Raw genomic sequence first — 57,671 nt, 5'->3', positions numbered from 1 at the left:
CTCGGTCATGAAGGCCTTGGCGATGGGCGTCAGGAACGCCAACAGCCCCTCGGCCTCTTCGCGCTTGGCTGGGTCGGCAGCACGCTGGGCGATATCGACCAGTCTGGCGGCGTAATACAGCATCGCTCGGTTGCCCTCGGCGAAAGCCTTGATGGTCAACAGCATCCGCCGCACGTCCGGATGGACGATGATGGGATCCGCGGGTCGGTCGGGGGCCTTGGGCCCACTGAGCGAGCGCATCTGAAGCCGCTCGCGCGCATAGCGGATCGCACCCTGGAAGGCCAGCTCGGCATGGGCCAGTCCCTGAATGGCGGTGCCAAGCCTGGCCATGTTCATGAACGTGAACATGCAGTTGAGGCCCTTGTTCGGCGGCCCGATGAGAAAGCCTTTGGCGCCGTCGAAATTGAGCACACAGGTGGCATTGCCGTGGATACCCATCTTGTGTTCGATGGAGCCGCAACTCACGGCGTTTCGCTCTCCCGGCAGGCCATCGGCAGCCGGGAGAACTTTCGGCACGATGAACAGCGAGATGCCCTTGGTGCCCTCCGGCGCATCCGGCAGGCGGGCCAGGACGATATGCACGATATTTTCGGCGAGGTCGTGCTCGCCGGCAGAGATGAAAATCTTGCTGCCGTGGACCAGGTAGCTGCCATCGGCTTGCGGTTCGGCGCGAGTGCGCAGCAATCCGAGATCGGACCCGCAATGCGCCTCGGTCAGGCACATGGTGCCGGTCCATTCACCACTCACCAGCCGGGTCAGGTAGGTCTGCTGTTGTTCGGGAGTGCCATGGGCATGCAGCGTATTCATCGCGCCATGGGACAGGCCCGGATACATTGCCCAGGCCCAATTGGCCTCGCCCATCATTTCGCTGATGGCCATACCCAGCGATTCGGGCAGGCCCTGGCCGCCGAACTCCACGCCGTGGGCCAGGCTCGGCCAGCCACCTTCGACGTATTGGCGATACGCGGCCTTGAAGCCGGTCGGGGTGCTGACCCCTTCCGCCGACCAGACGCAACCCTCGCGATCGCCGACCTTGTTGAGTGGCGAAAGCACCTCTTCGCAGAAACGCGCGCCCTCCTGGAGAATCGCGTCGACCATATCCGGCGTGGCGTCCTCGCCGCCGGGAAGGTTTCGATAATGCGCGGGGTAGTCCAGCAGTACATCGCGGACGAAGCGGATGTCTCGCAGCGGAGCCCTGTAGTCGGTCATCGCCCTGGCCCTCGTTGTAAATTCCGATGAGGAGACCCACCGCCACGCATCATGACGGCGCAGCGGTGGATGCTTGAGGCTTAGGTAGACGTCAGGACTTTGTCAAGCAAGGTCAGGCCGGTGCAAGGCTCAGGCGCGAGTATCCAGCAGCGTCCCCAGCACTTCGTCGGCGGTCTTGATGACCTTGCCGGACACCTCGGCCTGATGCTGACCAATCCGCATCTCGACGAGCGCTTCGGAGAGCGCCGGGGCGGCTGTCGCCTGATCACCTGCTGAAGCGCTGCGGGCCACTTCCACGGCGGCCTGCTCGACCTTCTGCTGACCAGCCTGGAAGCCGCTCAAGCCTGCGTGCAATGCCGTGCTGGTAATCTGCATGGGAATTCTCCTGGATGTCCGAGCCGCTCGCTGCGGTTGCTCAGGCCATGCGCAGTTGGCCGAGGTCGAGGAAGGGAGCGACCTGCTCCGGCGTGGCGTCTGCCAGATACGGTACTCGTCCCAGACAGGGGGCGTCCAGTCGTTCGGCAAGGGTGCCCAGGTTTTCCTCGAGCCGCGAGGTGGCAGGGTCGACGACGTTGGCGACCCATCCGGCCAGACGCAAGCCGTCACGCTCGATGGCCTCGGCAGTAAGCACTGCATGGTTGATACAGCCCAGGCGCACCCCCACCACCAGCACCACCGGCAATTGCAGGCGTACCACCAGGTCCGACAGGTTGCCCGTGCCGCTCAGTGGCACCCGCCAGCCACCGGCGCCTTCCACCAGAGTGAAACAGGCCTGCCGGGCGAGGACCCGCTGGACCGCTTCGGCCAGCGCCGCGACGCTGAGCCTGACCTGCGCCTCGCGCGCAGCCAGATGCGGTGCGATCGCGGGCTCGAAGGCAAAGGGATTCACCTCGTCATAGCTCAACGGCAGGCTGCACTGCGCTTGCAGGGCCAGCGCATCCTCGTTGCGCAACCCGCCGGGGCTGCGTTGGCAGCCCGACGCCACCGGCTTGACCGCCGCGGTCGACAGGCCAGCCAGGCGAGCCGCATGCAGCAGGCCGGCGGCGATGGTGGTCTTGCCGATTTCGGTATCGGTACCTGTGACGAAAAATGCAGCGCTCATCGGATCAATCCTTGCCGAGCAGGCCGTAGACGACTTGATAGGTGGCCGGAAGCCCCTGATGCTGGCGATAGCTTTCATAGGCCTCGATCAGGGCACGGATGCGTGCACGTCCGGTAAGACCACCCGGCCGCCCTGGATTCAGGTTATGCGCACCAAGCGCCTTGAGCTCGTGGGTAAGCTGACGCAGGTCAGGAAAGTAAAGCACCTCGGGCTGCTGCTTCAGCGTCAGAAAGCGAAGGCCGCCACCCTGGCAAAGCCTTTCGTATTGCTCGTAGGCACGAAAGCGATTGACGTGCGCATAGCCGTCTACCGCCCGCCAGCTGTCACGCAGCTCCTGCAGCGTACCCGCGCAAAGGCTGCTGAAGGCGAACAGTCCTCCCGGCCGCAGGACCCGCTCAGCCTGGGCCAGAACACTGGAGAAATCACCGCACCACTGCAGCGCCAGGCTTGAAAACACCAGATCGACACTGCTGCCGCGCAACGGCAACCGCTCGGCGTCGCCACCGATATAGGCATCGGCATGGCCGGCCTCGCGGGCGTGGCGCAGCATGCCTTCGGCGATATCCAGCGCCAGTCCTTCGGCCTGCGGGTAGCGGTCGGCCAGCACCCCCGAGAAGAATCCAGTGCCGCAGCCGAGGTCGAGCCAACGCGCGGGCCTGAGGGTCGGCGGAAGACAGCGCAACAGCTCGGCACCCACCGACCGTTGCAGGGCCGCCACACTGTCGTAGCTTGCCGCGGCGCGGGAAAAGGACGCGGCGATCTGCCGCTTGTCAGGAAGCGCCGCGTTCAACGGGCGCCTCCGATGCCGGCGATCATCAACTGAGCGACCTCCTCGGGCCGCTCCAGAGGCAGGCCATGACTGGCTTGCTCGACCGTCTTCACCCCGGCCTCCGGCAGCAGCTGGGCCAGGCGCCCGGCCGCCTCGCTCGGGACCAGCGCGTCCTGCCCGGCGAACAGATGCAACTGGCGGCCCCTGTAGCCGCGCAAGGCACCGCGGTTATCCAGACTCGCCAGCAATGAAAGCCCCGCGGCCAGGACCTCTGGCGGCGCCTGCGAACGGGTCACCTGAAGCTGACGAGCCAGGGTCCGCGGGTCGAAGCCACCGCGACTGCAGAGCAGGCTGAAGCGCTTGAGGGTTTCATCGGCGTCCATGAAGAATGCCTCGCAGAAGGTATCGAACACCTCCGCCGGCATCGCGCACGGCCAGTTTTCCCGGACTCTGAAGCACGGATTGCTGGCCAGGGTAATCAAACCCGGACAGTCGCGGCCGCGGCGAAACGCCAACTGCGCCGCCAGCATCCCGCCCAGCGACCATCCAGCCAGCCAGGCACCGCGTGGTAACTCCAGGTCCAGCGCATCGAGCCAGGCATCGGGCTCATCAAGGCCTGGAAGCGGCATCACCGTTACCTCCAGCCAAGGCGCCAGCTCACCCAGGCTTTCGTATAAGGGTTGCAGCGTGGCCGGGCCGAATCCCCAACCAGGCAACAGGATCAAACGCGCGGGCATGGCGACTCCTCAGGCAAAAGCTTCCAGCATTCATCAAGCCCGGCGAGCAGCCGTTCCACCTGAGCCGCGTCGTGGGATGCACTGAAGGTGACCCGCAACCTGGCGCTACCTGCCGGCACCGTCGGCGGACGTATGGCACCGACCAGTAATCCGCGCTCGCGTAGGAGCGCCGAGAGGCGCAGCGCGCGTTCACTGCCACCGACGAGGATCGGCTGAATCGGCGTCGGACTGTCCATAAGAGTCAACCCGATAGCGGCCGCGCCCTGACGGAAGCGGGCGATCAGTCTATTCAGGTGTTCGCGTCGCCAGGGCTCCCGTCTCACGATTTCCAGGCTCTTCAGCGTGGCGCAGGCGATCGCCGGCGGCTGGCTGGTGGTATAGATGTAGGGCCGGGCGAATTGAATGAGCGTCTCTATGAGTTCATCGCTGCCAGCGACAAAAGCGCCTGCGGTCCCCAAGCCCTTGCCCAGGGTGCCAACCAGCACCGGCACTTCGGCGAGACCCAGGTCGAAGTGCTCGACAACCCCACCGCCTTGCGCGCCCAGCACGCCGATACCATGGGCGTCGTCGACCATGATCCAGGCGTCCCTTTTCCTGGCTTCGGCGCAGAGCACCGGCAGATCGGCCAGGTCGCCGTCCATGCTGAACACCCCGTCGGTCACTACCAGAGTGTCTCCCGCGGCCTTTGCCAGCCGTCCCGCGAGACTCGCCGCATCGTTATGCAGGTAACGGGAAAAGCGCGCCCCGGACAGCAGCCCGGCGTCGAGCAAGGAAGCATGATTGAGACGATCTTCCAGCACGGTGTCGCCCTGCCCCACCAGGGCAGTGACCGCGGCGAGGTTCGCCATGTACCCGGTGGAGAACAGCAGCGCCCGCGGTCGTCCAGTGAATTCGGCCAAGGCTTCTTCAAGCTCATGGTGCGGTCTCGAGTGGCCGATCACCAGATGCGAGGCGCCGCTACCCACGCCCCACCGATCCGCTCCCTGACGCAGGGCACGGATCACCTCGGGATGACTGGCCAGCCCCAGATAGTCGTTTGAGCAGAAGGCAAGCAGCCGCTCACCGTCCACCACCACCTCGGGGTCTTGGGGACCTTCCAGCAGTGGACGGTGGCGATAGAGGTGCTCGACACGGCGGGCGGCCAGGCGGGACGCGAGATCGAAGGGCATAGGAAAGCTCGAAGTGGAAGCCGGAAGCTGCACCGAATCGCTTCAAGCTTCCGGCTTATGGCTTCCGGCTTCGCGTTTATGCGGTAGCGTCATAGAACAGCTTGGAATCCCGCTGCTCCGCCAACGCCTGCTCGATCGCCGCCTGATGCACTTCATCGGCGTGCTCCTCGCGCTCCTCGGGCTTGATGCCGAGGCGGGCGAACAATTGCATGTCGCGTTCAGCGTCGGGGTTGCCAGTGGTGAGCAGCTTCTCGCCATAGAAGATCGAGTTGGCGCCAGCAAAAAAAGCCAACGACTGCATCTGCTCGTTCATCTGCTCGCGGCCGGCGGACAGGCGCACGTGGGATCTGGGCATCATGATCCGTGCCACGGCCAGGGTGCGGATGAAGTCGAACGGGTCGACGTCCTGCTCCTTTTCCAGCGGGGTGCCGGCGACCTTGACCAGCATATTGATCGGTACCGATTCGGGGTGCTCAGGCAGGTTGGCCAGCTGAATCAACAGGCCTGCGCGGTCGTCCAGCGACTCGCCCATGCCGAGGATACCGCCGGAGCAGATCTTCATCCCCGCTTCGCGCACGTGAGCCAGGGTTTCCAGGCGCTCGGCATAGGTGCGGGTGGTGATGATGTTGCCGTAGAACTCCGGCGAGGTGTCCAGATTATGGTTGTAGTAGTCGAGCCCCGCGTCAGCCAGCGCCCGGGTCTGCTCACGGTCGAGCTTGCCCAGGGTCATGCAGGTCTCCAGCCCCAGCGCCTTCACGCCTTCAACCATCCTGATGACGTAAGGCATGTCCTTCGCAGACGGATGCTTCCAGGCCGCCCCCATGCAGAAGCGGGTGGAGCCGATGGCCTTGGCCTCGGCGGCCGCCCTCAGCACCTTTTCCACTTCCATCAACTTCTCTTTGTCCAGCCCGGTGTTGTAGTGGCCGGACTGCGGACAGTACTTGCAGTCTTCAGGGCAGGCACCGGTCTTGATCGACAACAGCGTGGAGACCTGCACCCGGTTCGGGTCGAAATGCTGGCGGTGCACCGTCTGCGCCTGGAACAGCAGGTCATTGAAGGGCTGCTCGAACAGGGCCCGAACTTCTGGCAGGGTCCAGTCATGGCGGAGAGCAAGGGCACTCATGGGCATTCCTTGGTAAACAGTGACGCCGGGGCGGGCAATGATCGAGAATGTTAGCGGAGCCCGAAAAGCTGTCAACCAGGAACGGACACCATGGTGAACAACTGGTCAAGGATCAACCAGAACTGCCTTTTGTGCGACGAGCGCTGCGGCACCCACCAGCGCTTCTGCACCGCCTGCGAAGCGGAGCTGCCCTGGCTCGGCAAGCACTGCCGGGTCTGCGCCTTGCCCATGCCAGCCGAAGGCCTGGTATGCGGGAGTTGCCTCAAGCGCCCACCCGGCTTCGACCGCGTCGAAGCGCCCTGGCGTTTTGCCTTTCCGGTGGACAGCCTGATTCACCGCTTCAAGCACCAGTCCAACTGGCCCATCGGGCGGATCCTAGGCGAGCAGCTCGCCTTGCACCTGCAGCACGCCTTCAGCGAAGGCCTCGCGCGTCCAGCGCTGCTGCTGCCGGTACCGCTGTCGCGCCAGCGCCTGCGCCTGCGCGGCTTCAACCAGGCCCGCATGCTGGCCGACTGGCTGGGCAAGGACCTGGGCATCCGCCGCGAGTCGGAACTGCTGTTACGGTCACGGGACACCCCCGCACAACAGCAGCTGGACGCCGCCGCTCGGAGGCGCAACCTGCGTCAGGCCTTCGCCCTGGCTCCCGGACATGACCTGCCGGCGCATGTGGCCCTGATCGATGACGTGCTGACCACTGGCGCCACCGCCGAAGCCCTGGCCCGCCTGCTCAAGGCCGCCGGCAGCGCCCGGGTGGACCTCTACTGTCTGGCTCGCACTCCCCGTCCTGGTGACAACTGACGGATGGCTGGCCGCAGCGGCCGGCGCCTCTTACACTGGCGGACCCTCCCAGGCGAAACCCATCATGAGCCATCCGTTCGATCTGCTGACACCCGATCTGGTACTCGACGCAGTAGAAAGTCTGGGCTACCTGAGCGACGCCCGGGTACTGGCACTGAACAGCTACGAGAACCGCGTCTACCAGGTCGGCCTCGAAGACACCGATCCCTTGATCGCCAAGTTCTACCGGCCCGGTCGCTGGAGCGACGAGGCCATCCTGGAAGAGCACGCCTTCGCTCGCGAGTTGACCGAGAAGGAGGTGCCGCTGGTGGCGCCACTTGAGCGGGACGGCCAGTCGCTGTTCAGGTGGGAGGGGTTTCGCTTTGCCCTGTTTCCACGCCGCGGCGGGCGAGCGCCCGAACCTGACGACCTCGACCAGCAATACCGCTTCGGCCAACTGCTTGGCCGCCTGCACGCGGTGGGCGCCAGTCGCCCCTTTGTCGCGCGTCCTCAGCTGAGCGTCGAGGATTTTGGCCACGCCTCGCTGGCCACGCTGCTGGAGGGCGCTCTGGTGCCCAAGGGCCTGCGCCCGGCCTACGAGTCGGTGGCCCGCCACCTGCTCGAGGCCGTGGAGGCCAACTTCGCCACCTGCACCTTCACATCGATCCGCCTGCACGGCGATTGTCATCCGGGCAACATCCTTGTTCGCGACGAGCGCTTCCATCTGGTCGATCTGGACGACAGTCGCATGGGGCCTGCGGTACAGGATCTCTGGATGATGCTGGCCGGAAGCCGTCAGGAACGCCTCAGTCAGCTCTCGGAACTGGTCGAGGGCTACCGTGAATTCCATGATTTCGATCCCCGCGAGCTCCGCCTGATCGAACCACTGCGCGCCCTGCGCCTGCTGCACTACAGCGCCTGGCTGGCGCGCCGCTGGGACGACCCGGCGTTTCCGAGGAGCTTTCCCTGGTTTGGCAGCGACCGCTACTGGGGCGAGCAGATCCTGACCTTCCGCGAGCAACTGGCCGCGCTGCAGGAGCCGCCACTGGCGCTGTTCTAGCGCAGCGCCCAGCCCTGATCGTGCAGACGCCCGAGGATCCGCCTGAGGTGACGGGCGACCTCCTCGCCGAGTACCTGGTGGACGACAGGCGGGTACGCCTGGCCCCGTTGCAGAGGGCATCGACAACGGCCCGCTGCCGGTGGGCAGCCACGTGGAGCTGCGGCTGATCCACCATTTCCACATGCGCGACGGGCTGATCGCACGAGAGGGTAGTCTCCGAGTTGCGGACGCCGCTGTGACCTATTCGGCGATCAGCCAGTCCAGCCGCCAGCCACCCTCGCTTTGCGCGAGGCGCTGGGCCAGCCAGGGCAGCAGGGTCTGCAGTTCATCTTCCAGGCCCCAGGGCGGATTGGCGATGGCCAATCCCGAACCATTGAGTCGCTCGGCGTTGTCGCTCGGATGCACCAGCAGCTCTGCCCGCAGCAGCTTTGGTGCAGAGGACGCAGCCAGCTCCTGATAGAAGCGCTTGAGTTGACGCTCACTCTTGATCGGATACCAGATCACCACGACGGTCTGGCGCATCCGGCCGATTGCCTCGCCCAGGGCCTGAACGGCACGGGTGAGGTCGTCGGGCTCCTCATAAGGCGGATCGATCAGCAGCACCAGGCGCTTTTCGGCGGTAGGCATGAGGGCGCGCGGCACGTGCCAGCCTTCACCCAGATGCACCGCAACGCGGCCATCGCCCTGCATGTTTTCCTTCAGCAGGCGGCCGTCCTCGGGGTGCTTCTCGTTCAGTTGCAGCCGGTCCTGCTCGCGCGACAGGCGCCGCGCCAGTTCGGGCGAGCCGGGGTAGTAACGCAGCTCACCGCCCGGGTTGAGCGCGTGCACCACGTCCAGATAGTCCGCCACGGCTGACGGAGCGTCTTCCGCCTGCCACAGGCGCCCGACGCCCTGCATCCACTCACCGGTGCGGCTCGCTTCGGAGCCGGCCAGGTCGTAAAGCCCGAGTCCTGCGTGGCTATCCAGCACGGCGTAGGGCGCCGGCTTGCGGGCCAAGGCGGCGAAAATGCGCGACAGCACCAGGTGTTTGAGCACATCGGCGTGGTTGCCGGCGTGGAAAGCGTGACGGTAGTTCATGGGCAAGGCTGTGCAATTGGAGGGCGGACAGTGTAACGGCTCTATCCTTTCGGCCAAGATGCCTTCCGCCGTCTGGAGCGAGTCGCTATGGTGGCGGGCCCGGTTCATACAAGCCGTCCCATGCGTCCAGCACCGCTGCGTGACATTCTCGTTCCCCTCCTCGCCGGCGCCGCCGCGCTGGTGGTCGTGCATTCTCTTGGCCGCTTCGCCTTTCCGCCGCTGTTGCCGCACCTGCTCGCCGACGGCCTGCTCAATCTCGAGCAGGGGGCGCGAGTGGCGACCTGGAACTACATCGGCTACCTGCTCGGTGCCCTGCTCGCATTGGCACTGACCGTGCCCTCACGCCTGCAGCGGGGACTCGCCCTGGCCCTTCTGGTCAATGCCTTCTCGACCCTCGCGCATGGCTTCACCGATAACCACCTGGCCCTGCTCTGGCTGCGCCTGATCAACGGCGTCGGCAATGGCGTGGTGTTCGTGCTGGCGCCCGCGCTGCTGCTGGAGTGGCTGTCGGCCCGCGGCCGGGCGGGGCTCAGCGGACTGGTCTACTTTGGCTTTGCCGCCGGCATGCTGGTCGCGAACTGGCTGGCCAATGCCCCGGCCAACTGGCTCAGCGGTCCCTCGCGCTGGCTGCCCATGGCGGCGCTGGCGCTGCCGCTGGCCCTAGCCAGCGCCTGGCTGCTGGCACGCCTCGAAGCCACGCCGCCCAAGGTCAATCAGGCCAATGCGCCGTCCAGCCGGCTGTTCGATCGGGCCAGCACGCCGCTGTTTCTCGCCTACGCTGGGGCCGGCCTGGGCTATATCCTGCCAATGACATTCCTGCCCACCCTGGCCATCGAGCACCTGCCCGCGGGCCACGCCCTCATCGCAGGCACCTGGCGCTGGACCGCCATCGCCTGCATGGGCGGAATCCTGCTCTGGAATTACCTGGGAGCGCGACTCGGCGATCTGCCCGTGCTGCGCGCCACCTATGCGGCCCAGGCACTGGGCGCCGCCGCACCGCTGATCTGGCCGGGCGCCGTTGGTGTCACCCTGTGCGCAGTGCTGATCGGCGGCAGCTTTGTCGGTACCGTTCTGCTCACCCAGCGCGTGGCGCGGGCCTTTCAGCCGCACCAGGGGCCTCGGCTGTCGGCGGCGCTGATCGCGCTCTACAGCGTAGGACAACTGGCCGGACCCTGGCTGGCAGAACTCTGGCTGGCACGCGGTGGCACTCTTACCCAAAGCTTCGCCTTTGGTGCTGCCGCGCTGGTCTGGGGCCTGCTATGGGCCAGCCTGACGCCTTCGCTGCGCAATACCCGCTGAGCCAGATCAGCCAGGCGGCGGTGTACGATGGAGATGTCGCCAAGCGTATCCGTGACCAGGCTTGCTGTCGGCGCGGATCATCGACTTTGACAGGCGGTCGAACCCGCGCGGTAGAATCGCTGGCACAGACCCTGCGTAAGCCAGGGCATCAAAACTTCAGGAGATGCTTCATTGGACTTTGGCAGCATCAATCATCTGTTCATCATCGGTGCCATGCTGGTTGCTGCCAGTATCCTGATGAGCTCGCTGTCGGCGCGGCTGGGCGTCCCCATTCTGGTGATCTTTCTCGGCGTCGGCATGCTGGCTGGTGTCGACGGAATCGGCAAGATCGCCTTTGACGACTACTCGCTCGCCTACCTGATCAGCAACCTTGCACTCGCGGTGATCCTGCTTGACGGCGGCATGCGCACCCGGGTCGCCACCTTCCGGGTGGCGCTGTGGCCTGCGATGTCGCTGGCTACCATCGGCGTGATGATCACGGCCGGACTCACCGGCCTCGTCGCCGCCTGGCTATTCGGCCTGCACTGGCTGCAGGGCCTTCTGATCGGAGCCATTGTCGGCTCCACCGACGCCGCTGCGGTATTCAACCTGCTCAATGGCAAGGGGCTCAACGAGCGGGTCGGTTCCACCCTGGAGATCGAGTCCGGCAGCAACGACCCGATGGCGATGTTTCTCACCGTCTCGCTGATCGCTATGCTCGCTGCGGGCGAAACAAGCTTCAGCGCAGCCATTTTGGTCGATCTGCTGCAGCAGTTCGGACTCGGCGTACTGCTCGGTCTTGGCGGCGGCTGGCTGTTGCTGCAACTGATCAACAAGCTGGCGGTGGCCGACGGGCTCTATCCCTTGCTAGCAGTGAGCGGCGGCATCTTGATCTACGCCATCTCCGGCAGCCTTGACGGCAGCGGCATCCTGGCGATCTACGTATGTGGCCTGGTCCTTGGCAATCGGCCGATTCGCAACCGTTACGGCATCCTGCACATGTTCGACGGTCTGGCCTGGCTCAGCCAGATCGGCATGTTCCTGGTGCTCGGCCTGCTGCTGGCTCCTAGCGATCTGCTGCCCATTGCGCTGCCGGCACTCCTCCTGTCGCTGTGGATGATCTTCTTTGCGCGGCCGCTGTCAGTGTTCATCAGCCTGCTGCCGTTTCGCGGCTTTCACTTGCGTGAGCGGCTGTTCATATCCTGGATCGGCTTGCGCGGAGCGGTCCCGGTGATCCTCGCGGTGTTCCCGCTGATGGCCGGGCTGGACCAGGCCCAACTGTTCTTCAATGTAGCCTTCTTCATCGTGCTGGTCTCGCTGCTGGTGCAAGGCACCACGCTGGGGTGGGCGGCGCGCAAGGCGAAGGTCGAAGTGCCGCCTTCGCCCCTGCCGGTCTCACGTACCGGCCTGCAGGTGCATACCACCAGTCAGTGGGAATTGTTCGTCTATCGCTTGAGCGCCAGCAAATGGTGCATCGGCGCGGCCTTGCGCGAGCTGCGCATGCCCGAGGGCACCCGTATCGCCGCCCTGTTTCGTGGCAAGGAACTCTTGCATCCCTCGGGCAGCACGCGCCTGCAGGTCGACGATATCCTTTGCGTGATCGGCCATGAGGCCGACCTGCCGGCACTGGGCAAGCTTTTCAGCCAGCCGCCCAAGCGCACCCAGGACTTGCGCTTCTTTGGTGATTTCATCCTTGAAAGCGATGCCGAACTGAGCGCGCTGGCCGCCCTCTACGGCCTCAAGCTGGACGACATGGAGGGCGCGCTGACCATTAGCGATCTGATCACCCAGCGCATCGGCGCCAAGCCGGTGGTGGGCGACCAAATCGAATGGAACGGCCTGACCTGGACCGTGGCGCAGATGGAGAACGGCACGGTGCGCAAGGTCGGCCTGAAATTTCCCAAGGACACCCGGCCAGGCCCTAACCTGATGCTTTGAGGCGCGAGCCGCCGACGCGGCAAAAGGCCAGCGCTGGCGGCGCGGCACCGGCCTGCTAGACTCGCGCTCCGCCCGCATTAAGCCAGTGCCGCACCATGTCCATTTCGCGTAACCTGCTGTTCGCGACCCTGCTCGCTCTGTCCGTTCCCGGTCTTGCGGCCACCACCGCTGCTGCCCAGACCCCTCCTGCCGCCGAAGCCGAGCAGCGTCCTGCCGAAGCCCTCTCGGAGCAGACCCAGGCGCTCATCGAGCAGGCCAACAGCCGCGTCAAGCGGCTGGCCGACCTGAAGGTCCAGCTTGAAGAGGCCCCAAAGCAGTTCACTGAGGCACAACGCGAGCTGGAACAGCTCAAGGCCAACCCCGAACGGGATCACGCCAAGCGCTACGCCGATCTCGGCGTGGCCGAGCTGGAGCGCCGCCTGGCCGAGCGAATGGACGAGCTGGCCAACTGGCAGCGCGAGCTGAGCGCGGCCAACAGCATGTTCATCGCTGCGCAAAACCGGCCGGAACGGGCCCAGGGCGAGATCGGCAAGGCGCAGGCGCGCATCATCGAGATCAATGCCGTGCTCAGCAGCGGTCGTGAGGCGGGTCGAGCATTGACTGCCGAGCGCAGCGCCGTACTCGATGCCGAACTCCAGGCGCAGCGCGCCCTGATCGAGCTGCGCCGTCAGGAGCTGGCCGGCAACAGCCAGCTGCACGACCTCGGCAAGGCCCGTCGCGACCTGATGGTCGAGCGCATTGCCCGGGCCGAAGAGGAGACTCTGGCGTTGCAGGCGCTGATCAATGACAAGCGCCGGGCGGACTCAGAGCAGGCAGTGGCCGAACAGTCACGTACCGCCGAAAGCGCCGCGCGTGACTCGCTGCTTGCCGCCGAGAGCGTACTCAACCTCAAGCTGTCCGACTACCTGTTGCGCACCACCGAGCGGCTCAACCAGGTCACGCGGCAGAACCTGCAGACCCGCCAGCAGCTCGACAGCATCACCCAGGCCGACCGCACCCTCGATGAACAGATCACGGTGCTCGAGGGCAGCCAGTTGTTGTCGCGCATTCTGTTCCAGCAGCAGCAGGCGCTGCCGCAGCTGGTGCTCGACCAGAACCTGGCCGATCAGATCGGCGACCTGCGCCTTTATCAGTTCGAGCTGAGCCAGCGCCGCGAGCAGACCGGCGATCCGCAGGCCTATGTCGAGCGCCTGCTTGCCGGCCAGCCCGTGGAAACCGTGGCTCCCGAGCTCCGCCAGGCACTGCTCGACCTGCTGCGTACCCGGGTCGAGCTGCTCGATCGGCTGGAACGCGAGCTCACTGCGCTGATCAACGAGTCCGTCACCCTGCAGCTTGGCCAGAAACAGCTGCAGGACACCGCCCAGGCCCTGCGCGAGACCATCGACAAGCAGATGTTTTGGATTCCCAGCAACCGCCCGCTGGACTGGAACTGGGTGAAAACCGCGCCCGAGCGCCTGGGCAACCAGCTCAGTGGCGTACCTTGGTGGGGGATCCTGACCCAGCTTGGCGCAGGACTTGTGGAACGCCCGCTGTCCTTCCTGCCACTGCTGCTGGTCATCGCGCTGACTCTCTGGCAACGAGACAATTTCAATGCTCGCCTGCAGGCGCTGAGCCAGGATATCGGTCATTTTCGCAAGGACAGCCAGCTGCATACGCCGCTGGCGCTGTTGCTCAATGTCCTGCTCGCAGTACCTGTCGCACTGGCCCTGGCCCTTTGTGGCTATCTGCTGCAGATGGACGGACGTGGCCAGAACGTCGGGCTCGGGGCAGCTTTCCACGAAATGGCACGCGCCTGGCTGGTGTTCTACACCGCCTACCGCATGCTGTCCCCTGGGCGCATGGCCGAGCGGCATTTCCGTTGGTCGCTGCCACAGGTGGGATTCCTGCGCAATGAAATCCGCGTTCTCGGCATGGTGGTGCTGGGACTGGTGGCGGTGGTGGCCTTCGCATCGCAACAGCCGGCCAGCCTGGCCGACGACGTCCTGGGCATCGTCCTCCTGCTCTGCGGCTACGCGATGCTGGCCTGGCGCCTGATCCGGCTGCTGATCAACGGACCGGGGAGCGACAACACCCCGCCGCTGCGCATGGCCCTGGGCATGCTGTTCAGCGTGCTTCCGCTGGCGCTGATGCTGGTGGTCGGGCTCGGCTACTACTACTCGGCGCTGATCCTGAGCGGGCGACTGATCGACACCCTCTACCTGCTCATGATCTGGGTCGCGCTGGAAGCCACCCTGGTACGCAGCCTCGGGGTAGCCTCCAAGCGGCTGGCCTACCAACGCATGCTCGCCAGTCGACCGCAGCCGCTGCAAGAGGGCCTTGACGAATTCGAAGCTCAGCCCGCCGGTCCCGGTCCTGACCTGGAGCAGGTCAACCAGCAGGCGCTGCGCCTGACCCGCACCGCGCTTGCCGGCCTTTTCGCCGTGGCGCTGTACTGGGTCTGGGCCGACCTGATCTCGGTGTTCTCCTACCTGGAGAACTTCACGCTCTATGCCTCCGGGACCGGCGAGGACATGACCTCCATCAGCCTGCGCGATCTCGCCGGCGCCCTGGTCATCGTCGGGATCACCACCCTCCTGGCGCGCAACCTGCCGGGCCTGCTGGACATGGTGCTATCGAGACTGCGCCTGGCCCAGGGCAGCGCCTACGCCACTGGCACCCTGCTGTCCTACGCGCTGGTGGCGATCGGCATTGTCTCTACCCTTTCTACCCTGGGCGTCAGCTGGGACAAGCTGCAGTGGCTGGTGGCCGCCCTGTCGGTGGGGCTGGGCTTCGGCCTGCAGGAGATCTTCGCCAACTTCGTGTCCGGGCTGATCATCCTGTTCGAGCGCCCGGTGCGCATCGGCGACGTGGTTACCATTGGCAACCTGTCCGGCACGGTGAGCAAGATCCGCATACGCGCCACCACCATCACCGACTTCGATCACAAGGAAATCATCGTTCCAAACAAGACCTTCATCACTAGCCAGTTGGTGAACTGGTCACTCAACGACACCGTGACCCGAGTGACGCTGAAAGTGGGCGTGGCCTACGGTTCCGATCTGGAGCTCGTCCGCGAAGTGATGCTGCAGGCGGCGGCGGTGAACGAGCGGGTGCTCAAGGAGCCCAAGCCGCAAGTGCTGTTCCTCAGTTTTGGCGAAAGCAGGCTCGACCACGAACTACGCATCCATGTGCGCACCCTGAGCGACCGCAACCCGGCGACTGATGAGATCAACCGCTTCATCGATCGCGAATTCGCCCGCTACGGCATCGACATCGCCTTCCGCCAGCTGGACATCTGCATCAAGAATCTCGACGGCAAGGAGCTCCACCTGAGCGAGGAGCCCCGTCGCCGAGACGATCAACCTCCAGGCCTGGCCGGACCCGACTGAATATCGGACGCCGCGCAAATCTCCCCCGGCTGGCTCCCCAGCGTGCCAGAATGGGCCAGGATTTCCGCGGAGCCAGACCCTTGAAAACGCTCGCCGAGCTCGTCTTCGATAACCGCTTTGCCCGCCTGGGCGACACCTTCTCGACCCCTGTCCAGCCACAGCCCCTCGAAGCTCCCCGACTGGTGGTGGCCAGCGAAGCGGCGATGAGGCTGCTCGATCTCGACCTGGCAAGCGCCGACGATCCGCTGTTTACGGAACTGTGCTCGGGTCACAAGCTGTGGAACGACGCCGAGCCGCGGGCGATGGTCTACTCCGGGCACCAGTTCGGTATGTACAATCCGCAGCTTGGCGACGGCCGCGGTTTGTTGCTTGGTGAGGCGCTCAATGCGGCCGGCGAGCACTGGGATCTGCACCTCAAGGGCGCCGGCTCGACGCCCTACTCGCGCATGGGCGACGGCCGCGCAGTGCTGCGCTCGTCGATCCGTGAATTCCTTGCCAGCGAGCACCTGCATGCCCTTGGCATCCCGACTTCGCGCGCCCTCAGCGTCACCGACTCCCACTCAGTGGTCTGGCGCGAGCGGCAGGAGCGCGGCGCCATGCTCATGCGCCTGGCGCCCAGCCACGTGCGCTTCGGCAATTTCGAGTTCTTCTACTACACCCGCCAGCACGAGGCGCTGCGCGAGTTGCTCGATCATGTCATCGAGGCGCATTACCCCGACTGCCTCGATCATCCGGAGCCCTACGGCTCGTTTTTCCGCGCGGTGCTTGAACGCACCGCAGAAATGGTCGGTTACTGGCAGGCCTATGGTTTCTGCCACGGAGTGATGAACACCGACAACATGTCGATCCTCGGCATCACTTTCGACTTTGGCCCCTACGCCTTTCTCGACGATTTCGACCCGCAGTTCATCTGCAACCATTCCGACGATACCGGGCGCTATTCCTTCGACAACCAGGTGCCCATCGCCCACTGGAACCTCTCCGCGCTGGGCCAGGCACTGACTCCCTTTGTCGCCAAGGAAACGCTGCTCGATACCCTCAAGCTGTTCCTGCCGCGCTACCGCGCCCAGTGGCTCGCACTGATGCGCCGCCGCCTGGGCCTGATCCAGGCCGAGGAGGGTGACAAACAACTGGTGCAGGACCTGCTCAAGCTGATGCAGGGCAGTGCAGTGGATTTCACGCTGTTCTTCCGCGAACTCGGCGACAGCCCCGCGCCTGCGGCGGTAAAGCGCCTGCGCGAGGATTTGCTTGATCTCGCCGGGTTCGACCAGTGGTCCGAACGCTATCTGCAGCGCGTCGCGGCCGAAGGCCTGGCGCCCGAGCAGCGCCGCGAGGGGATGCATGCCGCCAATCCCCGGTACGTCTTGCGTAATTATCTGGCACAACAAGCGATCGAAGCCGCCGAGAGGGGCGATTATGGCCCGGTCCGCGAGCTCCATTCGGTATTGGCGCGCCCCTACGACGACCAGCCCGGCATGGAGCGTTACGCCGAGCGTCCCCCCGAGTGGGGCAAGCATCTGGAAATCAGCTGCTCATCCTGAGGACCGACTCGCGCTGCTTCAAGCCGAGCGATCGAGGGGCACCACCCGCTCTCATTCAGCCAGCGCCTGATACACCACTTCCACGCAGGTCTGCCGCCCAGCGTTGAGCCCTTCTGGCTAACCCGTACCGAGACGCTGCAGTGCTTCCAGGCGGAAAGCAAGCGCCTGCTCCAGTCCGCTGAGCTCGCGCTGGAGCGTCAGGCGTTCACTGTCCTCGACGCAGGCTTCGAGCCGCTCGCGCAAGCGTGATCGCTGCTGGAAGAGCTCAACCTCGGCGGGCGGGATGCCGGCCGACTTCAACACGGCGAAGGGCGTGCGCAGCGCTTCGGGCGTGTGCAGCCAGCCCTCGTCGATCTGCAAGGGTTCGCCCCGGGAGGTCACCCGCTCCTGCCAGGCAGCGACTTCGCGGGCGATACGGCGTTCGATGTCCTGATCGAGTGTACTCATGCGGCTTCTGTACCAAGGGTCTGGTCACATGGATCGGGATGACTACTCTGATCAAAGCCCCGCGCCTGTACAAGCGCGCCCGGCAATCAGCCCGGGGTTGGCGCACCGGGTTCGATCAGGCCCTGCTCCTTGGCGTCGCTCCAGAATCCCTGGGGAATCCGCACCGACATTGAAGCGGCATTTTCCCGCACATGCTCTGGCCGGCTGGCGCCGGGGATGATGCAGGAAACCACCTCGGGCGCATTGCAGAATTGCAGTGCCGCGGTTCGGAGGTCGACCTGGTGGTCGCGGGCAAGGGCATGGTAGCGCCGCAGCTTCTCGGCGATATCCGCGGGAACCTCGTCGCCGTAGTTATACCGCTCTCCGCCGGCCAGATAACCGGCATTGAGGGGCGAGCCAAGCATCAGCGAGACGCCACGGGCCTGGCATACCGGAAACAGTCGCTCGAGGGCGTCGGCATGTTTGAGCAGGGTGTACTGGGTCGCCGAGAGAATGATGTCCGGATCGGACACTTCCATCGCACGCAACGCCGGCTCGAGCGTATTGACTCCGAGGCCCCACCCCTTGATGAGGCCCTCCTCGCGCATCTTCACCAGTTCGGGCATGGCGCCCCTGGCCGCCTCGTCGAAATATTCCAGCCAGCGCTCGCCCAGGTCGCGGTTGTCCGGCGACAGGTCATGGATGAAGACGATATCCAGGCTGGGGACCCCCATGCGCTGAAGACTGTCCTCCACCGACCGCCTAGTGCCGGCCGCGCTGTAGTCATAGCGGTAATTGAAATGGTTGACGCCCTGCCAGTTCGGGTGGGAGTACCCGGCCTCTGGTACCAGCAAGCGTCCGGTCTTGCTCGACAACACGTAGCTGTCCGGTGCCTTGGGAAAGAGGAAGTGGCCCATGCGCCGCTCGCTGAGGCCGAGCCCATACCAGGGCGAGGTATCGAACAACCGCACTCCGACATCCCAGGCCGCCTCCATGATCGCCCAGGCCTGCTCGACCTCGCTTTCCCGGCGCGAATCGCCCAGTCCCACCCCGCCCCCCAGGCCGAATCGATAGGGCGGCCGGTAGCGAGGCGCATCGCCTCGGTTCATCGGTAGCGAGTCCGGGGCCGCAGACTCGGCGGCGCGACTCATCAGCGGAGCCAGCGCCAGGCCGGCGCCGCCAATCGCAGCGGCGGTGAGCAGGGAACGTCGATGCATGGGCGAATCCTCGGTACGGGTGCGGTCTGCGTGCGACCTGCCAGCGGCCTTCAAGTTCGCGGTGGAGCCATGAGCCGGAACGCTTAGTTCTATAAAGAATAAAAACTTCCAAAAACGGTCTTAGACTATCTAAGCATCTGCTCTTATCTTCGGCAACTGCTTCATCTCGCCCCTGAAAGGACGCTCATGCTTCCCGAATCCCTCTCGATCTGGTTTGTTGCCGCCCTGCTGGTATGGGTGCTTTACGCCTTTGTCAGGGAGCGCTATACCCCGGACGTGGTGGCTGCGATCGCTGTAGCCGCCCTGCTCATCACACAGCTGTTGAGCCCTGCCGAAGTCCTCTCGGTGCTGTCCAACTCCGCGCCGGTCACCATTGCCTGCATGTTCGTTATCTCTGCAGCGCTGGAACGCACCGGTTGCGTCGACGCGCTCGGCAACTGGCTGGGCAACCTGGTCGGCACCAGCCCGACCCGGGTGCTGATCGGCATCACCGTGACGGCGCTGGTGATCTCGGCGGCGCTAAACAATACGCCGGTGGTGGCCATTCTCACCCCTGTGGCGATCTCCCTGGCCCGCCGAGCCGGAACCCAGCCTTCGAAACTGCTGATCCCGCTGTCCTACGCCACCATTCTGGGGGGTACCCTGACCCTGCTTGGCACCTCGACCAACATTCTTGTCGACGGCGTGGCACGCAAGGCCGGATTGGAGCCCTTCGGGATCTTCGAGATCACCGGGGCCGGGCTCTTTCTCGCCGCTGCGGGCATGATCTACATGCTCACCATCGGCAAGCGCCTGCTGCCTGAGCGCGAGACCCTGTCCCGGCAACTGCGACAGGACCTGGCACGCACCTTCATGAGCGAACTTCTGGTACCGCACAGCTCGCCGGTGATCGGCAAGACTCTCGGTGAGGCCAATCTCAATGGCGGCAGCGGGTTGAAGGTGCTCAAGATCTTCCGCGAGGACAGCGAGCTGACCGAGCCGCAGCACGACACGGTGCTGGCCCAGGGCGACTTGCTGGTGATCCATGGCCAGGTCAAGGACGTGGTGGAGCTGCGCGAGAATGGCCGGCTGGCCTTCAACCGCAACGAGGCATTCGAGACCGTCAGCAGCCATGACGTGATGCTCGCCGAGGCCATCGTCGGTCGCAACTCCCGCTATAGCCACCGCCCCATGCGCGACCTGGACCTCACGGCGCGCTACGGTATCGCCGTGCTCGCCGTGCATCGCCAGGACGAGAACATTTCCGGCAACCTCGACGACTTCGAATTGCAGTTCGGCGATGTCCTGCTGGTGGAGGGGACGCCGGGGCAGATCAAGCGGTTCGCCGACAATGGCGAACTGATCAGCCTCAATACCGTGCAGGAGCGCGCCTTTCGCCGCGACAAGGCACCGATCGCCATTCTCGTCGCGCTCGCCGTGATGTTGCTGGCTGCCTTACGAGTGATGCCCATCGAAGGTCTGGCCATGATCGGCGCGGTGGTGGTCCTGGCCACCCGTTGCCTGGACGTCGACGACGCCTACAAGGCAGTCGACTGGAAGATCCTCAGCCTCATCTTCGGCATGCTCGCGGTGAGCATCGCCATGGACAAGGTCGGCCTGGTCGGCGTGATGGTCACCACCACGATGGGCTGGTTGCCCTGGGCCGGCCCGCTGCTGATGCTGTCGTTCATATATCTGGTCACCTCGGTGCTGACCGAGCTGCTGTCGAACAATGCCATTGCGGTGCTGGTCACTCCCATCGCGATCGGCGTTGCCCAGCACCTGGGCGTCGACCCGCGCGCCTTCGTCGTTGCCGTGATGTTCGCCGCCAGCGCCAGCTTCGCCACCCCGATCGGCTACCAGACCAACACCTTTGTCTACAACGCCGGTGGTTATCGCTTCACCGATTTCCTGAAGGTCGGCATCCCGCTGAACATCCTTTTGTGGATCGTGGCATCGCTGGTGATTCCACTGTTCTTCCCGCTCACGCCGGTATGAGCAGGACCACCCGACGCTGAACTACGGACGCCCGGCAGGAACGTTAGACAGGACATCTCAGTCATAGCCCCATAAGCGCATGACCGGAGATACCCATGTCTGACGATCACAAATTCGAGATCAATTACATCTTCAACAACGACCCGATGAACGATGTAATCGACGCTGCGGACGAGCACCTCGAGCAGCACGTCGCTGCCCACCACCTGATCCAGCGGCACCAGGCTGATCTAGGGGGCGGCAGCGCACCCTCGCTCGACGCCAAGCCGGAAGAGATCCTGCACTACGCCACCGATCACGGCATCACCGACATCCGTGTTTCCAGGATCCACGCTCATCCCAAAGGCGATACGCCGGGCCACTACAAGCAGCCCTAGCGATCGCCCTATCGCCGACTATCAGTCGTGATATTGCGCGGACAGCTCGTGCACGGCTTCGATGAAAGCGCCGGCGTGCGCGGGATCGACCTCGGGCGTGATGCCATGGCCAAGGTTGAACACATGTCCGCTGCCATGGCCGTAGCGCTCGAGAATGCGCGCCACTTCGGCGCGGATGGCCTGAGGATTGGCGTAAAGCACACTCGGGTCCATGTTGCCCTGTAGCGAGACCTTGTCACCCACGCGGGCGCGAGCGCCGCGGATGTCGCAGGTCCAGTCCAGGCCCAGCGCATGGGCGCCGGTCTCGGCCATCGCCTCCAGCCACTGTCCGCCATTCTTGGTGAAGAGAATGACCGGAATACGTTGCCCGTCCTGCTCCTTGATCAGGCCATGGACGATGCGCTCCATGTAGAACAGGGAGAACTCACGGTAGGCCGCATCGGACAGCGCGCCGCCCCAGGTGTCGAATATCTGCACCGCTTGCGCACCGGCACGGATCTGCCCGTTCAGGTAGGCGGTGACCGCCTGGGCCAGCTTGTCCAGCAGCATGTGCATGGCCTGAGGCGTGTCGTAGAGCATCGCCTTCGCCTTGCGGAAATCCTTGGACGAACCGCCCTCCACCATGTAGGTGGCCAGCGTCCAGGGGCTGCCGGAAAAGCCGATCAGAGGCACCCTGCCGTTCAGCTCTCGGCGAATGGTGCGCACGGCCTCCATGACGTAACCCAGATCATGCTCCGGATTGATGGTCGGCAAGGCCTCGATGTCCGCGACAGTGTCGATCACCTTGCGAAAACGCGGTCCCTCGCCAGTCTCGAAGTACAGGCCCTGGCCCATGGCGTCGGGGATAGTGAGGATGTCGGAAAAGAGAATGGCGGCGTCCAGGGGATAGCGATCCAGCGGCTGCAAGGTCACTTCGCAGGCAAACTCGGGGTTCATGCACAGGCTCATGAAGTCGCCCGCCTTGGCGCGGCTTGCCCGATACTCGGGGAGGTAACGGCCGGCCTGGCGCATCATCCACACGGGGGTCATGTCGACAGGTTGCTTGAGCAAGGCACGGAGAAAGCGGTCGTTCTTCAGAGCGGTCATGTCGGCTTCCAGCAAAAAAGTGCCGGGCATTGTCGCAAAGCCCAATAGAAAAGGCACGGTCGAGACCGTGCCTTGGCAGAACACCTTGATTCAGGTCAGCACGCCAGGTCGCAGCCTGGCGCCGGCTTTACACGCCCAGGTAGTCCAGGATGCCCTCGGCAGCCTGACGGCCTTCGAACACTGCCGTCACAACCAGGTCGGAGCCGCGCACCATATCGCCGCCCGCGAAGATCTTCGGGTTGCTGGTCTGATGCTTGAACTCGCCCATTTCCGGCGCCACCACGCGTCCCTGGTTGTCCACGGCGATGCCGAGGCGCTCGAACCAGGGCGCAGGGCTCGGGCGGAAGCCGAACGCAATAACCACCGCATCGGCCGGCAGTACCTGCTCGGAACCGGGAATCGGCTCGGGGCTACGCCGTCCCCGCGCGTCTGGCTCGCCCAGGCGGGTTTCGACGACCTTGACCCCCTCGACCTTGTCTTCGCCGACAATGGCGATGGGCTGGCGGTTGAAGAGGAACTTCACGCCCTCATCCTTGGCGTTCTTCACCTCGCGGCGCGAGCCCGGCATGTTGGCAGCGTCACGGCGGTAAGCACAGGTGACGCTCTTGGCGCCCTGGCGGATGGAGGTACGGTTGCAGTCCATGGCGGTGTCACCGCCGCCTAGGACCACCACGCGCTTGCCAGCCATGTCGATGTAGTCTTCCGGGGTCTTCTCGAAACCCAGGTTGCGATTGACATTGGCGATGAGAAAATCCAGCGCGTCGAAGACACCTGGCAGGTCCTCACCGGGAAAGCCGCCCTTCATGTAGGTGTAGGTGCCCATGCCCATGAAGACTGCGTCGTACTCCTCGAGCAACTGGTCGATCTCGATATCCTTGCCAATCTCGGTATTCAGGCGGAACTCGATGCCCATGCCGGTGAAGACTTCACGCCGGCGGGTCATCACGCTCTTTTCCAGCTTGAACTCGGGAATGCCGAAGGTGAGCAGGCCACCGATCTCGGGATTCTTGTCGAACACCACCGGGGTCACGCCACTGCGCGCAAGGATGTCGGCACAGCCCAGTCCGGCCGGGCCGGCACCAATGATCGCGACGCGCTTGCCGGTCGGCTTGACCTTGGACATATCGGGACGCCAGCCCATGGCGAAGGCGGTGTCGGCGATGTACTTCTCCACCGAGCCGATGGTGACCGCACCGAAACCGTCGTTCAGGGTACAGGCCCCCTCGCAGAGGCGGTCCTGAGGGCAGACCCGACCGCAGACTTCTGGCAGGGTATTGGTCTGGTGCGACAGCTCCGCCGCGGCCAGGATGTTCCCTTCATGAACCAGCTTCAGCCAGTTGGGAATGTAGTTGTGAACCGGGCACTTCCATTCGCAATAGGGGTTGCCGCACCCGAGGCAGCGATGCGCCTGCTCGGCCGCCTGTTGCGGCTTGAAGGGTTCGTAGATCTCGACGAACTCCTTCTTGCGCTGGCGCAGCAGCTTTTTCTTCGGATCCTTGCGCCCGACCTCGATGAACTGGAAATCGTTGTTCAGACGATCAGTCATTTCATAACCTCGTAACAGCAGCGACAAGCGTCAAGCTGCAAGACTCATCAGATGCCGCAACTGCCGACCGGGGCAGTTGCGGCTTGCGGCTGACTTATTGCGGGTTGGCCCGAGTGTCGGACAGCAGCGACGCCAGATTGGCCGCCTTTGGTTTCACCAGCCAGAAGCGCCGCAGGTAGTCGTCCAGGTTTTCCAGCAACTCACTGCCCCAGGCACTGCCGGTCTCGTCGACGTACTCACGGAGCACGCCCACCAGATGGTGACGATAGGCCTCCATGGCCTCGCCGGTGATGCGCTGGATGTTGACCAACTCATTGTTCAGGCGGTCGACGAAGGTGTTGTCCATGTCCAGCACATAGGCGAAACCGCCGGTCATGCCGGAGCCGAAGTTGTAGCCGGTCTTGCCCAGCACGCAGACGAAACCACCAGTCATGTACTCGCAGCAGTGGTCGCCGGTGCCTTCCACCACGGTGTGGGCTCCGGAGTTGCGCACCGCGAAACGTTCGCCCGCAGTGCCAGCGGCAAACAGCCGGCCACCGGTTGCGCCATAAAGGCACGTGTTGCCGATGATGGCCGACTCCTGGCTCTTCAGCTGGCTGCCCTTCGGCGGGGTGAGCACCAGCTTGCCGCCGGTCATGCCCTTGCCCACGTAATCGTTGGCATCCCCTTCGAGATAGAGATTGAGACCACCGGCGTTCCACACGCCAAAGCTCTGGCCTGCGGTGCCCTTGAAGCGGAAGGTGATGGGCGCATCGACCATCCCCTTGTTGCCATGAAGCCTGGCGATCTCGCCGGAGACCCGCGCACCGATGGATCGGTCGCAGTTGCAGATCTCGAGTTCGAACTCACCGCCAGCCTTGGTCGCCACCGAGTCCTTGGCCATTTCGACCATCTTCTCGGCCAGCAGTCCCTGATCGAACGGCGGATTCCTCTCCACCTGACAGAACTGCGGCTGATCGGCGGACACATGATCACTGCCCAGCAACGGGGTCAGGTCCAGATGCGCCTGCTTGTCGCTGTCACCCGGCAGCACCTCCAGCAGATCGGTACGACCGATCAGCTCCTGGAGGCTGCGCACGCCCAGCCTGGCCAGCCACTCGCGGGTTTCCTCGGCAACGAAGGTGAAGAAATTCATCACCATCTCGACCGTACCGATGAAGTGCTCCTTGCGCAGCCGGTCGTTCTGGGTCGCCACCCCGGTGGCACAGTTGTTCAGGTGACAGATACGCAGGTACTTGCAGCCCAGCGCGATCATCGGCGCGGTGCCGAAACCAAAGCTCTCGGCGCCGAGGATGGCGGCCTTGATCACGTCGAGGCCGGTCTTCAGGCCGCCGTCAGTCTGCACTCGCACCTTGCCACGCAGATCATTGCCCCGCAGGGTCTGGTGCGCTTCGGCCAGGCCGAGCTCCCAGGGGCTGCCCGCGTATCGGATCGAGGTCAACGGCGAAGCGCCGGTGCCACCATCATAGCCAGAAATGGTGATCAGGTCGGCATAGGCCTTGGCAACGCCAGCGGCAATGGTGCCAACGCCCGGCTCGGCGACCAGCTTCACCGAAACCAGTGCGGTCGGGTTGACCTGCTTGAGGTCGAAGATCAGCTGAGCCAGGTCTTCGATGGAATAGATGTCATGGTGAGGCGGTGGCGAGATCAAGGTCACGCCGGGCACGGCATAGCGCAGCCGGGCAATCAGCGGATTCACCTTGCCGCCGGGCAATTGGCCGCCCTCGCCGGGCTTGGCGCCCTGGGCCACCTTGATCTGCAAGACCTCGGCATTCACCAGGTACTCCGGCGTGACGCCAAAGCGCCCCGTGGCGACCTGCTTGATCTTCGAGCTTCTGACGGTGCCATAGCGTGCCGGGTCTTCGCCGCCTTCACCGGAGTTGGAGCGCGCACCGAGACGGTTCATCGCCTCGGCGATAGCCTCGTGCGCTTCGGGCGACAAGGCGCCCAGCGAAATACCGGCGGAATCGAAGCGCTTGAGGATCTCCTGCAGGGGCTCGACTTGCTCGAGCGCCAGGGGCTCGGCGGCTTCCTTGACCTTCAGCAGGTCACGCAGCATGGACACCGGACGCTTGTCGACCAGCGCACTGTATTCCTTGAACTTCTGGAAGTCGCCCTGCTGCACCGCGACCTGCAGTGCGCCGACCACGTCAGGGTTGTAGGCATGGTATTCGCCGCCGTAGACAAATTTCAGCAGACCGCCCTGCTGGATCGGCTTGCGGTTGTTCCAGGCTTCGCCAGCGAGCGCCTTCTGCTCGGCTTCGAGATCGACAAAGCGCGCCCCCTTGATCCGGCTGGCGACCCCTCGGAAGCTCAACTCGCAGATCTCGTCAGACAGGCCGACCGCCTCGAACAACTGCGCTCCCCGGTAGGAAGCCACGGTCGAGATGCCCATCTTCGACAGGATCTTCATCAGGCCCTTGGAGATGCCCTTGCGGTAGTTCTTGAAGACTTCCTGCAGGTCCCCAAGGATCTCGCCGGTACGAATCAGATCGCCCAGCACTTCGTAGGCAAGGAAGGGATAGACCGCGGTGGCGCCAAACCCGATCAGCACGGCGAAGTGGTGCGGGTCACGGGCGGTGGCAGTTTCAACCAGGATATTGGCGTCGCAACGCAGTCCCTTGTCGGTCAGGTGGTGATGCACCGCACCGACGGCCAGGGCCGCATGTACAGGCAACCTGCCCGGCTGGATATGACGGTCACTCAAGACCAGCAGGACCTTGCCGGCGCGTACCGCTTCCTCTGCCTGGTCGGCAACATTGCGTACCGCGGCTTCCAGGCCGATCGCCTCGTCATAGTTGAGGTCGATCAGCTGACGCTCGAACCCGGGGCGGTCGAGCGTCATGATGCTCTGCCACTTCGATGGCGAAATCAGCGGCGTGGTGAGGATGGCTCGATTGGCATGGTCGCCGGTTTCCTCGAACACATTGCGCTCGGCCCCCAGGCAGGTTTCCAGCGACATGACGATGGATTCGCGCAGCGGATCGATCGGTGGGTTGGTGACCTGGGCGAACTGCTGGCGGAAATAATCGTAGGGGGAGCGAACGCGTCGGGACAACACCGCCATCGGCGTATCATCGCCCATGGAGCCTACCGCCTCCTGGCCCTGCTCGCCGAGCGGCCGCAGCACCTGGTCGCGCTCCTCGAAGGTCACCTGATACAGCTTCATATACTGCTTGAGCTGATCGGCATCGTAGAAAGGCGAACCGAAGTTGTTGTCGTTGAGCACCGACTGGATACGCAGCGCATTGTCACGCAGCCATTTCTTGTAGGGCCGCGACTTCTTCAGGCGATTGTCGATGTCATTGGTCTGCAGCATCTCGCCAGTGAGGGTGTCGACTGCAAGAATCTGCCCCGGGCCGACACGCCCCTTGGCCAGCACATCTTCGGGCCTGTAATCCCAGACGCCCACTTCCGATGCAAGTGTGATGTAGCCGTTCTTGGTCGTGACCCAGCGGGCCGGACGCAGCCCGTTGCGGTCGAGCAGGCAGACCGCGTAGCGACCATCGGTGAGCACGACGCCGGCAGGGCCGTCCCACGGTTCCATGTGCATGGAGTTGTATTCGTAGAACGCGCGCAGATCCGGGTCCATGGTCTCGACGTTCTGCCAGGCCGGTGGAATGATCATGCGCAACCCGCGGAACAGGTCCATGCCGCCGGTGACCAGCAGCTCGAGCATGTTGTCCATGCTGGAGGAGTCTGAACCGATCCGGTTCACGACCTCGCCCAGTTCGCCCAGGTCAGGCAGCAGATCGCTGGCAAACTTGGTGCGCCGCGCCTTGGCCCAGTTGCGGTTGCCGGTGATGGTATTGATTTCACCGTTATGAGCCAGGAAGCGGAACGGCTGCGCAAGCGGCCACTTCGGCAAGGTGTTGGTGGAGAAGCGCTGATGAAAGACGCAGATGGCCGTCGCCATGCGCGGATCGCCCAGATCCGGATAGAACTGTTCCAGGTCCGCAGGCATCATCAGGCCCTTGTAGACGATGTCCTTGTGCGAGAGGCTGCACACATAGAACTCATCGTCGTCCTGGAGCGCGACCTCGACCCGACGGCGGGCGAAGAAGAGCTTTACCGCCAGCGCCTGATCGGAAAGGCCTTCACCGCTAACGAAAACCTGCTCGATACGCGGCATGCGCTCAAGCGCCAGCCGGCCCAGGACACTAGGATCGACAGGCACCTCGCGCCAGCCGACCAGGCTCAGGCCTTCACCGACAATCTTGTCGTTGACGCACTCGCGTGCAGCCTTCGCCTTGGCGTCGTCCCGGCTGAGAAACAGCATGCCGACGGCGTAGGCACTGGGCAGATCGACACCGAACGCTTCGCTGGCTACAGCCCGCAGGAAGGCATCAGGTTTCTGCATCAACAGACCGCAGCCGTCACCCGTCTTGCCGTCGGCATTGATGCCGCCGCGATGGGTCATGCAGGTCAAAGATTCAATGGCAGTTTTCAGCAGGTGATGGCTTGCCTCGCCCTGCATATGGGCAATCAGACCGAAGCCGCAGTTATCCTTGAATTCTTCAGGACTGTATAAACCTGCTTTCATAGGCTCTCCACCCGCTAATTTCGTTGCGAATCAACCCCTTGCCAACGAAATGGAGCGAAGCCCAGAGTTAGCGCGGGCAAAAGGCTGAGCAGTTTACATAGGCAGTTGGAGATAAAACAACAATAAAAACGGATTTTATCGGAGCGCCAAGGAACTCCTTCTAGCGCCCCTCTTTTATTTCCTGCTGAACACTGGCGAGACTTCTAGCCCAGGGGCTACCCCCTTGCAGGGAACCCGGCAGGCTCTTGACAGCCGCCCGCGCGGCTTGCTGGGTAGCGAAGCTTCCATAAGTGACTACATAGAGCGGCTTGCCCTCATGGGTTTTGACGAAATATCGATAAGAGGAGCCATGTTGCCGGGCGATGGACTGCGCCGTCTGCTCCGAGCGGGTTCCCAGAACTTGCAGCACGTAATTATTGGAAGGCTGCGCCAGATACCAGGCCCCGGCTCCCGCCACTGCCGGAGTGGCAGGCGCTGCGGGCGCGGCCGCAACCTCCGGGGTACGCGCAGGCGTGGGTTGCGGTTGCGGTTGCGGTTGCGGTTGCGGCGCTGCGGCTGAGCCTGCAGCCACATCCGCTGCCACGGCCGGGACCGAAGGCGACTGCGCAACAGGTATAGAGGGCACCTCCACCGGAGCCGGCAAACCCGCCGGCGCCAAAGGCTGCCCCCCCCGCTCGGCCCCGGCCACCGATGCGAGAGGCTCACGCATCACCGGACCCGGCTCGACAGGGCCTTCCTCACCCACCAGCGGGGCACTCGACTGTACACGCGCTTCCACTGGCAGCGGCTCTAGCGCCAGTGTCGTAGTTTGCGGCTGAAGCGCACCATCGCCTGGCCGCTGCAAGACAAACGCCATAACCACCCCGACAAGCACCACCCCAGCAACGGCAAGGTGCTTCCATGGCAGACTGAACGAGGAGCCGGGACGCACCGGCCCGACCGATTCTTCGCCCACCGCCTCGATGAGCACCTCACGCGCTACACGATTGATCGAACCCGGCCAACCGCCGGATTGCTGATGGATGTATTTGACCTGTTCGTCGTCAAGGCATTCGGTATCGCCACCGGCTCCTTCGATGCGCTGCATCAAATAGGCATGCGTTTCGCCCAGACTGTAAGGCTGCAGTTCGATTACATGAAAAGCCTCACTGTCAGCCGCGCTCGCCTCGAGAGTCGACACCAGCGCTTCGGTACCGAACAGGAAAACATGCGCCCGCCCCTCCGGTCCACCGGCAGCCATGTCGAGCAGCAACTGAAGCGTCACCTCATCGACGCGCTCGGCATCATCGACCAGAAGGTAGATCTCCAGCCCATTGAGCGTTGCCTGCCCCACCTGCGCCATGATCGCCTCGCGGCTCGTGCCGCTTGCTCCCAGCGCCCTGGCGAGCTGGGCGATCGAGTCGCTCTCACCCAAGCCCGGAGTGACAACCATGCACTGCACCGATTGCTTGTTGCTACTGGCCGCCAACGCCTGTCGAAGCAGCGACTTGCCGCTGCCTTCCGGCCCAGTCACGACCAACAGCAGCTGGCTGTATCGCGCCAGGTGATGCAACTGCCCCAGCACCGGCTTGCGCTGGGCCGGGAAAAACTTGAAGCCAGGCACCCGAGCCGCGAAGGGGTCATGGGTGAACCCATAGCTGTCGAGGTAGGTGTCGGGGGCAGACGAAGCGATCATGTCATTCTCTTAAGCTGCCGCAGCCGCCTGGATAGCGGAGTAGTCGGCTGTCAGGGTGTCTTCGAGTACGGTCCGCGGATAGTCGGCGGTGACCACCGCCTTCCCCAGGCCTTGCAGCAATACGAGTCGCAACTGGCCATCCAGCACTTTCTTGTCGACGGCCATGTGGCGCAGGAAGTCCTCGGGCTGCATCTCCATGGGTGGCACCACCGGCAACCCGGCACGCTGCAGCAGCCTCACTCCGCGATTGCGCGCCCCCACATCGATCCAGCCGAGCCGGCGGGACAGTTCCAGCGCCATCACGGTCCCAGCCGCGACCGCTTCGCCATGCAGCCAGCAACCATAGCCCATGTGAGTTTCGATGGCATGGCCGAAGGTGTGCCCCAGATTGAGCGTTGCTCGCACTCCAGCCTCACGCTCGTCAGCCCCGACCACCCGCGCCTTGGCCGCACAGGAGCGACGAATGGCCTCGGTCAGTGATTCGGCCCTGAGCGCCCGCAAGTCATCGAGATGCTCGTCGAGCCAGTCCAGGAAAGGCGCATCGCAGATCAGACCATACTTGATTACCTCGGCGAGACCGGCAGACAGCTCTCGGGGGGGAAGCGTTACAAGGGTCCCGGTGTCGATGATCACGGCCTGAGGCTGATAGAAGGCACCAACCATGTTCTTGCCGAGCGGGTGATTTATACCCGTCTTGCCGCCCACCGACGAATCGACCTGGGACAACAGGGTGGTCGGCACCTGGATGAAATCCACCCCGCGCTGATAGCAGGCCGCGGCAAATCCAGCCATGTCGCCGATCACACCGCCCCCGAGGGCGACAACCGTGGTGCGCCGATCATGCCGCGCCTCGAGCAGTCCGTCGAAGATCAGCTGAAGGGTCTGCCAGTTCTTGTGCGCTTCGCCATCGGGAAGTACCACGGAGGTCACCGAGAAGCCCGCCAGCGCGCGCAGCACAAGCTCCAGATAAAGCGGCGCCACTGTCTCGTTGGAGACGATGGCGACCTGCTTGCCACGGATGTGCCGCTTGAGCAGATCGCCGTCCTCAAGGAGGCGCTCGCCGATGTAGATGGGATAACTGCGGTCGCCGAGTTCGACCTGAAGTGACTGCATGGGACCCCCAGCGGAGAAAGAAAAGCTAGGATAGCGCAGTTCGACCAGAGCCTTCACGCGCGCCCAGGGCACGCAGCCGGTCGAGGATTTCCGTAACCACCAGACGCGGCGGTCGCTCGTCGGTTTCCACGACGATATCGGCCACCGAGCGGTAAAGGGGATCACGAACTTCCATGAGCGAGCTGAGCACGCCTCGCGGATCCACACCCCGGAGCAGGGGACGATTACGATCCCGGGCGGTGCGCTCCAGTTGCTGCTCCACCGAGGTACGCAGATAGATCACGCGTCCGCCGGCCCGCAGGAGTTCGCGATTGTCTTCCCGAAGTACCGCGCCTCCGCCAGTGGCCAACACCAGCCCTTCGCACTGGCAGAGCGCCGCGAGCGCGGCGTGCTCGCGCTCCCGGAAACCCACCTCCCCTTCGACATCGAATATCCAGGGGATGTTGGCGCCCGTCCGCTGCTCGATCTCCTTGTCGGAGTCCTTGAAGGGCAGGCGGAGCTCCTTGGCCAGCATGCGCCCGATGGTGCTCTTGCCAGCCCCCATCGGGCCTACCAGGATGGTGTTGCGCACAAATTTACCGGCTCACGGCGATGGACTGGGTGTCCAGTATACGAGGGGTCAGGAAGATCAGCAGCTCTTCTTTCCCTTCGGCCACCACGTCGCGGCGGAATACCCGACCGATGAAAGGCAGATCCCCCAGGAATGGCACCTTGTCGACGGAATGCTGCTGCACGTTGGAGAACACCCCGCCGATCACGATCGTCTCGCCGTCGTTGACCAGCACCTTGGCATTCACCTCGTTGGTGTTGATCGGCGGCACGCCATTGACCGCACGAGAGAAGTCGGGCGCATCCTTGTTGACCTTGACGTCCATGAAGATGCGGTTGTCCGGGGTGATCTGCGGGGTCACCTCGAGCGACAGTGCAGCTTCCTTGAAGGAAGTGGAAGTAGCGCCACTGGAGCTGGCTTCCTGGTAAGGGATCTCCGCGCCTTTGAGGATCTTGGCAGTTTCCTTGTCGGATGTGATGACCTTCGGCTGCGAGATGATTTCGCCGTTACCGCTCCTTTCCATGGCCGAGAGCTGCAGGTCGAGCACCAGGTGGTTGGACAGGAACCCGATACCCAGACCCGAGGTGCTGTTCAATGCCCCCATATCGACGAAAGGCACCGGCGAGGTGCCTTCCTGCAGGGTGTAACTGCCCATGGTGTCGGTACCCGGCAGGTAGGCGCGCCCGTCGGTATCGAATGACGTGGCGCCATCCTTGCCGTAGAGCGCCCACTGGTCGTTGACGTAGCTGCCACCCCAGCGAACACCGAGCGCCTTGTCATAGTCCACGCTGGCTTCGACGATGCGAGCCTCGATCATCACCTGACGCACCGGGATATCGAGCTGGGTGACGATACGCCGCAGCTCGTCCAGTCGCTCCTGAGTCTGGTAGGCGATGATGTTGTTGGTGCGGTCATCGACGGTGATCGAGCCCCTATCGTCACCAGCGCCTTCACGACTGGTGACAGACTGGAACAAGCGGGCAATGTCAGCCGCCTTGGCATAATTGACCTGCACCACTTCGCGGCGCAGAGGCGCCAGTTCGGCGATCTGACGCTGAGACTCGAGCTGCTGCCGTTCGCGCGCCGCAATTTCGTCGGCCGGCGCGACGAGGAGGACGTTGCCCACCTGCCGCTTGTCCAGCCCCTTGGTCTGCAGCACCAGGTCCAGCGCCTGGTCCCAGGGTACATTCTGCAGTCGCAGGGTGATATTGCCCTGCACGGTGTCGCTTGCGACCAGATTCAGGTTGGTGAAGTCCGCGATGAGCTGCAGCACCGAGCGGACATCGATGTCCTGGAAGTTGAGCGAGAGCTTCTCCCCGCTGTAGCTGAAGCGTTCGGCCTTTTCCCGCTCCTGCTGCTCCTGGGTCAGCGGCTTGACACTGATGGTCAGGATGTCATCGGTCTGGAAGGCCAGATAATCGTAGGAGCCGGTCGGCTCGATGGAAATGACGGCGCCGTCGCTTTCACTGGAGGCGCTGACAAAATTGACCGGCGTGGCGAAGTCCTGCACATCCAGGCGCACGCGCAAGGGCTCCGGCAACTGGGTTTTGTCCAGGCGGACGCGGATCCGGCCGCCACGTTCGTCGATCGACGGCGTGATGGTGGGATCGGAAAGCCTGATCAGCACGAGGCCCGCACCGTCCGCCGCGCGCTGGAAATCGATATCACTGACGGCGCGACCGACCGCTGCCGCTGGCGCTGCGGACCGCGCCGGCGCGGACACGGGCGCGGGCTTGGCAGCCACGGGCGCGGAAGAAGCGCCTGGCTGCTGTTCGCCAAGCACCACGTAGAGGTTATTGCCATCGACGCGAGTGCTGTAAGGAACCAGCGTATCCAGATTGACGATCAGGCGGGTACGACCTTCTGCCTCCACTACCGTCAGGCTGCGCGCGTTACCGGCACCCAACTCCTGACGCTTGGCACCGAGCCGATTCGACACACCGGGCAGATCCAGGGCAATCCGCGCCGGCTGCTCGATGGTGTAACCGCGAGGCGCAGCCACTGGCTCATCGAAAGACAACTTCAGTTCGACCCGGTCTCCCGGAAGCGACGCAACGTCCACCGCATTGAGATTGGCGGCCAGGAGCATGGGCGGAGCAAAGGCCGCGAGCACCGACAGACCAAGACGTGAGAGACTGCTGTTCATTAGATAATTCCGTTTTACCGACCGGTAGGGTTTTTCCATGATCTTGTCCCGCGATTCAGGACCGCTCTATCAGAGACAAGGTGCGCGGGCGTTCCAGCCAGCCTCCATCTCCATCAGGAACAATCTCGACGACTTCAATCTGCCCCGGCTCGATCGCCGTGACGCGGCCATGGTTGCGCCCAAGATAGTTACCCAGACCTATGCGATGCACGCCCCCACCCGCCCGTAGCAGGGCAAAGGTAGAACCCTGGTTGGCAAGCGTGCCGACCATCGCGAATTCGTCGATGGAGTATCCCTCGAGGAACTCCCGGACTCGACTATCATCTGGCCGGATATCTCGCGAACCTTTCTGGCGATCCTCGAGGGAAACCTTCACCGGCGGCTGGAACGGACTGCGCATGGCCGACGCGCTATAGGTAAAGGCCTCATAGGGCTGGAATACCGGCAACGGCTCGATGGTGCCCCGCGGCCTGGCCTGCACTTCAGCCATGAACGCCTGCAGGTCGGAAAAATCCGAAGAATTACCGCAACCGGCGAGCGTGGTGAGGCTCAGGCCAAGCAAAAGCAATCGGGCACGCTTCATCACTGCCCCCCTCCCTCGTTATAACGGTAAGTCTTGGCCACGATGCTCATGCGCAATCTGGAGCTCGAGGCGGCACTGACCGGCTTTATTTCGAAGTCATGCAGGGTCACGATCCGTGGCAGGCTCGCGACGCCGCTGATGAACGTAGCCAGATCGTGATAGGCCCCGACCGCGTTGATCTGTATCGGCAGCTCGATATAGAACTGTTGGGTCACTTCGGGCTGCAGCTTGATCTCTTCGAACTCCAGCCCGCTACCGAGCCCCGTCAGCGTGATGTCTTCGAGCAGACCCGGCACCTCGGTATCGCTGGGCAGTTGCCGAAGCATCTCGCCGAACGAGGTCTCCATCTCGCCCATCTGATCCTTGTATGCCTGCAGGTTGGCAGCCTGGAACGCCTTGGAGGTATACTGCTGCCGCAGCGTCTGCTCCTGCCCCTGTCGCTGTTCGAGCTGCGCCTTCAGATCCTGCAGGTGGAAGTGGTAACCGAGGAAACCCACCAGCCCAAACAACAGCACGCAGGTGACGACCTTGACCGGGGTCGGCCACGATCCCAGGTTGTTCACGTCGAGCTCGGAAAGCTCGAACTTGCGCAAGCTTTCCAGCGAATCGGCGAGACTCATGGGTTATCTCCTTCTGCAGCAGTGCCTGGCTGGACCTGCGTGACCGTCAACTGGAACCGGCTGGCTTGACCACTGTTCGCCAGACTGGCCGCCTTGACTTCGGTGAGATTGGGAGCCGCCAGCCACTCGGACCCATCAAGGTTGCGCATCAGGCTCGAGACGCGGTTGTTCGATTCGGCGAGACCGACGATGGCGACTCGCTTGCCCGTCATCTTGAGCTCGTCGAAATACACACCATCGGGAAGCGTGCGGACCATCTGATCGAACACCCGGGCTATGATCGGGCGGTTGCCCTGCAGGTCCTGAATGATCTTCATGCGCTCGAGCAGCTGCTCCCTGCGCTGCCTCAGCTCACTGATTTCCTTGATCCGGTCGTCGAGCACCGCGATCTCCTTGCGCAGGAAATCGTTGCGCGCGTTCTGCTGAGCCATGGCTGCGGTGAAATACTGGTCACCCAGGAACACCAGGCCACCGGCGGCCACCAGCACGGCACCGAGGGTGATCAGGAAACGCTGCTTGCGCTCCTCGCGCAGTTGCTCCCGCCAGGGAAGCAGGTTGATCCGGGCCATCAGTCGAAACTCCTCATCGCCAACCCGCAGGCAATCATCAGGGCGGGCGCGTCACTGGCCAGCACCCCGGCGTTGACCTTGTTGCTCAAGGACATATCGGCAAAAGGGTTCGCCACTAGAGTGCGCGTCCCGACCTTTTGCTGGATCAGGCGATCCAGCCCGGGAATGGATGCCGTGCCGCCGGCAAGGACGATGCAGTCCACATCGTTGAACTGTCCGGATGCAAAGAAGAACTGGAGAGACCGTGATACCTGCTGAACGACCGCATCTTTGAACGGTTGCAAAACCTCGCTGTCGTAGTCGTCTGGAAGACCACCTTTCTTCTTGGCGAGGCCAGATTCCTCCCAGCTCAGGCCATATCGCCGCTGAATCTCTTCAGTCAGTTGCAGACCACCGAACAGTTGTTCACGGCTGTAGATGGTCCGTCCCTTGTGCAGGACACTCAGGGTCGTCATGGTTGCACCGATATCGACGACCGCCACGGTCATCCCGGCCTGATCACCGCCCAGCTGGGCACCAAGAAGGCCGCAGGCACGCTCAAGGGCAAATGCCTCGACATCCACGACTTTCGCCGTCAGCCCCGCCAGGCCGAGCGCCGCTTCGCGCACTTCGACGTTCTCACGGCGGCAGGCAGCCAGCAAGACATCAACACGACCACTGTTGCGCGCGGGCCCCCGCACTTCGAAGTCGAGCGCCACTTCTTCCAGCGGATAGGGAATGTACTGGTCGGCCTCGATCTTCAGCTGGTTTTCCAACTCGTCATCGTTCAACCCGCCTTCCATCTCGATGGTCTTGGTGATGACAGCAGAACCTGCCACAGCCACCGCCGCCGACTTGACGCCGGTCCGTGCCTTGACGATGACCCGCGCCACGGCCTGCCCGACCCCGTCGAGCTCGACCACGTTCTTTTCGATCACCGCATTGGGCGGCAGTGGCTCGACCGCATATGCCTCGACCCGATACCGACCGCCGGAGCGGCTTAACTCCAGAAGCTTGACCGAGGTCGAACTGATGTCGATCCCCAGCAGCGTGTTCGCCTTTTTTGTGAAGAGCCCTAGCACGGCCGGTTTCCTTTCTAATTCCGCGATTTACGGATTAATTCTGTATCGCCGCATTAGATACCAGCTTGACAGGACCGTAAATGCCCTTTGGGGAGAAAAAAAGGCCTATAATGTGATCGACTTTTCCTTTCGGCCGAGCGGCCGTCTTCTCCCCTCTTCAGGCTGATTTCCCTCTATTCCATGGCCGTTTTGAAGCTAATTTTTTGGTCGAGCGCTGCCTTGCTTTCAGCGCTCCTTGTCGGTCTCAGCGGAACCTTTCTTTACCTGAGCCCGAGCCAGCCGTCCGTCGAGGCCCTGCGCAGCATTCAGCTACAGATCCCGTTGCGAATCTACAGCCGCGATGAAAAGCTCATCGCCGAGTTCGGTGAAATGCGCCGCGCGCCGATCCGCTTCGAGGATATCCCGCGGGATTTCATCGAAGCCTTGCTGGCGGCAGAGGACGACGATTTCGAGAACCATCATGGCGTCGATCTGAGAGGCCTGATGCGCGCTACTTCGCAACTGGTGCAGACCGGTCAGATACAGAGCGGCGGCAGCACCATCACGATGCAGGTGGCGAAGAACTTCTTCCTCACCAGCGAGCGCAGCTTTTCACGCAAGCTGAACGAGATACTGCTTGCACTGCAGATCGAGCGCGAGCTCAGTAAGGACGAGATCTTAGAGCTTTATGTCAACAAGATCTATCTGGGTAATCGGGCCTACGGTATCGAGGCGGCTTCCCATGTCTACTATGGCAAACCGATCCAGGAATTGACTCTGGCACAGTTGGCGATGATCGCCGGCCTGCCAAAGGCGCCCTCTGCCTTCAACCCGCTGGCCAACCCCGAGCGCAGCCGCGAACGCCGCGACTGGATCCTCGGACGCATGCTACGACTGGGCAAGATCGACGAAGCCCGCTACCAACAGGCCATTGCCGAACCAGTGGATGCCAGCTACCACGTCGCCGAAGCCGAATTGAGCGCGCCCTACATTGCGGAAATGGCCCGCGCAGAAATGGTCGCGCGCTACGGCAGTGCCGCCTATACCGACGGCTTTCGCGTCTACACCAGCATTACCAGTGAACGCCAGAACGCAGCCAATGCGGCGCTGCACAACGGCCTGATCGAGTACGATCAGCGCCATGGCTACCGGGGCCCCGAGGCCCGCCTGGGCGATGTCCCCCAGGAAGAACTGCGCAAGGCGCTGGCCACCCTGAGACCACTCTCCGGCGTGCACCCAGCGGCGGTGACCCAGGTAGGCGGCGACAGTGTCCGGATACTCCTGCGTGACGGCAGCGAGCGCAGCCTGAGCTGGGACAGCATGAGCTGGGCCCGCCCCTATCTCAGCGCCAGCAGCATGGGTCCGCGGCCGCAGCGACCCGCGGACGTGGTCCAGGCTGGCGATCTGATTCGCGTACGCTTCAACGACGAAGGCCAGCCGCTGTTCAGCCAGGTTCCTGCCGCCCAGGCTGCGCTCGTCTCCATCTCGCCCGAGGATGGTGCGATCGAGGCACTGGTGGGCGGCTTTGCGTTTGGCCAGAGCAAATACAATCGAGCCATCCAGGCCAAGCGACAGCCAGGCTCGAGCTTCAAGCCCTTCATCTACAGCGCCGCGCTGGATGCAGGCTACACCGCTGCCAGCCTGGTCAATGACGCGCCGATCGTGCACGTGGAAGAAAGCCACGATCGCGTATGGCGCCCCAAGAATGACAACAACACCTTTCTGGGTCCGATCAGGCTTCGCGAAGCCCTGTACAAGTCGCGCAACCTGGTATCGATCCGACTGCTGCAGAGCATGGGCGTCGACGCCACGCTCGAGTACCTGACCCGGTTTGGCTTCAATCGTCAGGACCTGCCGCGCGGACTTTCCATGGCCCTGGGCACCGCCACTCTGACCCCCATGGACGTCACCGCGGGCTGGGCCGTATTTGCCAACGGCGGGCACCGCGTAGAGCCGTACCTGCTGACGCGCATCGAGAGCCGAGACGGCGAGCTCCTCTACCAGGCAGCTCCCCGCCGCGTGACGCCAGCAACCACGGAGCCCGAGGCGACAGCCGGTGTATCCGATAGCATCGTAGCGCCCATGGCAGAGCCGGCCGAGCAAGTCATCGACGAGCGCACCGCATTCATCATGACCAGCATGCTCCGGGACGTGATCACCCGCGGAACCGGGCGACGTGCGATGGCTCTGCAGCGCAACGACCTGGCGGGCAAGACGGGGACCACCAACGAATCCTTCGACAGCTGGTTCTCCGGCTACAACGCCGAGCTGGTCACGACGGTCTGGGCCGGTTTCGATCAACCTGCCACCCTAGGTCGCAACGAGTACGGATCTACCGTTGCCCTGCCGATCTGGATGAGCTACATGGGCACCGTTCTGCAGGGCAGACCCGAGCGACTCCCGGCCGAACCCGAAGGGATACTGACCCTGCGCATCGATCCGGCCAGCGGACGCATCGCCCAGGCCAACACTCCTGAAGCCTATTTCGAGGTATTCAAGGCTGAAGACTCGCCACCCACGATGCAGGAACTGGGCGTGGGAAGTCGCCCGCCGGGCAGCCCACTGCCGGCTGACGATTCAGCACCGATGGACCTGTTCTAGCGCTTGGCGCCGGCACCGGCAGTGCTGGAAAAGAAAAAACCCCGGCCATGGCCGGGGTTCTTTTTGCCTTGCGCCTGCTGCCGAGACGGCTTAACCCGTGAACACGTCGTTGACCGACTTCAGCGGATAGTTTTCCGGATAAGGCCGGGTGGCCACGCCAGTCTTGATCGCGGCCTTGGCGACCGCATCGGAGACCAGGGTGATCAGGCGAGGATCCAGAGGCTTCGGAATGATGTATTCACGGCCGAATTCCAGGCTGTCGACTCCATAGGCGACCTTGACCTCTTCAGGTACCGGAAGCTTGGCCAGCTCACGCAACGCATGGGCTGCGGCGATCTTCATTTCCTCGTTGATGCGAGTAGCCCGCACATCGAGCGCACCACGGAAGATAAAGGGGAAGCCGAGCACGTTGTTCACCTGGTTCGGGTAATCCGAACGCCCGGTGGCCATGATCACATCGCTGCGGGTCGCAAACGCCACTTCAGGCTTGATTTCCGGATCAGGATTGGAGCAGGCGAAGACAATGGGATTGACTGCCATGCGGTTGAGATCGTCAGGGCTCAGCAGGTCAGCACCGGACAGACCCACAAAGACGTCGGCGCCTTCCAGCGCTTCGGACATGGTGCGCTTGTCTGTCTCGTGCGCGAAGACAGCCTTGTACTGATTGAGATCGTCACGGCCGGAATGGACCACACCCTTGCGATCAAGCATGTAGATGTTGCGGATGTCCGCACCCATGCCCACGAGCAACTTCATGCAGGAAATTGCCGCAGCGCCGGCGCCAAGGCAGACGATCTTGGCTTCCGGCAGGTTCTTGCCGGCGATTTCCAAAGCATTCAGCAGCCCGGCGGCCGTCACGATGGCGGTGCCATGCTGGTCGTCGTGGAAAACCGGGATATCGCACTGCTCGATCAGGGTGCGCTCGATATCGAAGCACTCAGGCGCCTTGATGTCTTCGAGATTGATGCCACCGAAGGTGATGGAGATGCGCTTGACGGTGTCGATAAAGGCCTGGGGGCTTTCCGCATCGACTTCGATATCGAAAACATCGATACCGGCGAAACGCTTGAACAGCACGCCCTTGCCTTCCATGACCGGCTTGGAAGCCAGCGGCCCGAGATTGCCCAGACCGAGAATAGCCGTGCCATCGGAAATCACAGCGACCAGATTACCCTTGCCTGTGTAGCGATAGGCCAGTTCGGGGTCTCTCGCGATCTCGCGCACCGGCGCGGCAACACCTGGACTGTAGGCCAGCGACAGGTCACGGGCAGTGGCCGTCGCCTTGGTCAGCTCGACGCTCAGCTTACCGGGGCGAGGATGGGCGTGATATTCGAGAGCAGCAGTTTTCAGGTCAGTCATGATCGCATTTTCCGCTTATTTTATTTGGCCAGACAGCGTCCGAGAATACGCCAACAACCGGCTTTGCCACAAGCTTGGACGGGGGACTCAAAGGGCACGCGAGACCGTTACTGCGCCTCCGGGGACAGTGCCGAAACCATTGCCGGGTGACTGATGGGAAGCAGCCAGCGAGCAGCGGATCGCGCGCCCTTGCGATCGATGATCCAACCACGCGCCTCGACTCGTTTTCCAACCATCGCGTCAAGCTCGGCGCGAGCGAAAGCCTTTTCGCGTCCCGGAGGAATGTTCAGCACCAACGGTCCGTCGGTTTCCAGCCAGGTCCCGCCACGGTTACGTTCGATCCGCTCGATTCTGGCCTCGACCAGGGCGAAGCCACCCTGGCGAATCTGCCCGGCATCGACCCGTTGCGGGTGGCGCCACATCCCCCTACCGGAGGCGCGCGCCCGGGCTTCGGCCTCCTGATGGCACGTCACCATGGCGGTGTTGGGCGCGACTGCCACGAATCGCCCCAATCCCTTGCGCAGGAGGGCTGCCTCGATATTGTTGCCGGCGGCGTCGAAGGCGTGTGCAAGGGCTCGCCCGTAGCGGTCCTGCGGCTGCTCGCCGAGATGCAGGGCCAGGCGACCCTGGCTGGCCCGGACCAGTGTCCGCAACTCATCGCGGGCCGCCACGGCGTAGGGCTCATCTGCCCGCCCCTTGCGCCCCAGCTCAGGGGTATCGAGCCCGATCAGGCGAACGCTGCGTCCATCGGCCAAACGCAGGGTGTCTCCGTCGATGACGCTGGCGATCTCCACCGCCTGCCGCGGTCCGGGCAGAGAGCAGAGCGCCAGAGCAGGCGACGCCAGCAGCCAGGCAACAAAAAAGGCGCCCACCAGGGACGCCTTTTTTACAGGCTCACGGAGATCCATGTGCCGAAACGACAGCAGGTTACTTGCTGCCGAATACACCGAAGCGCTGCTTGAAGCGGTCGATACGACCACCGGTGTCCAGCATCTTCTGCTTGCCGGTGTAGAACGGATGGCACTCGGAGCAGACGTCCAGGCTCAGGCTTTTGTTGAGCGTGGAGCGAGTCTTGATCACGTTGCCGCAGCTGCAGGTGGCTTCGATTTCTTCGTACGCGGGATGGGTATCGGCTTTCATGGGATAAACCTCGATTCAAGCGTGCCGCCACCCGACCCCATGTCGAGCACCGCACGGAAAAGAGCGCGGATGATACCAGAGCTCCCCACGGACGCAAGGCGCGGGGATAAGCGGCAGCCAGGGTCAGCGGCGGGCTTTTTGCCGCGGACTGCTTTTGCCCTATCATCCGCGTTCCACTTCGGAGGCTCGCTTGCCTGCTCCCATTCTGCGACTCGCCCTGCCCTCACCCCTGCGCCGCCTGTTCGACTACCAGGCTCCGGAAAGCATTCCGCCCGGTCGGCTTCAACCGGGCGTGCGACTGCGTGTTCCCTTCGGCCGGCGCGATGTAGTTGGCGTGCTGGTGGAAGTTCGCACTCATAGCGACGTGCCGCCAGACAAGCTGCGGGAGGCCCTGTCCCTGCTCGACCGTGAGCCGCCGCTGCCGCAGAGCCTGTTCGACCTCTGCCTGTGGACGTCCCACTACTATCAGCACAGCCTGGGCGATACCTTCAGCTGGGCCCTGCCCGTACTGCTTCGGCAGGGCGAACCGGCGACTGCACGCGAGCAGCGATACTGGCACCTCGCGCCGGACGCTCGCGCCGATGACCCCCGCCTCGAACGTGCGCCGCGTCAGCGCGAGGCGCTCAAAGCCATTGCCCAGCACCCGCACGGCGTGCCCCAGGCGCTGTTGGGCAAGCTACAGCTGAACAGGGCCAGCCTAGAAGGGCTGATCGAAAAGGGATTGTTGCGTACCGAACAGCGGCGCAGCCCACCCCAGCCGCACCATGGCAGCTGGCTGCTGGAACCGCCGCTACCGCTCAACGCCCAGCAGCGCGCCGCCGTGGAGGCGGTCAGCGCCGGCTTCGGCGGTTTCCATGCCAGCCTCCTGGCCGGCGTCACCGGCAGCGGCAAGACAGAGGTCTACCTGCAACTCATCCATGCCGTGCTCGAGGCAGGCAGACAGGCGCTGGTGCTCATCCCCGAGATCAACCTCGGCCCGCAGACCCTGGCGCGCTTCGAGCGTCGCTTCAACGCCCGCATCGTCGTTTTGCATTCGGCCCTGAGCGACCGCGAACGGCTGGATGCCTGGCTCGCCGCACGGGACGGCGAGGCCGACATTGTCATCGGCACACGCTCGGCGCTCTTTACTCCTCTCAAACGGCCCGGTCTGATCATCGTCGACGAAGAACACGACGGCTCCTACAAACAGCAGGAGGGCCTGCGCTACCAGGCGCGCGACCTGGCCGTGGTGCGTGCCCGCCTCGAGGGCCTGCCGATACTGTTGGGCTCGGCAACCCCGGCACTGGAGAGCCTGCATAACGCCCATACCGGACGCTACGCACTGCTCAGGCTCGATCAGCGCGCCGGCGTCGCCAGGCCACCCCGCTTCCTGCGCCTGGACGTCAAGAGTCGCCCTCTGGACGCCGGTCTCTCCGCCCCCCTGCTGCAGGCGATGACCCAGACCCTGCAGGCCGGTCAACAGGTGCTGGTATTCCTCAACCGGCGTGGTTTCGCCCCAACCCTGCTGTGTCACGATTGCGGCTGGCTGAGTCAATGCCCGCGCTGTGACGCGCGCATGACCCTGCATCAACGTCACAATGAACTGCGCTGCCACCATTGTGGCCATGCCGAGCGGCCGCCGACGAACTGCCCCCAGTGCCGGCACGTCGACCTGCGCCCGGTTGGCGCCGGCACCGAGCGCGCCGAAGAGCGGCTGCGCACGCTGCTGCCCGACTATCCCGTGCTGCGTATCGACCGTGACAGCACCGCGCGCAAGGGCGCGCTGGACAGGCTGCTCGATACCGTCAACCGCGGCGAGCCCTGCGTTCTGCTTGGCACCCAGATGCTCGCCAAGGGCCATCACTTCCCGCGGGTCACCCTGGTGGCCATTCTCGATGCGGATGGCGGACTGTTCTCCGGCGATTTCCGCGCCAGCGAGCGCATGGCGCAACTCATCGTCCAGGTCGCCGGGCGTGCCGGGCGCGCCGAGGAGCCCGGCCGGGTCATCATTCAGACCCACCTGGCCGATCACCCCCTGCTGGTGCAGCTGACCGAGCAGGGCTACTTCGCCTTTGCCGAACAGGCCCTGGCGGAGCGTCGCGCCGCCGGGCTTCCGCCGTTCTCGCATCTTGCCCTGCTGCGTGCCGAAGCGCATCGCCCGGGGCAGGCCGAGGAGTTTCTCGAACTGGCCTGCCAGGCCGCGGAGAAGCTGATCGACGAAAACGCCGCTGGAGGAGTCGAACTGCTCGGGCCGGTGCCCTCGCCGATGGAACGGCGTGCAGGCCGTTACCGTGCCCAGCTACTATTCCAGTCCCAGGCGAGAACGCCCCTGCACCGCCTGCTGGGCGCCTGGCTGCCCCGTATTGAACAATTACCGGGCGCGCGAAGCGTGCGCTGGTCTCTGGACATAGACCCCAGTGATCTTTACTGACTGTCCCTTTATTGACAGTACCTTGCCGCCATAGCCGCCTCGCCCCGATAATGCGCGGTTTTCGACACACCTGCACGGCGCTGCCGTCTTTGCCAAGAGCAGACCATGAAAGACACCATCCGCCAGTTGATCCAGCAAGCCCTCGCCCGCCTGACCGAACAGGGCGTGCTGCCTGAAGGGCTGTCCCCTGTGATCCAGGTGGAAAACACCAAGGACAAGAGCCACGGCGACTTCGCCAGCAACATCGCGATGATGCTGGCCAAGCCCTCCGGCCAGAAACCGCGGGATCTGGCGCAGCGCCTGATCGAAGCGTTGCCCGCCGATCCCGCCGTGAGCAAGGTGGAAATTGCCGGGCCCGGATTTCTCAACTTCTTCCAGAACAGCAATGTACTGGCCCAGCGCCTCGCCGCCGCGCTGGCCGACCCTTGCCTGGGCGTGCGCAAGCCAGCGAGCCCGGAGCGCGTGGTGATCGACCTCTCGTCCCCCAACCTGGCCAAGGAAATGCACGTCGGGCACCTGCGCTCGACCATCATTGGCGATGCAGTGGCCCGGGTGCTCAGCTTCATTGGCGACGAGGTGATTCGGCAGAACCACGTCGGCGACTGGGGCACCCAGTTCGGCATGCTGCTGGCCTATCTCGAAGAAAACCCCATCGCCGCACAAAGCCAGCTGTCCGACCTCGAACAGTTCTATCGCGCAGCCAAACAGCGCTTCGACGAATCGCCCGAGTTTGCCGAGAGGGCGCGTCAGAACGTGGTCCGGCTGCAGGCCGGCGACCCTGACTGCCTGGCGCTCTGGACTCGCTTCAACAGCATCTCGCTGTCGCACTGCCAGGATGTCTATGACCGTCTCGGCGCGCGTCTGAGCGAGGCCGACGTGCGCGGGGAAAGCGCCTACAACGACGAACTCCCCGCCATCGTCCAGGCGCTGCGCGACCGCGGCATGCTCACCGAAAGCGACGGTGCCCAGTGCGTGTTCATGGACGAATTCAAGAATGCCGACGGCAACCCTCTGCCGGTCATCGTGCAGAAGGCCGGCGGCGGCTACCTCTACGCCACCACCGACCTCGCCGCGATGCGCTACCGCAGCGAGGTGCTCAAGGCCGACCGTGTGTTGTATTTCGTCGACCAACGCCAGGCCCTGCATTTCCAGATGGTCTTTGCCGCTGCCCGCCGCGCCGGCTTCGTCGCCCCGGAGATCAGGCTCGAACACATGGGGTTCGGCACCATGAACGGACCCGACGGGCGCCCGTTCAAGACCCGCGATGGCGGCACTGTCAAGCTTGTGGACCTGCTCGATGAAGCCGAGCAGCGTGCCTATGCCCTGGTCAAGAGCAAGAACCCCGAACTCGATGAAACCGAACTGCGCGGCATCGCCCGGTCTGTGGGTATCGGCGCGGTGAAGTATGCCGACCTGTCCAAGCATCGCAGCAGCGATTACAGTTTCAACTTCGAACAGATGCTCAGCTTCGAGGGCAACACCGCACCCTACCTGCTGTACGCCTACACCCGTGTCGCCAGCATTTTCCGCAAGCTGGGCAAGGACATCGAGCCGATCGAGGGAGCCATCATCCAGCTCGACACCGAGCAGGAACAGGCCCTGGCCGCGCGCCTGGCGCAATTTGCCGAGGTGCTGCTCAACGTCGGTGAAAAAGGCTTGCCGCACCTGCTCTGCAGCTATCTCTACGACCTGGCCGGGCTGTTCTCCAGCTTCTACGAGAACTGTCCGATTCTTGCCGCCGACGACCCCATGCAGCAGCAGAGCCGCCTGCATCTGGCCGCGCTGACCGGCCGTACCCTTCGCCAGGGGCTCGAACTCTTGGGCCTGGAAACTCTGGAAAGGATGTAAAGAACGTCGATGGCCACCAAGAAAGCTGCACCCAAGCGGGGCGCCAGCCGCTATCAGCCCCCACCACCGCGCAAACCCTTGCCTGGCTGGGCCTGGCTGGCCTGCGGCCTGGTCATTGGCGCATTCGGCTTCTTCCTGTTCTCGCTCGAGCCCGGCAGCGACGCCATCAAGCGCCCCAGCGAAGCCAGCGCCCCGGCGCAACAAAGTCCGCGGCCCACCCCCAATGGCGAACAGCCGCCCCGCCCGCGCTACGACTTCTACACTCTGCTGCCCGAATCAGAGGTCATCCTGCCGCCAGGCGGCGAGCCACCGGCTCCCGAGCCGGTATCACCACGGGTGGTCACTCCCGAGGAAGCCGCGCGAATCGACACTGCCCGCGCCGAAGCTGCGCTCCAGGGCGAGACACCTCCGCCTCCGCCAGTGGTTGCCGCCCCGCCCCCGCCGCCCACCCCAGCGGCGACCAGGACGCAGTTCTTTCTCCAGGCGGGTTCCTTCCGTCGCGCCGAAGAAGCCGACCGGGTGCGCGCGCAGATCCTGCTGCTCGGCTACGACGTCCGGGTAGAGACCGGCAGCGTGCGCGGCGAAACCTGGCATCGCGTGCTGGTGGGGCCTTACGGCGACCAGGGGCGCCTGACCCAGGTACAGAAGCAACTGGCCGCCAGCGGCTATTCCAATCTGCTGCCGCAGAAGCGCCAGATCCCCGGGGGTTGACCCTGTCCCGCAAGGGCGCTGCGGTCAGCTTCTACAGGAGCTGGCAGCAGCGTTCACCGGTTCCGGGGGGCACTGTTGAAATCGGTCAGCGGCCACCCCATATCACTCCGACCGGGCGCCAGGCGCCCCAGCCAGTTGGAGATTTCCCTTGACCACCATCGTCTCAGTCCGCCGCAACGGCAAAGTCGTCATGGGCGGCGACGGCCAGGTTTCGCTCGGCAACACCGTCATGAAGGGCAACGCGAAAAAGGTCCGCCGTCTCTATCATGGCCAGGTACTGGCAGGTTTCGCCGGGGCCACCGCCGATGCCTTCACCTTGTTCGAGCGCTTCGAGGGGCAACTGGAAAAGCATCAGGGGCATCTTGTTCGGGCCGCAGTGGAACTGGCCAAGGACTGGCGCACCGACCGTTCTCTCAGCCGCCTCGAGGCGATGCTCGCGGTCGCCAACAAGGATGCCTCGCTGATCATCACCGGCAACGGCGACGTGGTCCAACCCGAGCATGACCTGATCGCCATGGGCTCGGGCGGCGGCTTCGCCCAGGCGGCAGCCCTGGCACTCTTGCAGAAAGGCAGCGACGAGATGTCCGCCCAGGAAATCGCCGAGACAGCACTGAACATCGCTGGCGCCATCTGCGTCTTTACCAACCAGAACCTGACCATCGAAGAGCTGGATTCCATCAACTGATCCGCTCCGGAGTAACCGCATGTCCATGACGCCCCGCGAAATCGTCCACGAACTCAACCGCCACATCATCGGCCAGGACGATGCCAAGCGCGCCGTCGCCATCGCCCTGCGCAATCGTTGGCGGCGAATGCAGCTGCCCCAGGAGCTGCGCCAGGAGGTCACGCCAAAGAACATCCTGATGATCGGACCCACCGGGGTCGGCAAGACCGAGATCGCCCGCCGGCTGGCCAAGCTGGCCAACGCACCCTTCATCAAGGTCGAAGCCACGAAGTTCACCGAGGTGGGCTACGTCGGTCGTGACGTGGAGTCGATCATCCGCGACCTGGCCGACGCGGCCCTGAAGATGCTGCGTGAGCAGGAGATGCACAAGATGCGTCACCGGGCCGAGGACGCGGCCGAGGAGCGTATCCTCGACGCCCTGCTGCCGCCCGCACGCCCGGCCATGGGCTTCAGCGAGGAACCGGTACGCAGCGAGGACTCCAACACCCGCCAGCTGTTTCGCAAGCGCCTGCGCGAGGGCCAGCTCGACGACAAGGACATCGAGATCGAAGTAGCCGACATGCCGGCCGGCGTCGAGATCATGGCGCCCCCCGGCATGGAGGAGATGACCAACCAGCTACAGAACCTCTTCTCCGGGATGAACAAGGGTCGCAAGAAGAGCCGCAAGCTGAAGGTCAAGGAAGCGCTCAAGCTGGTCCGCGACGAGGAAGCCGCCCGCCTGGTCAATGAAGAAGAACTGAAGAGCCGCGCCCTCGAAGCTGTGGAACAGAACGGGATCGTGTTCATAGACGAGATCGACAAGGTGGCCAAGCGCGGCAACACCAGCGGCGCGGATGTGTCCCGCGAAGGCGTGCAACGCGACCTGCTGCCTCTGATCGAAGGCAGCACGGTCAACACCAAGCTCGGCATGGTGAAGACCGACCACATCCTCTTCATCGCCTCCGGCGCCTTCCACCTGTCCAAGCCCAGCGACCTGGTCCCCGAGCTGCAGGGCCGCCTGCCGATCCGGGTCGAGCTCAAGGCACTCTCGCCTGAGGACTTCCAGCGCATCCTGACCGAACCGCACGCCTCGCTCACCGAGCAATACCGGGAGCTGCTTCGGACTGAAGGGCTGGGCATCGAGTTTGTCGAGAGCGGTATCCAGCGGCTTGCGCAGATCGCCTGGCAGGTCAACGAAAAGACCGAGAACATCGGCGCGCGCCGCCTGCATACGCTGCTCGAGCGCCTGCTCGAAGAAGTATCCTTCAGTGCCGGCGACCTGGCGGCCCAGCACAGCGGTACGCCGATCCGGATCGATGTCGATTACGTCAACGCCCACCTGGGTGAGCTGGCCGAAGACGAAGACCTGTCACGCTACATCCTCTAACGCAGCCAATGTCCGAAGGTTGAACGAGGACGTGATCGTTCAGCCTCCAGCGCCGCTATCGGACTTTATCCCGCACGGAGTGTGACGCCCATGCCCATCCCCACCGCCATCAATCTGCACAAGGCTTCTCGCACGCTGTCGCTGACCTACGGGCCGGGCGAGACCTACGACCTCAGCGCGGAATTCCTGCGCGTGCATTCGCCCTCCGCCGAGGTCCAGGGCCACGGCAAGCCGGTGCTCCAATTCGGCAAGCAGCAGGTCACGCTGGACAAGATCGAACCCGCAGGGCAATACGCTCTCAAGTTGGTCTTCGGCGACGGTCACGACAGTGGGCTCTTCACCTGGGACTACCTCTGGGAGCTCGCCACCGAACGGGACAAGCTGTGGCAGTCCTACCTCGAGGCGCTTGCTGCCGCCGGAAAGTCCCGTGACCCGGATGTCTCGGCCGTCCGCCTGATGCTCTAAAACAAGGCAGGCCCACATGCCAGAGCCCCGTTTCAGGGCCTCTGGCCACCTCGATAGAGATCTCCGGGCGCCTCGCCACGATGCGCCAATCCCCCGTCCCCATGGCCTCGTCGTAAAACTGACAAAACGTATGCCTGCCTGTTCCTCTCTGGGGCGATTCTTGCACGTTCGGAGGTTCACGATTGGGAGTACGGCGGTATGGGTTCCTTGAAAGAAGGCCTCAACGATTTATCGGTGGGGAAAAAGTTGGGACTGGGCTTTGGCCTGGTGCTCATGCTCACCTTGCTGGTGATGCTGATCGGCCTGGGCGCCTTGTCCGCGACCGCAAAGCGCAGCGAAAACCTCAATCGGGTCAGCGACCTGGACCGGCAGGCGCTGGCGGTGCGCAACCTCGAGCTGCGCGTGATCTACGACCGCGATGACCAGCAGGTGGCAGCCCTGCAGCAGGCAGTCGAAGCGATGGACGAGCGGATCAAGGCACTGGCCGAATGGCTGGACGGCACCGAGGGACAGGACGCGCTTGCCGGGTTGCAGGCTGAAGTTCACCGTTACGCCTCAGCCCTCGAATCCCTCGAACAGGCCAGGGCCCTGCGCGAGGAGGCCCAGCACACGCTTCAGCAGAACGCCGAGGCTACCGCCCTCAGCCTCGGTTCGTTGCAGCGCCAGGCATTCTCTGCCCTCGAGTTCGGCGACGACCTCAGCGGCGCCATGGATCATGTCCGCGGCCTTGGCCAGCTCGACAGTCAGCTGCAGCACAGCCGCCAGCTTGCCCAGTCGCTGCTCTACCGGCCGGACCCGGAGGCCGCTGGACTCACCGCGGCTTCGCTGGCAACCGTGGGCGCGACAGTCGAGCGACTCCGCAAGTCACTGCCGCCGAGCCTTGGCAGCCAGCTGTTTCTGATCGACGGCATGCTGACCAACTTCAGCAACGCCCTCGAAGCCCTCGAACAAGCGATGCTGGACACCGCCAGCGCGCGGCAGACCCTGGAGGCCAGTTCGGAGGCAGTCAGCCGCCACAGCCGAGCGCTTTTCGACCTCGAGCGAGACAGCCTGGCCGCCGGTCAACGGCTGGCCAATATGCAACTTGGCGGCCTGACAGCCGTGGCCCTGCTGCTCGGCGCCCTGGCCGCCTGGTTGATAGCCCGGCAGATCACCCGCCCGCTGCAACAAACATTGAGCTTTGCCCAGGCCATCTCCACGGGCGACCTCAGCGGTGAAATCAACAGCGCTCGCCGGGATGAACTGGGACAGCTGCAGCGCGCCATGCAGAACATGCGGCAAAACCTGCGCGAGCTGATCGGCAGCATCGGTGACAGCGCGACGCGAATCGCCTCGGCCGCCAACGGCTTGTCGAACATCACCGAACGCGCCAGTCTCGGCATTGCCAGCCAGAAGCAGGAAACCGATCAGGTCGCGACGGCCGTCAGCCAGATGGCAGCGACCGTGCAGGAGGTGGCGCGCAATGCGGTGACGGCCTCCGAGGCTACCCAGCAGGCCGGCCAGCAGGCGCATGACGGTGACCGCGCGGTCAATGCGATGCTCCAGCAGATCGACCGCATGGCCGGCCAGGTCAGCCGTTCGGCACAGGCCATGGACGGCCTGCATAAACACAGCGAATCCATCGGCAGCGTGCTGGCGGTGATCCGCTCGGTGGCCGAGCAGACCAACCTGCTGGCCCTCAACGCGGCGATCGAAGCGGCCCGCGCCGGGGACGCCGGACGCGGCTTCGCGGTGGTCGCCGACGAGGTTCGCGGTCTGGCCCAGCGCACCCAGCAGTCGACCCGCGAGATTCAGGAACTGATCGAAACCCTGCAGTCGGGCGCGGAGAACGCTGCCCGAACCATGCAGGAAAGCCGCGAACTGAGCACAGCGACCCTGGACCTGGCGCGCAGTGCCAACCAGGCACTGACCACCATCAGTGGGCAGGTATCGCTGGTACAGAACATGAATCAGCAGATTGCCGCGGCGGCCGAGGAGCAGAGCGCGGTGGCCGAGGAGATCAGCCGCAGCGTGGTAAAGGTGCGCGACGAAACCGAGCGCAGCGTGAACGACAGCGAGCAGACCGCCAGCTCAAGCATCGAGCTGGCGCGCCTGGGTGGCGAGCTGCAGCGCCAGGTGGGGCGTTTCCGCCTCTGAGTGAGCCCGAGCCGGCAACCTAGCGGTTGCCGGCCTGGCCAACTCAGACCTGCTTGTAGATCACCGAGCCTTCATCGCGGAAACGCTCGGCCTGCTCCTTGAAACCCGCCTCGATGGCCTTCTGCTCCTCGGTCAGGCCGTTCTCGGCGGCGTAGTCACGCACTTCCTGGGTGATCTTCATCGAGCAGAACTTCGGCCCGCACATGGAGCAGAAGTGCGCCACCTTGGCCGACTCCTTGGGCAGGGTTTCGTCGTGGTAGGCGCGCGCGGTGTCCGGGTCGAGGCCGAGGTTGAACTGGTCCTCCCAGCGGAACTCGAAGCGCGCCTTGGACAGCGCATTGTCACGCACCTGGGCGCCCGGATGACCTTTCGCGAGATCAGCAGCATGCGCGGCGATCTTGTAGGTGATGATGCCGGTCTTGACGTCATCCTTGTTCGGCAGGCCGAGGTGCTCCTTGGGGGTGACGTAGCACAGCATGGCGCAGCCGAACCAGCCGATCATCGCCGCGCCGATGCCACTGGTGATGTGGTCGTAGCCCGGGGCGATGTCGGTGGTCAGCGGGCCGAGGGTGTAGAACGGCGCCTCGTCGCAGCATTCGAGCTGCTTGTCCATGTTCTCCTTGATCATGTGCATCGGCACATGGCCCGGGCCTTCGATCATGCACTGCACGTCGTGCTTCCAGGCGATCTTGGTCAGTTCGCCGAGGGTCTCCAGCTCGCCGAACTGCGCGGCATCGTTGGCGTCGGCAATCGAGCCCGGACGCAGGCCGTCGCCCAGCGAGAAGCTGACGTCGTAGGCCTTCATGATTTCGCAGATGTCTTCGAAGTGGGTGTAAAGGAAGTTCTCTTTATGGTGCGCCAGGCACCACTTGGCCATGATCGAGCCGCCGCGGCTGACGATGCCGGTGACGCGCTTGGCGGTCAGCGGCACGTAGCGCAGCAAGACGCCGGCGTGGATGGTGAAGTAGTCCACGCCCTGCTCGGCCTGCTCGATCAGGGTGTCGCGGAACAGCTCCCAGGTCAGGTCCTCGGCGACGCCATTGACCTTCTCCAGTGCCTGGTAGATCGGCACCGTGCCGATCGGCACCGGCGAGTTGCGGATGATCCACTCGCGGGTCTCGTGGATGTGCTTGCCAGTAGACAGGTCCATCACCGTGTCCGAACCCCAGCGGATGCCCCATGTCAGCTTGGCCACTTCTTCCTCGATGGAGGAACCCAGCGCCGAGTTGCCGATGTTGCCGTTAATCTTCACCAGGAAGTTGCGGCCGATGATCATCGGCTCCAGTTCGGTGTGGTTGATGTTGGCCGGAATGATGGCGCGGCCGCGGGCGACTTCCTCGCGGACGAACTCGGGGGTGATCTCCTTTGGGATCGCCGCACCGAAGCTCTGCCCCTTGTGCTGGGCGGTCAGCAGGCCGGCCTCGCGCGCCTCGGCGAGCTTCATGTTCTCGCGGATGGCGATGTATTCCATCTCCGGCGTGATGATGCCCTTTCTGGCGTAGTGCATCTGGGTGACGTTCTGGCCCGCTTTTGCCCGACGTGGGTTGCGTACGTGGGCGAAGCGCATGGCCGTCAGTTCGGCATCATCCAGCCGGCGCTGGCCGAATTCGGAGGTCAGCCCAGGCAGACGCTCGGTGTCGCCGCGCTCGTCGATCCAGGCGCTACGGACGTCAGCCAGGCCCTTGCGCACATCGATCTGTACGGTCGGGTCGGTGTAGGGGCCGGAGGTGTCGTAGACGGTGACCGGCGGGTTGATCTCGCCACCGAACTCGGTCGGCGTCACGTCCAGGCTGATCTCGCGCATCGGCACGCGGACGTCCGGGCGCGAACCCGTGACGTAGACCTTGCGCGAGCGCGGGAAGGGCTGGATCGACTGTTGGTCGACCTGGGCGGACTCGCTGAGGTTCTTGGATTCTTCGGCACGCATCGGCTGGCTCCTGGGGAAAGATGTCGGAGCGAACCTGAAGGGCCGGGGGCACCTGGGGCGGTGCAGAGGGGCCCGCCGCACGGCGAGCACTTCTTGTTCCCTACGCAGGTATCAACCTGATCAGGTTCAACGGGATCCGGCACGCGCCGATCTCAGCCTCCTCTTCGAGGCACCCCGACAAGAACGGGAGTGAGTCTAATCAAGGAATGGCCGGAGCGCCATGCCGATCGACCGCAGGAAACTCATATCCGAAGCCGGGACTATACCTGGAGCGCTGAAGCAGCAACGGGCATGCTCGCGAACGCGGATTGAAAGGCTCGCGGGCATGGCCACGCCTACAGGTTGCCGTACCGGCGCCCTCGAAGCCTTAAAAACTATACTGCGCTCGCGCCCATACGGTCGGTGTACGGTCGCGACTGTCCGACTCCGGGTCGCCACCGGCCGTTCGCCAGGCTACGCTGGCCTCGCCCTGCCATGCGCCCTGGTTGAAGCGCACCCCGGCGCCCGCACCGGAAACGCTGCGATGATTGTTCACATCCGACCAAGGGTTACTGACCAAGCGTACACGCCCGCTGTCGTGAAAGACGAAGGGGCTGAACGCGCCCAACGCATAGCGAAGCTCCACCTGCGTCAGCCAGCCCTGGTCGCCGTAGCCTTCTCCTACCGGGTAGGCGCGTACCCCGCCCGGACCACCCAGGCCGAAATCTTCCGAGGAATCGAGGTTATCGCCGCTCCACTGGCCGCTGAAACGGCCGTACAGGCTGAACCCTGCCGGCAGTGCCTGCAGACGTGCGATATCGAGATTGACCTTGTCGAAACGACCATCGGTTTTCGCCGTCAATCGATCCGCCAGCTTCAACTGGCTGTCCAGACGCAGCTTCCCATGCGTCCAAGTGACTGCGCCGAAGCTCACGCCGCCACCAGCCAGGCTGTCGCGCAGATCGAACTGCAGGGACAGCGGGACACTATCGCTGGACTTGTCCTGCTCGACATCGGCCTGACGGTATTCGTCGCGCAGCTGCTTGTGCTGGTAGGTCGCGCTCAAACCAAGGTTGGCACGTTGCGAGCGCAGCAGCGGATAGCTGAGACCGGCACTGCTGACCTTTGCCGTGCCACGGGCATCGAGACCGGCAAACTCCTTGCCCAACTCGTAATAGGTATGTCCGTAGCCGACTCGGGCCCGCAGACCGGAACCGCCCAGCGGCAGGCTGTAGTCGATGTTGCCGAACCACATGCCTTCGCTGCTGTAGAGGGCGCGCAGGCTCAGTTGGTCGCCAAAGGTGAAGGAGCTGTTGGCATACAGGTCGACGAAACCACGGTGCTCGCCGGTGTAGCGGTTACCGTGATTATCCACCCCGACCGCGCCGGAAAAGCGCTCGGCACGCTCGACCTGCACCTGCAGATCGCCGGTGCCGACTTTCTCGCCCGGACGGATCAGCGGCGTGGTGTGTACACCCGGCTGATCGGACAGGATCAGCGCAGCGCGCTCCAGCTCGCGGCTCTCGATTACCTCGCCCGGCTGCAGCCTCGCCAGGAAAGCCTGCGCCTGCGCCGCCAGGGCAGGATCCCCCTGAGCGGCAACCCGGCCATAACGACCTTCCACTACCTCGAGGCGCAAAGCGCCGTCGGCCAGGGTCTGCGCCGGCAGGAATACCCTGGCGAATGGATAGCCCGCTGCGTGGTAGTAGTCGGTCAACTGATTGGCCAGGCCCCTGAGACCAGCCAGATCGAACGAGCGCCCCTCATACTCGCCGAGTACCGTCAGCAGGTGCTCCTCGCTGAACAGGCTGTTACCGCTGACAGTGATACTGCGCAGTTGTACCTCGCGGCCTCCCGGCTGCGGCTCATCGGGCAGCGGGATGGAGAAGTCGAAACGTGGCGAGGCCTTCGGCAGTTCCAATTCAGGAGCCTGCTCCGTCAGGATGCGGCCCGCATCCGGAGGCTGTTGGGCCATGGCGGCTGTGGCATGGAGCAGCGCCAGGGTCAGCAGGGACAAACGCAGGGGCGAGGAATACGACATGTTGTGAATGGCTCCAGCTACAGAATCGGCGAAATCGGGGATGGAGGACTTCATCAGATGCCCTCCTGGAGGTCGGTCTGCGACGGCAGATGGATACCGCCCTCGACCACCAGCACCCGCGCGAAGCCAGCCGTACCGCTATCCGCCTGCGGCAGCACACCGTCCACGGACAGCGCTTCCGGTGCGAGCGCAACGAACTCGAGCCCTCCTGGCCCGACGCCGGGCTCGACGCTCCGTGGCCTGACAGGCGGCACTGCGGGCAGGGCCTGCGCGGCCGCGATGGCGCCATCGGTTTGGCGACTATCCTGGATGATCAGTACGCCGTCGACCGCAGTGATCAGGTAGTTGCCATTGGACAGGGCACTGGCATCGATCACGTACCTACCGGCGCCCTCTCCGCTTTCGCGCACCAGCGCACCGTTCAGGACGTCATTGCCGATCAGATTGCCCTGAGTGACTTGCCAGGTCAGTGCCGGGTCGCTGCTGCCATAGATTTTGCTCAGGCTGTCGGCAGTGACCGTGATGGCACGCGGGTCGATGGTCAGCGTGCCGTTGTGGGCGGTGACCAGGTAGTTGCCATTGGCCAGGCCACTGGCATCGATCACATAGCTGCCGACGTTCTCCCCGCCGGCGCGGGTCAGCGTGCCGTTCAGGGTGTCGTCGCCCACCAGGTTGCCAGCGGTGACGCTCCAGCCCAGGGTTGGGTCGGCGTCGCCATAGGTCTTGCTCAGGCTGCCGGCGGTGACCGTGATGGCACGCGGGTCGATGGTCAGCGTGCCGTTGTGGGCGGTGACCAGGTAGTTGCCATTGGCCAGGCCGCTGGCATCGATCACATAGCTACCGACGTTCTCCCCGCTGGCGCGGGTCAGCGTGCCGTTCAGGGTATCCTGGCCCACCAGGTTGCCGGCGGTGACGCTCCAGCCCAGCGTCGGGTCGGCGTCGCCGTAGGTCTTGCTCAGGCTGCCGGCGGTAACCGTAATGGCGCGTGGATCGATGGTCAGCGTGCCGTTGTGGGCGGTGACCAGGTAGTTGCCATTGGACAGGCCGCTGGCATCGATCACATAGCTACCGACGTTCTCCCCGCTGGCGCGGCTCAGCGTGCCGATCAGGGTGTCGTCGCCCACCAGGTTGCCGGCGGTGACGCTCCAGCCCAGGGTCGGGTCGGCATCGCCGTAGGTCTTGCTCAGGCTGCCGGCGGTAACCGTGATGGCGCGCGGATCGATGGTCAGCGTGCCGTTGTGGGCGGTGACCAGGTAGTTGCCATTGGACAGGCCGCTGGCATCGATCACATAGCTACCGACGTTCTCCCCGCTGGCGCGGGTCAGCGTGCCGATCAGGGTGTCCTGGCCCACCAGGTTGCCGGCGGTGACGCTCCAGCCCAGGGTCGGGTCGGCGTCGCCATAGGTCTTGCTCAGGCTGCCGGCAGTGACCGTGATGGTACGGGGGTCGATGGTCAGCGTGCCGTTGTGGGCGGTGACCAGGTAGTTGCCATTGGACAGGCCGCTGGCATCGATCACATAGCTGCCGACGTTCTCCCCGCCGGCGCGGCTCAGCGTGCCGATCAGGGTGTCGTCGCCCACCAGGTTGCCGGCGGTGACGCTCCAGCCCAGCGTCGGGTCGGCGTCGCCGTAGGTCTTGCTCAGGCTGCCGGCGGTAACCGTAATGGCGCGTGGATCGATGGTCAGCGTGCCGTTGTGGGCGGTGACCAGGTAGTTGCCATTGGACAGGCCGCTGGCATCGATCACATAGCTACCGACGTTCTCCCCGCTGGCGCGGCTCAGCGTGCCGATCAGGGTGTCCTGGCCCACCAGGTTGCCGGCGGTGACGCTCCAGCCCAGGGTCGGGTCGGCATCGCCGTAGGTCTTGCTCAGGCTGCCGGCGGTGACCGTAATGGCGCGTGGATCGATGGTCGCCTGGTGAACGGTATCAGCCAATATGTAGTTGCTGGCCAGGCCGCCGCCATCGCTCAAGGTGTACTGGACGGTCACCGTGTAAGCGCCGGCATTGGGGCTGTCGAAGACGCCCGTGGCGTCCAGGCCAAGCGTTTCACCCGCGACCAGCCCGGACAGGGTCCCTGCATTGACCGTGGCGGCCGTGCTGCCGTCATAGGTCTTGTTGGCGACACTGGAACCGACGACCTGCAGAACCTTGGCCAGGATATCGGCGCTCAGGGTCTCGCCAGCGACGATGTAGTTGCCACTGTCGGTGCCCGAAAGCTGGTAGGTGACTGTGACCTGCTTGCCGATGCCCGCGTTCTTGTCCGCGAATTCACCACTGCCGGCTACGCTGACGCTGTCGCCGTCGACGACACCCGCGAGCGTACCGGCGCTGACCTGCGCATCGGTGCCGCCGTCATAGGTCTTGTTGGCGACGCTGGAACTGACGAT

The 57,671-nt window shown here is 64.0% G+C and carries 43 protein-coding genes and 1 riboswitch (1 of these 44 cut by a window edge); of the genes, 16 read left to right on the top strand and 27 right to left on the bottom strand.

Features of this window, described 5'->3' with window-relative positions; all coding sequences use genetic code 11:
• The 7 genes from ACFOMF_RS08335 to bioB all read right to left on the bottom strand — a co-directional run.
• Positions 1 to 1,209 carry the 5' portion of an acyl-CoA dehydrogenase C-terminal domain-containing protein gene (locus ACFOMF_RS08335; RefSeq protein WP_386363542.1) on the bottom strand. 597 nt of this gene lie to the left of the window's left edge, so the window shows 1,209 of its 1,806 coding nt (coding positions 1–1,209); its start codon is at positions 1,207 to 1,209; its stop codon lies off the left edge, out of view.
• A 129-nt stretch (positions 1,210 to 1,338) separates the two neighbouring features.
• Positions 1,339 to 1,584 (bottom strand): hypothetical protein, encoded by a 246-nt coding sequence (locus ACFOMF_RS08330; RefSeq protein ID WP_386363539.1) that lies wholly within the window; start codon positions 1,582 to 1,584, stop codon positions 1,339 to 1,341.
• Positions 1,585 to 1,624: 40 nt separating this feature from the next.
• Positions 1,625 to 2,311 carry a dethiobiotin synthase gene (gene bioD, locus ACFOMF_RS08325; protein ID WP_386363536.1) on the bottom strand — a complete coding sequence of 229 codons (687 nt, stop codon included), beginning with the start codon at positions 2,309 to 2,311 and terminating at the stop codon, positions 1,625 to 1,627.
• A 4-nt stretch (positions 2,312 to 2,315) separates the two neighbouring features.
• Positions 2,316 to 3,101 (bottom strand): malonyl-ACP O-methyltransferase BioC, encoded by a 786-nt coding sequence (bioC, locus tag ACFOMF_RS08320; RefSeq protein WP_386363533.1) that lies wholly within the window; start codon positions 3,099 to 3,101, stop codon positions 2,316 to 2,318.
• Positions 3,098 to 3,817, bottom strand: a complete 720-nt coding sequence (locus ACFOMF_RS08315) for an alpha/beta fold hydrolase (RefSeq protein ID WP_386363530.1) — start codon at positions 3,815 to 3,817, stop codon at positions 3,098 to 3,100. Before ACFOMF_RS08315 ends, bioC begins: the two co-directional genes overlap by 4 nt.
• Positions 3,802 to 4,986 (bottom strand): 8-amino-7-oxononanoate synthase, encoded by a 1,185-nt coding sequence (gene bioF / locus ACFOMF_RS08310; protein WP_386363528.1) that lies wholly within the window; start codon positions 4,984 to 4,986, stop codon positions 3,802 to 3,804. The genes ACFOMF_RS08315 and bioF overlap by 16 nt, the downstream gene beginning before the upstream one ends.
• A 76-nt stretch (positions 4,987 to 5,062) precedes the next feature.
• On the bottom strand, positions 5,063 to 6,115 hold the full coding sequence (bioB, locus tag ACFOMF_RS08305) for a biotin synthase BioB (RefSeq protein WP_386363525.1): 1,053 nt from the start codon (positions 6,113 to 6,115) through the stop codon (positions 5,063 to 5,065).
• 84 nt (positions 6,116 to 6,199) lie between these two features.
• On the opposite strand from bioB, the gene ACFOMF_RS08300 reads away from it, so the two are divergent.
• Together ACFOMF_RS08300 and ACFOMF_RS08295 are read left to right on the top strand one after the other, a co-directional pair.
• Complete coding sequence (locus ACFOMF_RS08300; RefSeq protein WP_386363523.1) at positions 6,200 to 6,907, top strand: ComF family protein; 708 nt, start codon at positions 6,200 to 6,202, stop codon at positions 6,905 to 6,907.
• Between the two features lie 64 nt (positions 6,908 to 6,971).
• Positions 6,972 to 7,946, top strand: a complete 975-nt coding sequence (locus tag ACFOMF_RS08295) for a serine/threonine protein kinase (protein ID WP_386363520.1) — start codon at positions 6,972 to 6,974, stop codon at positions 7,944 to 7,946.
• Positions 7,947 to 8,186: 240 nt separating this feature from the next.
• Here ACFOMF_RS08295 and ACFOMF_RS08290 read toward each other — a convergent pair whose 3' ends face one another.
• On the bottom strand, positions 8,187 to 9,023 hold the full coding sequence (locus tag ACFOMF_RS08290) for a 23S rRNA (adenine(2030)-N(6))-methyltransferase RlmJ (protein ID WP_386363517.1): 837 nt from the start codon (positions 9,021 to 9,023) through the stop codon (positions 8,187 to 8,189).
• A 120-nt stretch (positions 9,024 to 9,143) separates the two neighbouring features.
• Between ACFOMF_RS08290 and ACFOMF_RS08285 the strand changes: the two genes are divergently transcribed.
• The 4 genes from ACFOMF_RS08285 (at position 9,144) to selO (ending at position 17,148) form a co-directional block, all read left to right on the top strand.
• Positions 9,144 to 10,322: a YbfB/YjiJ family MFS transporter gene (locus tag ACFOMF_RS08285; RefSeq protein ID WP_386363514.1), complete on the top strand. Its 1,179-nt coding sequence runs from the start codon at positions 9,144 to 9,146 to the stop codon at positions 10,320 to 10,322.
• A gap of 171 nt (positions 10,323 to 10,493) precedes the next feature.
• Entirely contained in the window at positions 10,494 to 12,239 is a 1,746-nt protein-coding gene (locus ACFOMF_RS08280; protein ID WP_386363511.1) for a potassium/proton antiporter, read from the top strand.
• Between the two features lie 95 nt (positions 12,240 to 12,334).
• Positions 12,335 to 15,607, top strand: a complete 3,273-nt coding sequence (gene mscK / locus ACFOMF_RS08275; RefSeq protein WP_386363508.1) for a mechanosensitive channel MscK — start codon at positions 12,335 to 12,337, stop codon at positions 15,605 to 15,607.
• Between the two features lie 80 nt (positions 15,608 to 15,687).
• Positions 15,688 to 17,148, top strand: coding sequence for a protein adenylyltransferase SelO (gene selO / locus ACFOMF_RS08270; RefSeq protein ID WP_386363505.1), 1,461 nt, complete (start codon positions 15,688 to 15,690; stop codon positions 17,146 to 17,148).
• A 117-nt stretch (positions 17,149 to 17,265) separates the two neighbouring features.
• Here the strand turns inward: selO and ACFOMF_RS08265 are convergent, their stop codons facing one another.
• The gene (locus tag ACFOMF_RS08265) at positions 17,266 to 17,595 is read right to left on the bottom strand and encodes a hypothetical protein (protein WP_386363502.1); all 330 of its coding nucleotides are present in this window, start codon (positions 17,593 to 17,595) and stop codon (positions 17,266 to 17,268) included.
• Positions 17,596 to 17,681: 86 nt separating this feature from the next.
• Complete coding sequence (locus tag ACFOMF_RS08260) at positions 17,682 to 18,683, bottom strand: aldo/keto reductase (RefSeq protein WP_386363611.1); 1,002 nt, start codon at positions 18,681 to 18,683, stop codon at positions 17,682 to 17,684.
• A gap of 294 nt (positions 18,684 to 18,977) precedes the next feature.
• Here ACFOMF_RS08260 and ACFOMF_RS08255 point away from each other — a divergent pair, with 294 nt between their 5' ends.
• Positions 18,978 to 20,768, top strand: coding sequence for an SLC13 family permease (locus ACFOMF_RS08255; RefSeq protein ID WP_386363499.1), 1,791 nt, complete (start codon positions 18,978 to 18,980; stop codon positions 20,766 to 20,768).
• Between the two features lie 95 nt (positions 20,769 to 20,863).
• On the top strand, positions 20,864 to 21,145 hold the full coding sequence (locus ACFOMF_RS08250; RefSeq protein WP_386363497.1) for a hypothetical protein: 282 nt from the start codon (positions 20,864 to 20,866) through the stop codon (positions 21,143 to 21,145).
• A 21-nt stretch (positions 21,146 to 21,166) separates the two neighbouring features.
• Here the strand turns inward: ACFOMF_RS08250 and hemE are convergent, their stop codons facing one another.
• From hemE to ACFOMF_RS08195, 11 genes are all read right to left on the bottom strand, one after another.
• Entirely contained in the window at positions 21,167 to 22,231 is a 1,065-nt protein-coding gene (gene hemE / locus ACFOMF_RS08245; RefSeq protein WP_386363494.1) for a uroporphyrinogen decarboxylase, read from the bottom strand.
• Positions 22,232 to 22,358: 127 nt separating this feature from the next.
• Positions 22,359 to 23,777 carry an FAD-dependent oxidoreductase gene (locus ACFOMF_RS08240; protein WP_386363491.1) on the bottom strand — a complete coding sequence of 473 codons (1,419 nt, stop codon included), beginning with the start codon at positions 23,775 to 23,777 and terminating at the stop codon, positions 22,359 to 22,361.
• A gap of 94 nt (positions 23,778 to 23,871) precedes the next feature.
• Positions 23,872 to 28,320 carry a glutamate synthase large subunit gene (gene gltB, locus ACFOMF_RS08235; protein WP_386363489.1) on the bottom strand — a complete coding sequence of 1,483 codons (4,449 nt, stop codon included), beginning with the start codon at positions 28,318 to 28,320 and terminating at the stop codon, positions 23,872 to 23,874.
• Positions 28,321 to 28,480: 160 nt separating this feature from the next.
• Positions 28,481 to 29,995, bottom strand: coding sequence for an SPOR domain-containing protein (locus ACFOMF_RS08230; RefSeq protein ID WP_386363486.1), 1,515 nt, complete (start codon positions 29,993 to 29,995; stop codon positions 28,481 to 28,483).
• 9 nt (positions 29,996 to 30,004) lie between these two features.
• On the bottom strand, positions 30,005 to 31,108 hold the full coding sequence (aroB, locus tag ACFOMF_RS08225; protein ID WP_386363484.1) for a 3-dehydroquinate synthase: 1,104 nt from the start codon (positions 31,106 to 31,108) through the stop codon (positions 30,005 to 30,007).
• 25 nt (positions 31,109 to 31,133) lie between these two features.
• Positions 31,134 to 31,679 (bottom strand): shikimate kinase AroK, encoded by a 546-nt coding sequence (gene aroK / locus ACFOMF_RS08220; protein WP_386363481.1) that lies wholly within the window; start codon positions 31,677 to 31,679, stop codon positions 31,134 to 31,136.
• A 4-nt stretch (positions 31,680 to 31,683) separates the two neighbouring features.
• The gene (gene pilQ, locus ACFOMF_RS08215; protein WP_386363478.1) at positions 31,684 to 33,804 is read right to left on the bottom strand and encodes a type IV pilus secretin PilQ; all 2,121 of its coding nucleotides are present in this window, start codon (positions 33,802 to 33,804) and stop codon (positions 31,684 to 31,686) included.
• A gap of 55 nt (positions 33,805 to 33,859) precedes the next feature.
• On the bottom strand, positions 33,860 to 34,387 hold the full coding sequence (locus ACFOMF_RS08210) for a pilus assembly protein PilP (protein WP_386363476.1): 528 nt from the start codon (positions 34,385 to 34,387) through the stop codon (positions 33,860 to 33,862).
• Positions 34,387 to 35,007 carry a type 4a pilus biogenesis protein PilO gene (gene pilO / locus ACFOMF_RS08205; protein WP_386363474.1) on the bottom strand — a complete coding sequence of 207 codons (621 nt, stop codon included), beginning with the start codon at positions 35,005 to 35,007 and terminating at the stop codon, positions 34,387 to 34,389. Before pilO ends, ACFOMF_RS08210 begins: the two co-directional genes overlap by 1 nt.
• Positions 35,004 to 35,576, bottom strand: coding sequence for a PilN domain-containing protein (locus ACFOMF_RS08200; protein WP_386363471.1), 573 nt, complete (start codon positions 35,574 to 35,576; stop codon positions 35,004 to 35,006). Before ACFOMF_RS08200 ends, pilO begins: the two co-directional genes overlap by 4 nt.
• A complete protein-coding gene (locus ACFOMF_RS08195) occupies positions 35,576 to 36,637 on the bottom strand; it encodes a pilus assembly protein PilM (RefSeq protein WP_386363468.1) in 1,062 nt (353 codons plus the stop codon). The genes ACFOMF_RS08200 and ACFOMF_RS08195 overlap by 1 nt, the downstream gene beginning before the upstream one ends.
• A 180-nt stretch (positions 36,638 to 36,817) precedes the next feature.
• Here ACFOMF_RS08195 and ACFOMF_RS08190 point away from each other — a divergent pair, with 180 nt between their 5' ends.
• Positions 36,818 to 39,217 carry a penicillin-binding protein 1A gene (locus ACFOMF_RS08190; RefSeq protein ID WP_386363467.1) on the top strand — a complete coding sequence of 800 codons (2,400 nt, stop codon included), beginning with the start codon at positions 36,818 to 36,820 and terminating at the stop codon, positions 39,215 to 39,217.
• A 90-nt stretch (positions 39,218 to 39,307) separates the two neighbouring features.
• Here the strand turns inward: ACFOMF_RS08190 and ACFOMF_RS08185 are convergent, their stop codons facing one another.
• The 3 genes from ACFOMF_RS08185 to rpmE form a co-directional block, all read right to left on the bottom strand.
• Positions 39,308 to 40,576 carry a malic enzyme-like NAD(P)-binding protein gene (locus ACFOMF_RS08185; protein WP_386363464.1) on the bottom strand — a complete coding sequence of 423 codons (1,269 nt, stop codon included), beginning with the start codon at positions 40,574 to 40,576 and terminating at the stop codon, positions 39,308 to 39,310.
• 107 nt (positions 40,577 to 40,683) lie between these two features.
• Positions 40,684 to 41,448: a thermonuclease family protein gene (locus ACFOMF_RS08180; protein ID WP_386363461.1), complete on the bottom strand. Its 765-nt coding sequence runs from the start codon at positions 41,446 to 41,448 to the stop codon at positions 40,684 to 40,686.
• A gap of 55 nt (positions 41,449 to 41,503) precedes the next feature.
• Complete coding sequence (gene rpmE / locus ACFOMF_RS08175; protein ID WP_386363458.1) at positions 41,504 to 41,716, bottom strand: 50S ribosomal protein L31; 213 nt, start codon at positions 41,714 to 41,716, stop codon at positions 41,504 to 41,506.
• A gap of 190 nt (positions 41,717 to 41,906) precedes the next feature.
• Between rpmE and ACFOMF_RS08170 the strand changes: the two genes are divergently transcribed.
• The 7 genes from ACFOMF_RS08170 (at position 41,907) to ACFOMF_RS08140 (ending at position 51,337) form a co-directional block, all read left to right on the top strand.
• Complete coding sequence (locus tag ACFOMF_RS08170; RefSeq protein WP_386363456.1) at positions 41,907 to 44,126, top strand: primosomal protein N'; 2,220 nt, start codon at positions 41,907 to 41,909, stop codon at positions 44,124 to 44,126.
• A gap of 105 nt (positions 44,127 to 44,231) precedes the next feature.
• On the top strand, positions 44,232 to 45,974 hold the full coding sequence (argS, locus tag ACFOMF_RS08165; protein ID WP_386363453.1) for an arginine--tRNA ligase: 1,743 nt from the start codon (positions 44,232 to 44,234) through the stop codon (positions 45,972 to 45,974).
• Between the two features lie 9 nt (positions 45,975 to 45,983).
• On the top strand, positions 45,984 to 46,685 hold the full coding sequence (locus ACFOMF_RS08160) for an SPOR domain-containing protein (protein WP_386363450.1): 702 nt from the start codon (positions 45,984 to 45,986) through the stop codon (positions 46,683 to 46,685).
• 148 nt (positions 46,686 to 46,833) lie between these two features.
• On the top strand, positions 46,834 to 47,370 hold the full coding sequence (gene hslV, locus ACFOMF_RS08155; protein ID WP_386363448.1) for an ATP-dependent protease subunit HslV: 537 nt from the start codon (positions 46,834 to 46,836) through the stop codon (positions 47,368 to 47,370).
• A gap of 19 nt (positions 47,371 to 47,389) precedes the next feature.
• Positions 47,390 to 48,736 carry an ATP-dependent protease ATPase subunit HslU gene (gene hslU, locus ACFOMF_RS08150; RefSeq protein ID WP_386363446.1) on the top strand — a complete coding sequence of 449 codons (1,347 nt, stop codon included), beginning with the start codon at positions 47,390 to 47,392 and terminating at the stop codon, positions 48,734 to 48,736.
• 90 nt (positions 48,737 to 48,826) lie between these two features.
• A complete protein-coding gene (locus tag ACFOMF_RS08145) occupies positions 48,827 to 49,201 on the top strand; it encodes a gamma-butyrobetaine hydroxylase-like domain-containing protein (protein ID WP_386363438.1) in 375 nt (124 codons plus the stop codon).
• A gap of 198 nt (positions 49,202 to 49,399) precedes the next feature.
• Positions 49,400 to 51,337, top strand: a complete 1,938-nt coding sequence (locus tag ACFOMF_RS08140; RefSeq protein WP_386363436.1) for a methyl-accepting chemotaxis protein — start codon at positions 49,400 to 49,402, stop codon at positions 51,335 to 51,337.
• Positions 51,338 to 51,380: 43 nt separating this feature from the next.
• On the opposite strand, the gene thiC is transcribed toward ACFOMF_RS08140, so the two are convergent.
• The 3 genes from thiC to ACFOMF_RS08125 all read right to left on the bottom strand — a co-directional run.
• Positions 51,381 to 53,264 carry a phosphomethylpyrimidine synthase ThiC gene (thiC, locus tag ACFOMF_RS08135; protein WP_386363433.1) on the bottom strand — a complete coding sequence of 628 codons (1,884 nt, stop codon included), beginning with the start codon at positions 53,262 to 53,264 and terminating at the stop codon, positions 51,381 to 51,383.
• Positions 53,265 to 53,344: 80 nt separating this feature from the next.
• A riboswitch (TPP riboswitch) is annotated at positions 53,345 to 53,451 on the bottom strand.
• A gap of 180 nt (positions 53,452 to 53,631) precedes the next feature.
• On the bottom strand, positions 53,632 to 55,338 hold the full coding sequence (locus ACFOMF_RS08130) for a ShlB/FhaC/HecB family hemolysin secretion/activation protein (RefSeq protein WP_386363431.1): 1,707 nt from the start codon (positions 55,336 to 55,338) through the stop codon (positions 53,632 to 53,634).
• Positions 55,338 to 57,671, bottom strand: a 2,334-nt coding sequence (locus tag ACFOMF_RS08125; RefSeq protein WP_386363428.1) for an MBG domain-containing protein, incomplete at its 5' end; no start/stop codon positions are given. The genes ACFOMF_RS08125 and ACFOMF_RS08130, both read right to left, overlap by 1 nt.

This window comes from Stutzerimonas tarimensis (assembly GCF_042648805.1).
GTDB lineage: Bacteria > Pseudomonadota > Gammaproteobacteria > Pseudomonadales > Pseudomonadaceae > Azomonas > Azomonas tarimensis.
This window is presented reverse-complemented; position numbering and strand designations above follow the sequence as displayed.

Bases quoted from the DNA above. Each gene is read 5' to 3' on its own strand.
- ACFOMF_RS08330 (WP_386363539.1), bottom strand. From the start codon at position 1,584: ATGCAGATTACCAGCACGGCATTGCACGCAGGCTTGAGCGGCTTCCAG.
- bioD (WP_386363536.1), bottom strand. From the start codon at position 2,311: ATGAGCGCTGCATTTTTCGTCACAGGTACCGATACCGAAATCGGCAAG.
- ACFOMF_RS08315 (WP_386363530.1), bottom strand. From the start codon at position 3,817: ATGCCCGCGCGTTTGATCCTGTTGCCTGGTTGGGGATTCGGCCCGGCC.
- bioF (WP_386363528.1), bottom strand. From the start codon at position 4,986: ATGCCCTTCGATCTCGCGTCCCGCCTGGCCGCCCGCCGTGTCGAGCAC.
- bioB (WP_386363525.1), bottom strand. From the start codon at position 6,115: ATGCCCATGAGTGCCCTTGCTCTCCGCCATGACTGGACCCTGCCAGAA.
- ACFOMF_RS08300 (WP_386363523.1), top strand. From the start codon at position 6,200: ATGGTGAACAACTGGTCAAGGATCAACCAGAACTGCCTTTTGTGCGAC.
- ACFOMF_RS08295 (WP_386363520.1), top strand. From the start codon at position 6,972: ATGAGCCATCCGTTCGATCTGCTGACACCCGATCTGGTACTCGACGCA.
- ACFOMF_RS08290 (WP_386363517.1), bottom strand. From the start codon at position 9,023: ATGAACTACCGTCACGCTTTCCACGCCGGCAACCACGCCGATGTGCTC.
- ACFOMF_RS08285 (WP_386363514.1), top strand. From the start codon at position 9,144: ATGCGTCCAGCACCGCTGCGTGACATTCTCGTTCCCCTCCTCGCCGGC.
- mscK (WP_386363508.1), top strand. From the start codon at position 12,335: ATGTCCATTTCGCGTAACCTGCTGTTCGCGACCCTGCTCGCTCTGTCC.
- ACFOMF_RS08265 (WP_386363502.1), bottom strand. From the start codon at position 17,595: ATGAGTACACTCGATCAGGACATCGAACGCCGTATCGCCCGCGAAGTC.
- ACFOMF_RS08260 (WP_386363611.1), bottom strand. From the start codon at position 18,683: ATGAACCGAGGCGATGCGCCTCGCTACCGGCCGCCCTATCGATTCGGC.
- ACFOMF_RS08255 (WP_386363499.1), top strand. From the start codon at position 18,978: ATGCTTCCCGAATCCCTCTCGATCTGGTTTGTTGCCGCCCTGCTGGTA.
- ACFOMF_RS08250 (WP_386363497.1), top strand. From the start codon at position 20,864: ATGTCTGACGATCACAAATTCGAGATCAATTACATCTTCAACAACGAC.
- hemE (WP_386363494.1), bottom strand. From the start codon at position 22,231: ATGACCGCTCTGAAGAACGACCGCTTTCTCCGTGCCTTGCTCAAGCAA.
- ACFOMF_RS08240 (WP_386363491.1), bottom strand. From the start codon at position 23,777: ATGACTGATCGTCTGAACAACGATTTCCAGTTCATCGAGGTCGGGCGC.
- gltB (WP_386363489.1), bottom strand. From the start codon at position 28,320: ATGAAAGCAGGTTTATACAGTCCTGAAGAATTCAAGGATAACTGCGGC.
- ACFOMF_RS08230 (WP_386363486.1), bottom strand. From the start codon at position 29,995: ATGATCGCTTCGTCTGCCCCCGACACCTACCTCGACAGCTATGGGTTC.
- aroB (WP_386363484.1), bottom strand. From the start codon at position 31,108: ATGCAGTCACTTCAGGTCGAACTCGGCGACCGCAGTTATCCCATCTAC.
- pilQ (WP_386363478.1), bottom strand. From the start codon at position 33,804: ATGAACAGCAGTCTCTCACGTCTTGGTCTGTCGGTGCTCGCGGCCTTT.
- ACFOMF_RS08210 (WP_386363476.1), bottom strand. From the start codon at position 34,387: ATGAAGCGTGCCCGATTGCTTTTGCTTGGCCTGAGCCTCACCACGCTC.
- pilO (WP_386363474.1), bottom strand. From the start codon at position 35,007: ATGAGTCTCGCCGATTCGCTGGAAAGCTTGCGCAAGTTCGAGCTTTCC.
- ACFOMF_RS08200 (WP_386363471.1), bottom strand. From the start codon at position 35,576: ATGGCCCGGATCAACCTGCTTCCCTGGCGGGAGCAACTGCGCGAGGAG.
- ACFOMF_RS08190 (WP_386363467.1), top strand. From the start codon at position 36,818: ATGGCCGTTTTGAAGCTAATTTTTTGGTCGAGCGCTGCCTTGCTTTCA.
- ACFOMF_RS08185 (WP_386363464.1), bottom strand. From the start codon at position 40,576: ATGACTGACCTGAAAACTGCTGCTCTCGAATATCACGCCCATCCTCGC.
- rpmE (WP_386363458.1), bottom strand. From the start codon at position 41,716: ATGAAAGCCGATACCCATCCCGCGTACGAAGAAATCGAAGCCACCTGC.
- argS (WP_386363453.1), top strand. From the start codon at position 44,232: ATGAAAGACACCATCCGCCAGTTGATCCAGCAAGCCCTCGCCCGCCTG.
- ACFOMF_RS08160 (WP_386363450.1), top strand. From the start codon at position 45,984: ATGGCCACCAAGAAAGCTGCACCCAAGCGGGGCGCCAGCCGCTATCAG.
- hslU (WP_386363446.1), top strand. From the start codon at position 47,390: ATGTCCATGACGCCCCGCGAAATCGTCCACGAACTCAACCGCCACATC.
- ACFOMF_RS08145 (WP_386363438.1), top strand. From the start codon at position 48,827: ATGCCCATCCCCACCGCCATCAATCTGCACAAGGCTTCTCGCACGCTG.
- ACFOMF_RS08140 (WP_386363436.1), top strand. From the start codon at position 49,400: ATGGGTTCCTTGAAAGAAGGCCTCAACGATTTATCGGTGGGGAAAAAG.
- thiC (WP_386363433.1), bottom strand. From the start codon at position 53,264: ATGCGTGCCGAAGAATCCAAGAACCTCAGCGAGTCCGCCCAGGTCGAC.
- ACFOMF_RS08130 (WP_386363431.1), bottom strand. From the start codon at position 55,338: ATGAAGTCCTCCATCCCCGATTTCGCCGATTCTGTAGCTGGAGCCATT.